Source organism: Fictibacillus phosphorivorans (genome assembly GCF_001619875.1).
Lineage (GTDB): Bacteria > Bacillota > Bacilli > Bacillales > Fictibacillaceae > Fictibacillus > Fictibacillus phosphorivorans_B.
Map to the genome: position 1 here is coordinate 1 of NZ_LRFC01000038.1, position 57,671 is coordinate 57,671.

The 57,671-nt window shown below is 39.4% G+C and carries 50 protein-coding genes and 4 tRNA genes (1 of these 54 running past the window's edge); 40 read left to right on the forward strand and 14 right to left on the reverse strand.

What is annotated here, in order from left to right; genetic code table 11:
* Positions 1 to 250: 250 nt before the first annotated feature.
* The 8 genes from AWM68_RS16130 to dnaA all read right to left on the reverse strand — a co-directional run bounded on the left by AWM68_RS16130 (position 251) and on the right by dnaA (position 10,746).
* Positions 251 to 1,345 (reverse strand): HD-GYP domain-containing protein, encoded by a 1,095-nt coding sequence (locus AWM68_RS16130; RefSeq protein WP_066244152.1) that lies wholly within the window; start codon positions 1,343 to 1,345, stop codon positions 251 to 253.
* 91 nt (positions 1,346 to 1,436) lie between these two features.
* Positions 1,437 to 3,995 carry a DNA gyrase subunit A gene (gene gyrA, locus AWM68_RS16135; protein WP_066244154.1) on the reverse strand — a complete coding sequence of 853 codons (2,559 nt, stop codon included), beginning with the start codon at positions 3,993 to 3,995 and terminating at the stop codon, positions 1,437 to 1,439.
* 146 nt (positions 3,996 to 4,141) lie between these two features.
* A complete protein-coding gene (gyrB, locus tag AWM68_RS16140; protein ID WP_066244158.1) occupies positions 4,142 to 6,088 on the reverse strand; it encodes a DNA topoisomerase (ATP-hydrolyzing) subunit B in 1,947 nt (648 codons plus the stop codon).
* Positions 6,089 to 6,120: 32 nt separating this feature from the next.
* Positions 6,121 to 6,390 (reverse strand): extracellular matrix regulator RemB, encoded by a 270-nt coding sequence (remB, locus tag AWM68_RS16145; RefSeq protein ID WP_066244161.1) that lies wholly within the window; start codon positions 6,388 to 6,390, stop codon positions 6,121 to 6,123.
* A 10-nt stretch (positions 6,391 to 6,400) separates the two neighbouring features.
* Entirely contained in the window at positions 6,401 to 7,522 is a 1,122-nt protein-coding gene (recF, locus tag AWM68_RS16150) for a DNA replication/repair protein RecF (protein ID WP_066244164.1), read from the reverse strand.
* Positions 7,523 to 7,533: 11 nt separating this feature from the next.
* Positions 7,534 to 7,749 (reverse strand): S4 domain-containing protein YaaA, encoded by a 216-nt coding sequence (gene yaaA / locus AWM68_RS16155; RefSeq protein WP_066244167.1) that lies wholly within the window; start codon positions 7,747 to 7,749, stop codon positions 7,534 to 7,536.
* Between the two features lie 325 nt (positions 7,750 to 8,074).
* The gene (dnaN, locus tag AWM68_RS16160; protein ID WP_066244170.1) at positions 8,075 to 9,217 is read right to left on the reverse strand and encodes a DNA polymerase III subunit beta; all 1,143 of its coding nucleotides are present in this window, start codon (positions 9,215 to 9,217) and stop codon (positions 8,075 to 8,077) included.
* Positions 9,218 to 9,390: 173 nt separating this feature from the next.
* On the reverse strand, positions 9,391 to 10,746 hold the full coding sequence (gene dnaA, locus AWM68_RS16165; protein ID WP_066244175.1) for a chromosomal replication initiator protein DnaA: 1,356 nt from the start codon (positions 10,744 to 10,746) through the stop codon (positions 9,391 to 9,393).
* Between the two features lie 1,107 nt (positions 10,747 to 11,853).
* On the opposite strand from dnaA, the gene rpmH reads away from it, so the two are divergent.
* The 12 genes from rpmH (at position 11,854) to AWM68_RS16225 (ending at position 22,478) form a co-directional block, all read left to right on the forward strand.
* On the forward strand, positions 11,854 to 11,988 hold the full coding sequence (gene rpmH / locus AWM68_RS16170) for a 50S ribosomal protein L34 (protein ID WP_007201576.1): 135 nt from the start codon (positions 11,854 to 11,856) through the stop codon (positions 11,986 to 11,988).
* A 192-nt stretch (positions 11,989 to 12,180) separates the two neighbouring features.
* Complete coding sequence (gene rnpA / locus AWM68_RS16175; protein ID WP_066244177.1) at positions 12,181 to 12,528, forward strand: ribonuclease P protein component; 348 nt, start codon at positions 12,181 to 12,183, stop codon at positions 12,526 to 12,528.
* 4 nt (positions 12,529 to 12,532) lie between these two features.
* On the forward strand, positions 12,533 to 12,760 hold the full coding sequence (gene yidD / locus AWM68_RS21090; protein ID WP_082820744.1) for a membrane protein insertion efficiency factor YidD: 228 nt from the start codon (positions 12,533 to 12,535) through the stop codon (positions 12,758 to 12,760).
* Positions 12,761 to 12,797: 37 nt separating this feature from the next.
* Positions 12,798 to 13,568, forward strand: coding sequence for a YidC family membrane integrase SpoIIIJ (spoIIIJ, locus tag AWM68_RS16180; RefSeq protein ID WP_066244180.1), 771 nt, complete (start codon positions 12,798 to 12,800; stop codon positions 13,566 to 13,568).
* Complete coding sequence (gene jag, locus AWM68_RS16185) at positions 13,565 to 14,197, forward strand: RNA-binding cell elongation regulator Jag/EloR (RefSeq protein WP_066244183.1); 633 nt, start codon at positions 13,565 to 13,567, stop codon at positions 14,195 to 14,197. Before spoIIIJ ends, jag begins: the two co-directional genes overlap by 4 nt.
* A gap of 185 nt (positions 14,198 to 14,382) precedes the next feature.
* A complete protein-coding gene (gene mnmE / locus AWM68_RS16190; RefSeq protein ID WP_066244186.1) occupies positions 14,383 to 15,759 on the forward strand; it encodes a tRNA uridine-5-carboxymethylaminomethyl(34) synthesis GTPase MnmE in 1,377 nt (458 codons plus the stop codon).
* 21 nt (positions 15,760 to 15,780) lie between these two features.
* Positions 15,781 to 17,667 carry a tRNA uridine-5-carboxymethylaminomethyl(34) synthesis enzyme MnmG gene (mnmG, locus tag AWM68_RS16195; RefSeq protein WP_066244189.1) on the forward strand — a complete coding sequence of 629 codons (1,887 nt, stop codon included), beginning with the start codon at positions 15,781 to 15,783 and terminating at the stop codon, positions 17,665 to 17,667.
* Positions 17,668 to 17,684: 17 nt separating this feature from the next.
* Entirely contained in the window at positions 17,685 to 18,401 is a 717-nt protein-coding gene (rsmG, locus tag AWM68_RS16200; RefSeq protein WP_066244193.1) for a 16S rRNA (guanine(527)-N(7))-methyltransferase RsmG, read from the forward strand.
* A 126-nt stretch (positions 18,402 to 18,527) separates the two neighbouring features.
* Complete coding sequence (noc, locus tag AWM68_RS16205; RefSeq protein ID WP_066244195.1) at positions 18,528 to 19,391, forward strand: nucleoid occlusion protein; 864 nt, start codon at positions 18,528 to 18,530, stop codon at positions 19,389 to 19,391.
* A gap of 412 nt (positions 19,392 to 19,803) precedes the next feature.
* Positions 19,804 to 20,577 (forward strand): ParA family protein, encoded by a 774-nt coding sequence (locus AWM68_RS16210; RefSeq protein ID WP_066244197.1) that lies wholly within the window; start codon positions 19,804 to 19,806, stop codon positions 20,575 to 20,577.
* A complete protein-coding gene (locus tag AWM68_RS16215; protein ID WP_066244200.1) occupies positions 20,558 to 21,400 on the forward strand; it encodes a ParB/RepB/Spo0J family partition protein in 843 nt (280 codons plus the stop codon). The genes AWM68_RS16210 and AWM68_RS16215 overlap by 20 nt, the downstream gene beginning before the upstream one ends.
* A 343-nt stretch (positions 21,401 to 21,743) precedes the next feature.
* Entirely contained in the window at positions 21,744 to 22,478 is a 735-nt protein-coding gene (locus AWM68_RS16225) for a DUF554 domain-containing protein (RefSeq protein ID WP_066244204.1), read from the forward strand.
* A gap of 37 nt (positions 22,479 to 22,515) precedes the next feature.
* On the opposite strand, the gene yyaC is transcribed toward AWM68_RS16225, so the two are convergent.
* Positions 22,516 to 23,148 carry a spore protease YyaC gene (gene yyaC, locus AWM68_RS16230; RefSeq protein ID WP_082820745.1) on the reverse strand — a complete coding sequence of 211 codons (633 nt, stop codon included), beginning with the start codon at positions 23,146 to 23,148 and terminating at the stop codon, positions 22,516 to 22,518.
* Between the two features lie 213 nt (positions 23,149 to 23,361).
* Between yyaC and AWM68_RS16235 the strand changes: the two genes are divergently transcribed.
* The 10 genes from AWM68_RS16235 to dnaB all read left to right on the forward strand — a co-directional run bounded on the left by AWM68_RS16235 (position 23,362) and on the right by dnaB (position 32,841).
* Positions 23,362 to 24,246 (forward strand): mechanosensitive ion channel family protein, encoded by an 885-nt coding sequence (locus AWM68_RS16235; protein WP_066244207.1) that lies wholly within the window; start codon positions 23,362 to 23,364, stop codon positions 24,244 to 24,246.
* Positions 24,247 to 24,259: 13 nt separating this feature from the next.
* Entirely contained in the window at positions 24,260 to 24,457 is a 198-nt protein-coding gene (locus AWM68_RS16240; RefSeq protein WP_066244210.1) for a DUF951 domain-containing protein, read from the forward strand.
* A gap of 223 nt (positions 24,458 to 24,680) precedes the next feature.
* The gene (gene ychF / locus AWM68_RS16245; RefSeq protein WP_066244213.1) at positions 24,681 to 25,778 is read left to right on the forward strand and encodes a redox-regulated ATPase YchF; all 1,098 of its coding nucleotides are present in this window, start codon (positions 24,681 to 24,683) and stop codon (positions 25,776 to 25,778) included.
* A 405-nt stretch (positions 25,779 to 26,183) separates the two neighbouring features.
* Positions 26,184 to 26,474, forward strand: coding sequence for a 30S ribosomal protein S6 (gene rpsF, locus AWM68_RS16250; protein ID WP_066244217.1), 291 nt, complete (start codon positions 26,184 to 26,186; stop codon positions 26,472 to 26,474).
* A 21-nt stretch (positions 26,475 to 26,495) separates the two neighbouring features.
* The gene (gene ssb, locus AWM68_RS16255) at positions 26,496 to 27,041 is read left to right on the forward strand and encodes a single-stranded DNA-binding protein (protein WP_066244221.1); all 546 of its coding nucleotides are present in this window, start codon (positions 26,496 to 26,498) and stop codon (positions 27,039 to 27,041) included.
* Between the two features lie 58 nt (positions 27,042 to 27,099).
* Positions 27,100 to 27,333, forward strand: coding sequence for a 30S ribosomal protein S18 (rpsR, locus tag AWM68_RS16260; protein ID WP_066244223.1), 234 nt, complete (start codon positions 27,100 to 27,102; stop codon positions 27,331 to 27,333).
* 514 nt (positions 27,334 to 27,847) lie between these two features.
* A complete protein-coding gene (locus AWM68_RS16265) occupies positions 27,848 to 28,792 on the forward strand; it encodes a YybS family protein (protein WP_066244226.1) in 945 nt (314 codons plus the stop codon).
* Between the two features lie 11 nt (positions 28,793 to 28,803).
* Positions 28,804 to 30,777 (forward strand): DHH family phosphoesterase, encoded by a 1,974-nt coding sequence (locus AWM68_RS16270; RefSeq protein WP_066244228.1) that lies wholly within the window; start codon positions 28,804 to 28,806, stop codon positions 30,775 to 30,777.
* Positions 30,774 to 31,217 carry a 50S ribosomal protein L9 gene (gene rplI, locus AWM68_RS16275; protein WP_066244231.1) on the forward strand — a complete coding sequence of 148 codons (444 nt, stop codon included), beginning with the start codon at positions 30,774 to 30,776 and terminating at the stop codon, positions 31,215 to 31,217. The genes AWM68_RS16270 and rplI overlap by 4 nt, the downstream gene beginning before the upstream one ends.
* Before the next feature lie 259 nt (positions 31,218 to 31,476).
* Positions 31,477 to 32,841: a replicative DNA helicase gene (gene dnaB / locus AWM68_RS16280; RefSeq protein ID WP_066244236.1), complete on the forward strand. Its 1,365-nt coding sequence runs from the start codon at positions 31,477 to 31,479 to the stop codon at positions 32,839 to 32,841.
* Between the two features lie 16 nt (positions 32,842 to 32,857).
* On the opposite strand, the gene AWM68_RS16285 is transcribed toward dnaB, so the two are convergent.
* A complete protein-coding gene (locus AWM68_RS16285; RefSeq protein WP_066244239.1) occupies positions 32,858 to 33,262 on the reverse strand; it encodes a UPF0158 family protein in 405 nt (134 codons plus the stop codon).
* Between the two features lie 219 nt (positions 33,263 to 33,481).
* Here AWM68_RS16285 and AWM68_RS16290 point away from each other — a divergent pair, with 219 nt between their 5' ends.
* The 17 genes from AWM68_RS16290 (at position 33,482) to AWM68_RS16370 (ending at position 50,346) form a co-directional block, all read left to right on the forward strand.
* Positions 33,482 to 34,768: an adenylosuccinate synthase gene (locus AWM68_RS16290; RefSeq protein WP_066244244.1), complete on the forward strand. Its 1,287-nt coding sequence runs from the start codon at positions 33,482 to 33,484 to the stop codon at positions 34,766 to 34,768.
* A 348-nt stretch (positions 34,769 to 35,116) separates the two neighbouring features.
* A tRNA-Lys gene (locus tag AWM68_RS16300) sits at positions 35,117 to 35,192 on the forward strand.
* A gap of 14 nt (positions 35,193 to 35,206) precedes the next feature.
* A tRNA-Glu gene (locus AWM68_RS16305) sits at positions 35,207 to 35,281 on the forward strand.
* A 33-nt stretch (positions 35,282 to 35,314) separates the two neighbouring features.
* Positions 35,315 to 35,390 (forward strand) — tRNA-Asp (locus AWM68_RS16310).
* A 132-nt stretch (positions 35,391 to 35,522) separates the two neighbouring features.
* Positions 35,523 to 35,598: transfer RNA gene (locus AWM68_RS16315), tRNA-Phe, on the forward strand.
* A gap of 428 nt (positions 35,599 to 36,026) precedes the next feature.
* Positions 36,027 to 36,614: a glycerol-3-phosphate acyltransferase gene (locus AWM68_RS16320; RefSeq protein WP_197468192.1), complete on the forward strand. Its 588-nt coding sequence runs from the start codon at positions 36,027 to 36,029 to the stop codon at positions 36,612 to 36,614.
* Positions 36,615 to 36,889: 275 nt separating this feature from the next.
* Positions 36,890 to 38,341 (forward strand): peptidoglycan DD-metalloendopeptidase family protein, encoded by a 1,452-nt coding sequence (locus AWM68_RS16325; RefSeq protein WP_066244252.1) that lies wholly within the window; start codon positions 36,890 to 36,892, stop codon positions 38,339 to 38,341.
* 549 nt (positions 38,342 to 38,890) lie between these two features.
* A complete protein-coding gene (gene yycF / locus AWM68_RS16330; protein WP_066244253.1) occupies positions 38,891 to 39,595 on the forward strand; it encodes a response regulator YycF in 705 nt (234 codons plus the stop codon).
* Positions 39,596 to 39,600: 5 nt separating this feature from the next.
* A complete protein-coding gene (gene walK, locus AWM68_RS16335; protein WP_066244256.1) occupies positions 39,601 to 41,430 on the forward strand; it encodes a cell wall metabolism sensor histidine kinase WalK in 1,830 nt (609 codons plus the stop codon).
* A complete protein-coding gene (locus tag AWM68_RS16340; RefSeq protein ID WP_066244260.1) occupies positions 41,427 to 42,836 on the forward strand; it encodes a YycH family regulatory protein in 1,410 nt (469 codons plus the stop codon). The genes walK and AWM68_RS16340 overlap by 4 nt, the downstream gene beginning before the upstream one ends.
* Positions 42,837 to 43,679, forward strand: a complete 843-nt coding sequence (locus AWM68_RS16345; RefSeq protein WP_066244263.1) for a two-component system regulatory protein YycI — start codon at positions 42,837 to 42,839, stop codon at positions 43,677 to 43,679. It begins immediately after the preceding gene.
* Between the two features lie 16 nt (positions 43,680 to 43,695).
* Positions 43,696 to 44,493 (forward strand): MBL fold metallo-hydrolase, encoded by a 798-nt coding sequence (locus AWM68_RS16350; protein ID WP_066244267.1) that lies wholly within the window; start codon positions 43,696 to 43,698, stop codon positions 44,491 to 44,493.
* A 156-nt stretch (positions 44,494 to 44,649) separates the two neighbouring features.
* Positions 44,650 to 45,858, forward strand: a complete 1,209-nt coding sequence (locus tag AWM68_RS16355) for a S1C family serine protease (RefSeq protein ID WP_066244269.1) — start codon at positions 44,650 to 44,652, stop codon at positions 45,856 to 45,858.
* A 508-nt stretch (positions 45,859 to 46,366) separates the two neighbouring features.
* Complete coding sequence (locus AWM68_RS21095) at positions 46,367 to 46,531, forward strand: CxxH/CxxC protein (RefSeq protein WP_331710053.1); 165 nt, start codon at positions 46,367 to 46,369, stop codon at positions 46,529 to 46,531.
* An 80-nt stretch (positions 46,532 to 46,611) separates the two neighbouring features.
* Positions 46,612 to 47,091, forward strand: a complete 480-nt coding sequence (gene rlmH / locus AWM68_RS16360; RefSeq protein WP_066245702.1) for a 23S rRNA (pseudouridine(1915)-N(3))-methyltransferase RlmH — start codon at positions 46,612 to 46,614, stop codon at positions 47,089 to 47,091.
* A gap of 123 nt (positions 47,092 to 47,214) precedes the next feature.
* Complete coding sequence (locus tag AWM68_RS16365) at positions 47,215 to 48,159, forward strand: HamA C-terminal domain-containing protein (protein WP_066244272.1); 945 nt, start codon at positions 47,215 to 47,217, stop codon at positions 48,157 to 48,159.
* A complete protein-coding gene (locus AWM68_RS16370; protein ID WP_066244275.1) occupies positions 48,160 to 50,346 on the forward strand; it encodes a DEAD/DEAH box helicase in 2,187 nt (728 codons plus the stop codon).
* Between the two features lie 73 nt (positions 50,347 to 50,419).
* Here AWM68_RS16370 and AWM68_RS16375 read toward each other — a convergent pair whose 3' ends face one another.
* From AWM68_RS16375 to AWM68_RS16390, 4 genes are all read right to left on the reverse strand, one after another.
* Entirely contained in the window at positions 50,420 to 51,619 is a 1,200-nt protein-coding gene (locus tag AWM68_RS16375; RefSeq protein WP_066244279.1) for a restriction endonuclease subunit S, read from the reverse strand.
* 3 nt (positions 51,620 to 51,622) lie between these two features.
* A complete protein-coding gene (locus AWM68_RS16380) occupies positions 51,623 to 53,176 on the reverse strand; it encodes a type I restriction-modification system subunit M (protein WP_066244281.1) in 1,554 nt (517 codons plus the stop codon).
* A 22-nt stretch (positions 53,177 to 53,198) separates the two neighbouring features.
* Positions 53,199 to 53,789 (reverse strand): restriction endonuclease subunit S, encoded by a 591-nt coding sequence (locus AWM68_RS16385; protein ID WP_066244284.1) that lies wholly within the window; start codon positions 53,787 to 53,789, stop codon positions 53,199 to 53,201.
* 143 nt (positions 53,790 to 53,932) lie between these two features.
* Positions 53,933 to 56,686 carry a type I restriction endonuclease subunit R gene (locus AWM68_RS16390; RefSeq protein ID WP_066244289.1) on the reverse strand — a complete coding sequence of 918 codons (2,754 nt, stop codon included), beginning with the start codon at positions 56,684 to 56,686 and terminating at the stop codon, positions 53,933 to 53,935.
* A gap of 268 nt (positions 56,687 to 56,954) precedes the next feature.
* Here AWM68_RS16390 and AWM68_RS16395 point away from each other — a divergent pair, with 268 nt between their 5' ends.
* Positions 56,955 to 57,671, forward strand: the 5' end (the start) of a protein-coding gene (locus AWM68_RS16395) for a hypothetical protein (protein ID WP_066244290.1). 1,524 nt of this gene lie beyond the right edge of the window; 717 of the gene's 2,241 nt are visible here — the first part of the coding sequence; it begins with the start codon at positions 56,955 to 56,957; the stop codon falls past the right edge of the window.

The window sequence follows — 57,671 nt, forward strand, 5'->3', positions numbered from 1 at the left end:
TATTTCTTTTGTTCAGTTTTCAAAGAACTTTTTGTTTCGTTCGCCGTTTTGTTTTGGCGACTTTAATAATATACCACGCTGAAGCACTAGAGTCAATAACTTTCTTTAACTTTTTTTAAAATATTTCATTGTGAAACATTTAAGCATGCTAGCGGTTGAGGTGCTGTTCTTAAGACAGCTTGATTAGTTTACCACGGTTGCCAACCCGTGGCAATACCCAAAATAAAAAGCTTCTATCCTAAGATAAAACCTAAGATAAAAGCTCTTCAATAAAGAGATCGTTTCTGTTTTTTAGTGCGATGATTTCACCGCTAGTGTCTAGTTTGATCATCGGTCTTGTCGGATGGCTTTCTTCTATAAATACAATTTCACCAATGTCATGGTTGGTTAGTTTGACACGACTGCCGACAGAGAAGGTGGACAGTCCCGATAACAATGCGGAAATGACTTGGTGATCAAACTTACCGAACTGATCTTTCATCATCATCTCAAGAACTTTAAATGCAGATTGTTTGCTGCGGTATGGCCGCTCAGCTGTCATTGCTACGTACACGTCTGCAACAGCAAGCACTTTACTGAAAGGATGAAGTTTATTTCCTTGCACTTTTAACGGATAGCCAGAACCGTCTGCTCTTTCGTGATGCTGCAGAACGCCAAGCAAAACACCTTCTTTAATTGAGGGGATCTTTTTAAGCATATTGTAACCATGAATGGTATGCTTCTTTACTTCATCGAACTCAATCGTTGTTAAAGATCCACTCTTTTTTAATAATGTCGGTTGAACTTTTGACATTCCACAATCTGAGAGCACGCCAGCTATGCCGATCTGAATGCAATCTCCGCTTGAGAAATTGAGCTTTTTTGCTAAGAAGGTGCTTAAAATACCGACTGAGACAGCATGGTGATAAATATAGTCGGAACTCGTAGCGTAATGATGCAGCAGCAAAATCTCACGAGGAACGTTCGATCCGGCTTCAAGAACAGGAAGAACACTTTGACGCACTTCGAGCATGTCGACTGGACTGCCGGATTGCCAATTTGTAATAAGCTGCTTATAACGCTTTACGGTTTGAAGGTACAAGCCTGCAAAGGATTCCTCTTTTTCTGGTTTTACGCTGAGTGCTTTTTCTTCCGATTTGGCTGTATCCTCTTTTCGGGATGTTTCTTTTTTTACATAGCCAGAATCATTTAATACATCAATCTCTTCAATTTGAAAACGAGTCAGCACGCGCAGATGCTCTGAATTCAAAATCGTATTTCTGTTCACGATAGGCTGATTAGTCATGGAGAATACATCCTGAACCACCATCTGACCGGTCTTTGCTTGACTCGTTTTAATCTTCATCCGTGTAAGGCTCCTTTTATTTGGAAATTCTTACTTTCATTTTACATATAAAAAAGAGGAAAATGTATACCCATTTTCCTCTTTTAAAAAATTACTCGTTATTCTCTTCGTTTTCTTCTGACTCTGCAGCAGGCGTTCCTTCTGTTTCTTCAGCTGCAGCTGGTGCTTCACCTTCAGTTACGATCGGTTCACCATTTTCATCTAAGATCTCATCTGTTTCTTCTTCACGTTCTACAACAGCTACGGTTGCTACGTGATTGGAATCGTTCATGGTCATCAGTCTAACTCCTTGCGTGTTACGTCCCATTTGAGAGATGCCTGAAATATTCATTCGAATAATGATCCCTTTAGCAGTAATAATCATGAGATCTTCTTCATCCGTTACAGTCTTTAATGTAACAACTGGACCATTCTTTTCAGTGATGTTAACGGTTTTGATTCCTTTACCACCACGTGATTGAAGTCGATATTCACTCATAGGTGTACGTTTTCCATAACCTCTATCCGTTACGATCAAGATGTCTTGTGTCTCATCCAAGACTTCCATCCCTACAACAGCATCGTCATCACCAAGGGTAATTGCTTTAACACCCGTTGCAGTTCTACCCATAGATCTAACATCTGTTTCTTGATAACGAATTGACATACCTTGCTTCGTACCTACGATGATATCCTTTGTTCCATCTGTTAAACGAACGCCCATCAGTTCGTCCTCTTCGCGAAGGTTAATCGCAAAAAGTCCGCCTTTACGGATGTTGCTGTACGCTGATAATGGAGAACGTTTCGTAATCCCTTGCTTCGTCATGAAGTTAAGGTAGACTTCATCACTTTCCATATCTTCAACCGGTATGACAGCAGAAATCGTCTCACCTTGTTCGATCTGCAGCAAGTTGATGATTGGAATTCCTTTTGCTGTTCTTCCGTATTCAGGAATTTCGTAGCCTTTAAGTCTATAGGCTTTTCCTTTATTCGTGAAGAATAGAATATAGTTATGCGTGTTTGTTGTAAACAACTGTTCTACAAAATCATCTTCACTCGTTCCCATACCTTGGATCCCTTTTCCGCCACGACGCTGTGAACGGTAAGTGGAGATAGGAAGACGCTTGATGTAGCCTTTGTTCGTTAATGTAATAACGATGTTTGAACGAGGGATCAGATCTTCGTCCTCGATACTATTAAATCCTACAGAAATAATCGTACGTCTTGGGTTATCGTACTTTTCTTTGATCTCAGTAAGCTCAGTACGAATGATCTCTAGAATTTTCTCTTCATCAGCTAAGATTGCTTTCAATTCTGTGATTAAAGCAACGAGATCATTGTATTCGTTCTCGATCTTGTCACGCTCTAATCCTGTTAAGCGCTGCAATCGCATATCCAAAATGGCTTGAGATTGCTCGTAGCTTAATTCAAACTTCTCCATCAATCCTTCACGAGCAATATCAGTCGTTCGTGAAGCACGAATCAGTGCGATTACTTCATCCAGATGATCAAGTGCGATACGCAGACCTTCTAAAATATGAGCTCTCGCCTCTGCTTTTTTAAGATCGAATTCCGTACGGCGTCGGATGATCACTTGCTGATGCTTCAGATAATGGTAAAGACATTCTTTTATGTTAAGAACTTTTGGCTGCCCATCAACAAGCGCAAGCATATTAATACCAAAGCTTGTCTGAAGAGCTGTTTGTTTATATAAATTATTTAAAATAACATTCGCATTCGCATCACGGCGTACTTCCATCACGATACGCATACCGTTTCGGTCAGACTCATCACGAAGGTCCGTAATCCCTTCAATCTTCTTATCACGAACAAGTTCAGCGATCTTTTCAATCAATCGTGCCTTGTTTACTTGATAAGGAAGTTCCGTTACGATAATGGCTTGTTTTCCGCTAGACATCTCTTCGATTTCAGCTTTAGCACGGATAATGATAGAACCTCTTCCGTTTTGGTAAGCCTTACGAATTCCTTCACGTCCCAAGATTTCACCGGCGGTCGGAAAGTCTGGACCTGGGATTATTTCCATCAGCTCAGGAATCGTGATATCCGGGTTTTCACTTACTGCTAAAATGCCATCGATTACTTCACCTAAGTGGTGTGGCGGAATATTTGTTGCCATACCAACTGCGATCCCAGCAGCACCATTTACGAGCAAGTTCGGAAAACGTGCAGGTAGTACAACAGGTTCTTGTTCAGATCCATCATAGTTATCTTTGTAGCCGATCGTGTCTTTGTTGATGTCACGAACCATTTCCATAGCGATCTTAGACATACGCGCCTCAGTATAACGCATTGCTGCCGCAGCGTCGCCGTCGACCGAACCGAAATTACCGTGGCCGTCGATCAGCATGTGACGGAAGTTGAAATCCTGTGCCATACGAACCATCGTATCGTATACAGCAGAGTCGCCGTGGGGATGGTACTTACCGATTACTTCACCTACGATACGAGCAGACTTTTTATATGCCTTATCAGCAGTCATGCCTAAATCGTTCATCGCATAAAGAATACGTCGGTGAACTGGCTTTAATCCGTCACGTACATCTGGCAATGCTCGGCTGACAATAACACTCATGGCATAATCCATGAATGATGCACGCATTTCCGTACTAATATTTATTTCTTTAATCCGGGAACGTTCCATTTCAGACATTCGTTTTACCTCCATAACCTCTTCAAAACAGGTTTTTAAAGCCCCCTAATTCGAGCTTAAACGAACCGAAACTGGACCTTGTCCAGCTTCGGCCATTTCTATATTTGAGTTTCAGCACAGAAAGGAAGTACTGAAACATTCTTAAATTAGATATCTAAATTCTTCACGTACTGTGCATTTTCTTGAATAAAATCACGGCGCGGTTCTACTTTGTCGCCCATTAAGATCTCGAACGTTTCATCAGCAGCCATCGCGTCCTTCATTTCCACTTGAAGCAATGTTCGCGTCTCAGGATCCATTGTCGTTTCCCACAGCTGGGAAGGATTCATCTCACCAAGACCCTTATAGCGCTGAAGCTGTGGCTTCGGAACCTGCGGAAGTTCAGCTAATAATTTTTCAAGCTCTTTATCATTGTAGGCATATTCGATGCGTTTACCTTGCTGCACTTTATAAAGAGGCGGCTGGGCAATATAGATATAACCATGTTCAATGATCGGACGCATGTACCGGTAGAAGAAAGTCAACAGCAGCGTACGGATATGCGCTCCATCGACATCGGCATCTGTCATGATGATGATCTTATGGTAACGCGCTTTTGTGATATCGAACTCTTCAGCAATTCCCGTACCTAATGCTGTAATGATGGCACGAACCTCATTGTTTGAGAGGATCTTGTCCAGTCTAGCTTTCTCAACGTTAATGATCTTACCGCGAAGAGGCAGGATGGCTTGGAAGTGACGGTCACGGCCCTGCTTTGCAGATCCGCCGGCAGAGTCACCCTCTACTACGTAGATCTCTGAAATACTTGCATCTTTTGAAGAACAGTCTGCAAGTTTACCAGGTAGAGATGATACTTCTAATGCACTCTTGCGGCGTGTGAGTTCACGTGCTTTTTTAGCAGCGACACGCGCACGGAGCGCCATCATTCCTTTTTCAACGATCGATTTTGCAACAACCGGATTCTCCAGCATGAACGATGAGAACGTCTCAGAAAAAATGGACTCTGTTATCTGTCTTGCTTCAGAGTTTCCAAGTTTCGTTTTCGTTTGCCCTTCGAACTGCGGATCTGGGTGTTTGATCGAGATGATCGCTGTCAAACCTTCACGCACGTCTTCACCCGTCAGGTTCGTATCGTTGTCTTTGAATAAGTTATTCTTACGGCCATAATCGTTGATCACACGTGTTAGGGCTGTTTTGAAACCGGACTCATGCGTTCCACCCTCATGTGTATTGATGTTATTCGCAAACGAATAGATGTTGCTTGCATAGCTGTCGTTATATTGGAAGGCAATCTCAACAGAGATGCCGTCCTTTTCGCCTTCAACGAAAATGGGTTCTTCATGCAGCACTTCACGTGTTCGGTTAATGTGCTCCACATAAGATTTAATTCCACCTTCATAGTGGTATTCCTTTGTAACCGGCTCTTCTCCGCGCTTGTCTTCAGCTATGATGCGAAGACCACGGTTTAAGTATGCCAATTCGCGAATACGGTTTGATAAAGTCGGGAAATCATATTCTAATGTTTCTGTAAAAATTTCAGGATCTGGTTTGAAGTGAGTGAGTGTACCTGTTTTGTCTGTATCACCAATGATTTTAAGGTCTGCAGTCGGCACGCCGCGTTCATAAGATTGGTAGTGCAGTTTACCGTCACGGGAAACCGTTACCTCAAGCATGGTAGACAACGCATTAACTACTGAGGCACCAACCCCATGCAGTCCGCCTGACACTTTGTATCCGCCTCCGCCAAACTTACCGCCGGCATGGAGAACCGTCATGATAACTTCTAGAGCTGGTCTTCCCATCTTTTCATGCATACCAACAGGGATACCACGTCCGTTATCTTCTACAGTGATGCTGTTATCTTCTTCGATCGTGATTCGAATCGTGTCGCAATAGCCTGCTAATGCTTCATCGATCGAGTTATCCACGATCTCCCAAACAAGATGGTGCAACCCGCGTACATTTGTAGCACCAATATACATACCAGGGCGTTTACGAACGGCTTCAAGTCCCTCGAGTACCTGGATATTACTTTCATCATAATTTTGCTGTTGTTCTAACTGTTGTTCAGTCGTCAATTCGTTCACCTTCATTCCGGTTTAAAAACGCTTTATTTATAAAACCTTTATTTTATATTCCAGCCATTTTCAAGTTCGAGGCGATCAGAGGCTCTCTTTTTTAACGTAGAGGCAGAAAGAGGAGATAAATAGATCGTTTTGTCTGTTATGACTACGGATTTTGCAGCATTTCCGCTAAGATCAGTTAATGACCGATTGCTTTCATGTTTTTTAAGGAACTCACTCGCTAACTCAGAAGCTTTTAAGGCATTGATATCCAAGATTGCAAGTACATCTTTCGAATGAATAACTTCTTCATCACCTAAATGCAAAAGCACTGTCCTCACCTCATTTTAAACGTTCTATAGAGCCTGAATGAACTTTATATGTTGCGGCCTTCTCCAGTGTTTCATGATGTATTCCTTCCACACTAGTTGTTGTAACAAAGGTTTGTACTTTCCCTTGAATCGTATTTAAAAGATGAGATTGCCTGAAATCATCAAGTTCAGATAACACATCGTCCAAGAGGAGGATCGGGTATTCTCCGACTTCTGAATGAATCAAATCAATTTCAGCGAGCTTCAAAGAGAGAGCTGTCGTACGCTGCTGCCCTTGAGATCCGAATGTCTGCACGTCTTTTCCGTTAACAGAAAAAAGTAAATCATCCCGATGAGGACCAAACAAGGAAGTTCCCCGATCAATCTCTTTTTCTTTTATTTTACCAAACTTCAGATGAAACGCTTCTATCATTTTCGACAAGTCGAGCTCATCACATACCTCTATCGTTGGTTTGTAATGAATTTTTAAAGTTTCTAAGCCTCTAGATATTCCATGATGAATCGGCTCTGCCCAACTTTGGAGCTTTTCCATATATTTCATGCGTTTCAGCGTCACTCTGGCCGCTTTATCTATGAGCTGTTCGGTCAAGATCTCAAGCATCGTCATATTTTCCGTACTTTTATTGCGATACATCTCTCGTAATAAAGAGTTTCGCTGAGATAAAATCTTTTGGTACACAGAAAGGTCATTTAAATAAACCGCGTTAACCTGGCCGATTTCCATGTCAATAAAACGACGACGCACCTGCGGACTGCCTTTTACAAGATTGAGATCCTCAGGTGCAAACATGACCACATTAAGGTGTCCGACGTAATCTGTTAATCGTCTCTGTTCAATGCGGCTGATTTTCGCTTTTTTTCCTTTTTGTGAGATGACGAGGCTTAAATCAAAAGAACTGTTCCTCTTTTTGATGCTACCCTCTATTTTAGCATATTCTTCGTCCCAAGTTATCAACTCTTTATCTTTTGACGTTCGGTACGATCTTGCCATGGCCAAAACGTAGATCGATTCCATGACATTTGTTTTCCCTTGGGCGTTCTCACCGAGAAAAACATTGACCTTATTCTCAAATTCAAGAGACTGCTCTTTATAGTTTCGGTAGTTCCTAAGCTGAAGCTTTTCAATATGCAAAGGGATTCCCCCTATTCCGTTGTTACCTTAAACTCTCCTACGTCCGGAATGGACACGACATCACCCGCATATAATTTTTTCCCTCGGCGTGTTTCATGCTCTCCGTTCACAAGAACTTCGTGTTCTGCTAAATACCATTTTACCATTCCTCCTGATTGGATGACATCGGTAGTTTTCAACAGCTGCTGAAGCGTGATAAATTCTGTGTTGATTTTTACGTTTTCCATTTTTTAAAAAACCTCCTGGCTTTTAAGTTTTTCTTCGGTGCTTTTGAAAGTGGTTGATTTCCGCTCCAGATGCTCGCTTTCCGCGGGGCAGGCGGTGAGCCACATTTGGACGTTTCACTCTTAAGTGTCTCACCTGCCGGCCTGTCCTAGCCGAGAGTCTCGCATCTTGCGCTCCAATCAACTTGTCGATGAAGAGTAAAAATAAATTCAACAACTTTTTAGAAAGAAGTATTTAGAAATAATCGTATCGTTCTTACTAGTCTCTCCAAAAAGAGAGGGACTTAGAAAGTAAAGAAAGCTACCGGTGATCCGGCAGCTTTATATTTTAGTAAGTGCGTACAGGTAAGATTAACTGGCGAATCGTATCTTCTGAAACAGGCTGTATGAGGAATGGTCTCATCGCCCCTGTGAATAAGATGCTGATTTCAGAGCAATCCATTACTTTAAGAGCTTCCATCACGTACTTTGCGTTAAATGAGATCTTTAGCTCTTCTCCCTCAATTTCTTCTGCGATCATGTGTTCAAAAACTTTTCCGATCTCAGGAGAGTTTGAAGAAAGTTCGATAGTTTGGTTATCGAGTGTCGCTAATTTTACTACATTGTTTCTTCCTTCTCTCGCCAAAAGGGAAGCACGGTCGATCGCTTGTAAAAACTCTTTTGTTTTTAGCACGAATGTTGTCTTGCTTTCTGAAGGAATTAATTTTGATGTATCAGGATAGTTGCCATCTAATAGTCTTGAGAACAACAAGATGTTCTTCGCCTTAAACAGAATCTGATTGTTTGTAACAACGATTTGTACTTTTTCTGCAGACTCATCAAGAATTTTAGAAAGTTCGTTTAAGCTCTTACCAGGGATAACTACATTCTGAAAAGATAGTTCTTCAGCTTGTGAATCGATCGGCATCTTTCGTTCTGCCAATCGGTGACTATCTGTTGCAATACAGTTCAGCACACCATCAGTTAACGTCCAATTCACACCTGTTAAGATAGGGCGTGTTTCTGAGGCGGACACTGCAAAGACAGTTTGGCGAATCATTGTTTTTAAAAGATCACTTTGAATTTCAAAGACTAAATTCTCTTCAATCTGCGGTAATCTAGGGTACTCTTCTGGGTCAAGACCTAACAGACTAAATTCAGAAGCACCAGAACGAAGCGTTGTTTCAAAACGTTCTCCAACTTCAATCTCAACAGAGTCATTCGGCAGTTTTTTAACGATCTCTGAAAAATAACGAGCTGGAAGAACGACACTTCCTTCTTGTTTTACTTCGATATGTACAAGATCGCCTTCTTCAACCGGTATCAGTCGCTCAATTGAAATATCAGAATCACTACCAGTCAGATGCACACCATCATATGTCACTTCCATTTTGATTCCCGTTAAGATTGGAATAGTGGTTCGGGATGATACAGCTTTCATGACATCTTGAACAGCCTCGATCAATTGGTTTAATTGAATCTTAACTTTCATTATTTTGCCCCCCTGATATTTATTAAAATCTTTTAAAAAAATAGTAGTAATAGTACTAGGCGCTGTGAATGTGTGGATAACTCAATAAAACAAAGATAGAACAGCCTATCCACATGTGGACAGACTGTGCATAAAGTAACTGTAGTTATTCACAGTATTCAGTGTTGTTCTATTTAATTTGATTTAAGCTGGTCATGGATTTCTTGCACTTTCTTTTGCAAAATATGATCAGTAATCAGCAGCGTTGATATCTTTTCATGAGCATGAAGAACTGTAGTATGGTCACGCCCTCCAAATTCCTCACCGATTTTAGGTAAAGAGTTATCTGTGAGCTCACGAGATAAATACATAGCGATCTGTCTTGGAAAAGCAACGGATTTTGTTCTCTTTTTTGCCGTGAAATCCTCTAACTTAACGTTATAATGCTTGCCAACCACTTCTTGAATATGGTGGATCGTAAGTGTTCTTGGCTTTGCAGAAGGAATAATATCACGAAGAGCTTCTGCTGCTAAATCAGCATTCATATCTTGATTAATTAAAGAAGAATAAGCTACTACACGAATAAGTGCACCTTCAAGTTCTCTAATGTTCGTATCAATCTGATTTGCGATATAAAGCATCACTTCATTTGGAATATCGAGACCTTCAGCTTTCGCCTTTTTTCGGAGAATGGCAATACGTGTCTCCAAGTCTGGCGGTGTAATATCTGTTATCAGTCCCCATTCGAAACGCGAACGAAGCCTGTCTTCAAGTGTCGGAATCTCTTTTGGCGGACGATCACTTGAGATGACGATCTGCTTACTTTCTTCATGAAGTGCATTGAATGTATGGAAAAATTCCTCTTGAGTCTGTTCTTTTCCCGCAAGGAATTGAATATCATCTATTAGAAGCACGTCCACACTGCGAAATTTGTTTCGGAATTCAACCGTTTTATTGTCACGAATCGAGTTAATGAATTCGTTCGTAAATTTTTCAGATGATAAATAAACGACCTTAGCCCCAGGATTATGTTCCAATACATAATGGCCGATCGCATGCATTAAGTGAGTTTTCCCAAGTCCGACGCCACCATAGATAAACAGCGGATTATAAGCTTTAGCAGGTGCTTCAGCAACAGCTAATGAAGCAGCATGGGCAAAACGGTTTCCAGACCCAATAACGAATCGGTCAAATGTATATTTTGGATTCAACATACTTTGAGAAACTTCTTCGTGAGGTTCATTTGCTGCTTTTGGGGCTTTTTTCATGGAAAGTTCCAGATCCAAGTCTACATCTGTCTGATTTTGTGGAATGATGAACTTCACGTCTAGCGCTGCACCTGTAACGTCAAGTAATGTTTCTGAAATGATGCCTGCATATCTGGATTCCAGCCAGTCTCGTGCAAACTCATTTGGCGCAGTAATAACAAGCGTATCATTCTGCAGTGCATGCGCTGTTGTTGATTTTAACCAAGTCTCAAAGCTAGGCTTACTGACTTTTGTTTCAATGGCAGCAAGTGCTTTGGACCATAGGTCATTGATGTTTTCCAACCAATTTCCCCCCCCTTATCTCTTTTGAATCATCCTATTTCAGCAGTCATTCTCCTAGGCGTACAAGGTTTGTACACCAAGTGAATACATATGAATAAAAATAAAAAGTCCACACCTTATGTGAATGATAATTAATATAGTAGATAATAGGATTATGAACAGTTAAATAGCATCTGTGGACAACCTTTCTAACACCCAGAAAAACCTGTCCACAAGTTTATCCACAGCATGTGAATAACTTATAATGCGAGTCATCTTGTTAACGAGTTAAAACACAACAAGCATATCAAAAATTATCAAGCTTGGCAACGGATTATTGTTACTTATCCACAACGCCCATACCTTGTGTAGAAAAGTTGTCCACAACACTAGATTTTGTGTAAAACGTGTCGATAATTGGTGTGGATAATGAAAAACGTGTCGAAAAAGATGTCCACAGGTAAAATGAAAAAGAATTTGGAGAAGGTTGTAGAATACCTAAAGTTACTTTTGAGGTTTTAGTTATAGGGTGGGTACTTGGATACTTTGTGTTAGTAATTGATGTCCGCTCCAGGATGCTCGCTTTCCACGGGGCGACCGGTGAGCCTCCTGCCGCTTTGCGCCATTAGGAGTCTCCACCTGACCGCTCGTTACGTAGGAGTCTCGCAACCTTACGCTCCAATCAAATTTCAGGAGATGAAAAAAATCAAATGCAACAATCTGTAACAAAAGAGCTTTTCTAAAGATTTTAGTTTTTGTTTTGTGTTTGCATTTATCGAAATATTGAATGGTTTGGTAGATCTGCTACTAGCTGAACCTCTCAAATATCATTTCTTCATTTGCGAGTTGATAGGAGTGGAAGGTGCGAGACTCCTGCGGGACAGGCTGGCGGGTGAGACACTTAGGAGTGAAACGTTAAGAATGTGGCTCACCGCCTGCCCCGCGGAAAGCGAAGCATCTGTAACGGAGATCAACCACTTTCAAATCTAAGATTAAATGCTTTCATAGACTACAAAGTATCGCAAAAAAGCTTTAAAAATAAATCCAGCTTGACAAAAGAAGGGGTCACTCATTATAATTTGTTAGACTGTCTTTTATAAAAGATATCCTCAGGGAGGTGTAATATACATGAAACCAACATTTCAACCGAACAACCGTAAGCGTAAGAAGGTACATGGTTTCCGTGCACGTATGGCTACTAAGAACGGTCGTAAAGTTCTAGCTCGCCGTCGTCAAAAGGGAAGAAAAGTGTTATCAGCATAGGCCACTGACATCAGTGGTCTTTTTTTACTTTTTATAGACATTTTCGCTCACTCCAAGTCCGTATTGAACGCGTTTTTGTCGATTTTTCGGAGTTAGAGGTTTTATAAGTACAAAATAGGCCGATACTGGGATAAGATTCGAGACAAAAAGACATGTGGAATGAGATTGGTTAATTGATGGAGTGTTAATTGAATGAAGAAGGAACAACGCATCAAAAAGAACGAGGAATTTCAAGAGGTCTTCAAAAAAGGAAAATCAACGGCTAATCGCCAATTTGTTATATACAGTTTAAAAAAAGAAGATCAGCCTGCTTTTCGAATCGGTCTTTCTGTGAGTAAAAAAGTAGGAAAAGCCGTTACAAGAAACAGAATCAAGCGATCTGTCAAAGAAATTTTCCATAAATACAGTGAACAGCTGCTTCCAGGCAGGGATTACGTGGTTATCGCGAGAATACCTACTGCTAACATGGACTTTCATGAAATGGAGAAAAGCTTGCTTCACGTATTGAACAGAGCAAACGTACTTAAAAAGAGGGTGTAAAAAAATGAGGTCCTTATTTATAGGGATTATTCGTTTTTACCAACTGTGGATCTCTCCGTTGACACCGCCTTCTTGCCGCTTTTATCCGACTTGTTCGCATTACGGGATTAAAGCTTTTAGGCGTCATGGCGTATTTAAAGGAATGTGGCTAACTTTTGTCAGAATTTCTAAGTGCCATCCTTTTCATCCAGGAGGCGTTGACCTCGTGCCAGAAAAAAGAGACAATAAATAATTGAAATGAGATTTATGATTTTAAGGAGGATAAGAGTGTGCGTAAGAAAATAGGTTTACTGATTGCCCTTTTCGCACTCATGGCTGTCCTATCTGGTTGTGGGACGATGGAGCCCATCACAGAAGACAGAACGGGAATTTGGGACACATATTTTGTATATCCGTTATCATGGTTGATCACATATTTTGCGAACTTAACTGGTGAAAACTATGGTTTAGCGATCATTATTGTTACATTGATTATTCGTACGGCGCTTCTTCCATTAATGATCAAGCAAACACGCAGTTCTAAAGCGATGCAGGAAATTCAGCCTGAAATTCAAAAGCTTCGTGAAAAGTACAAGTCAAAAGATGCAAACACACAGCAAAAATTGCAGCAAGAAACGATGGCGCTTTTCCAAAAGAACGGTGTTAATCCACTTGCTGGTTGTTTGCCTTTATTAATCCAGATGCCGATCCTTTTAGGTTTCTATCACGCGATCATGCGTACTGGAGAAATTGCGAACCACAATTTCCTTTGGTTTGATCTAGGAAATCCAGATCCATACTATATTTTACCGCTAGTTGCAGGTTTGACGACATTTTTACAGCAGAAAATCATGATGGGCGGAATGGATAACCCGAATCCGCAGATGAAGATGCTTCTATACATCATGCCTGTTATGATCGTTGTTTTTGCAATCAATTTCCCAGCTGCATTATCTTTATATTGGGTGATCGGTAACATATTCATGATTGGACAAACATATTTCATAACGACCCCAATGAAAAAGAAAGAAAACCAAGTTGACGGGGGAGCTAAAAAGTGAAAAAGGTACAGGTAACAGGGAAAACGGTTGAAGAAGCAGTAGCAGCAGCACTAGAACAACTTCAGACTTCAAAAGATCAAGTAGATATAGCCATTCTTGAAGATTCCAAAAAAGGTTTTTTTGGATTAGGCGGTAAGCCCGCAGTAGTTGAAGTAACAGTGAAAGCTGATCCTGTTAAAACCGCGATTGAATACCTTCAGGATGTAACATCCAAAATGGGGGTGCCCGTTACCATAGCACAGCGACAGGAAAATGATCATCTTGTGCTGGATTTATCCGGTGACAAAATTGCGATTTTAATTGGAAAACGCGGACAAACGCTAAATGCGCTTCAGCTTTTAACAAATATGGTTGCAAATTCAGATCCTGATACAAAGCATGTGAAAATTGTGCTTGATGCTGAAAACTATCGTACCCGAAGACAAGAATCACTTGAAAGATTAGCCGAACACTCTGCTCAAAAAGTATATTTCACAAAGAAAAGCTTTGCTTTAGAGCCGATGCCTGCCAATGAGCGCAAGGTGATTCATTTAGCACTAAAAGAAAACAGAGATGTTGAGACTACGTCTGAAGGGGTGGAGCCGTTCCGTAAAGTCGTGATCCGCCCGACGTCCTCAAGCAAAAGATAAAGAAGCTTCAGAGGTTATTCCTCTGGGGCTTTTTGTTTACTGCAAGCCTATAATGCGATACACTATTTTTTATTGTGGATATTTATGTCCTTTTTTACTAAACCATTATCACAGCAACTGATTAAGGCCATACTAAAGGTAATTTATATAGAGCGTAAAAAGAGGAAAGCCGAGGTGAAACAACAATGGAATTTGATACGATTACGGCCATCTCTACTCCGATGGGAGAAGGCGCAATCGCGATTGTAAGGTTAAGCGGACCTGACGCAGTAACGATTGCAGATAAAGTGTATAAAGGGTCAAAACGTCTTTCAGATGTAGAAACGCATACCATTCATTACGGAAAGCTGATTGATCCGAAGATTGATCAAGCGGTGGAGGAAGTGATGATCAGCGTTATGCGCGCACCCCGAACGTTCACGCGGGAAGACGTTGTTGAAATAAATTGTCACGGAGGATTAGTTTCTGTGAACCGTGTCCTTCAGTTGATTCTGCAGCAGGGAGCACGTTTAGCTGAACCAGGAGAATTTACGAAACGGGCATTCTTAAACGGACGGATTGATTTATCTCAAGCGGAAGCTGTCATGGATCTCATCCGTGCAAAGACGGATCGTGCCATGAATGTTGCACTTAACCAAATGGAAGGCCGCTTGTCTTCACTCATAACGCGTCTTCGCCAAACCTTATTAGAGACGATTGCTCACGTTGAAGTGAACATTGATTATCCTGAATACGATGCAGAAGAGATGACACATTCCTTATTAAACAGCAACCTATTAACTGTAAAAAAAGAAGTAGAATCTATTCTGCAAACGGCAAGCCAAGGGAAAATTCTTCGTGAAGGATTGTCGACTGCCATTATAGGAAGACCAAACGTAGGAAAATCTTCACTGATGAACGCACTAGTTCATGAAAACAAAGCAATCGTAACGGATATTGCCGGAACAACGAGGGACGTTATTGAAGAGTACGTTAACGTAAGAGGAGTTCCTTTAAGACTTGTCGATACAGCAGGGATTCGAGAAACAGAAGACATCGTAGAAAAGATCGGTGTGGAAAAATCTCGAAAAGTCCTGAAAGAAGCAGATCTGATCTTGTTAGTCATTAACGGAAACGAACCACTGTCACAAGAAGATGAGAACTTATTCCGTGCAGCTGCGGGACTTGATAAAATTGTTATTATTAATAAAACCGATCTTGAAATGAAGGCGGATTTGAACCGTATTAAGGAACTTGTAGAACATTCACCACTAATTTCAACATCTTTAGTAAAAGAAGAGGGAATAGATGAATTAGAGCAAGCGATCGCTAACCTGTTTTTTGCAGGTGGGATAGAAGCACAAGATTTAACTTACGTATCTAACTCACGGCATATTGCACTGCTGCAGCAGACCATACATCATATTGATGAAGCACTAGGTGGCATTGAAGCGGATCTGCCGATAGATATGGTACAGATCGATATAACAAGAGCGTGGGAGATACTTGGTGAAATAGTAGGTGACACGGTATCAGAGAGTCTGATCGACCAGTTGTTCTCTCAATTTTGTCTTGGAAAATAATTGTTAAGGAGGTAGTACACAATGGGATATAAAGCAGATACGTTCGACGTCATTGTTGTCGGAGCTGGACATGCTGGTGTTGAAGCTGCACTTGCTTCTGCACGTATGGGAGCTAAAACGTTATGTCTAACACTGAATCTAGACACTGTTGCCTACATGCCATGTAATCCGTCAGTCGGCGGACCCGCTAAAGGGATTGTCGTGCGTGAAGTAGATGCACTAGGCGGTGAAATGGCCCGCAACATCGACAAAACACATATCCAAATGCGTATGCTTAATACAGGTAAAGGCCCTGCGGTACGTGCGCTGCGCGCGCAAGCTGATAAGTATCTTTATCAGCATGAAATGAAAAAAACAATGGAAAACACCGAGAACCTTACATTGCGTCAAGGAATGGTAGAGCGTCTGATCATTGAGGACGGAGAATGTAAGGGTGTTATTACTAAAACAGGTGCTGAATACGCTGCGAACGCAGTAGTTCTGACGACTGGAACTTATTTAAGAGGGAAGATCATTATTGGTGAGCTTGCTTATGAAAGCGGCCCGAACAACATGGCTCCTTCTATCAATTTGTCCTATCACCTGCAAGAGCTTGGTTTTGATATGGTTCGATTTAAGACAGGAACACCACCGCGTGTGAACAGTAAAACGATCGATTATTCCAAAACGGAAATTCAGCCAGGTGATGATGTACCACGTGCATTTTCTTATGAAACAACCGAGTATATCACTGATCAGTTGCCTTGCTGGCTTACTTATACAGGAGACGCGACACATCAGCTGATCAACGGAAACCTGCATCGCTCACCGATGTACTCTGGAATGATCGAAGGAACAGGACCACGATATTGTCCATCTATTGAAGATAAGATTGTACGTTTTAACGATAAACCAAGACATCAGATCTTCTTAGAACCTGAAGGACGCAACACGGAAGAAGTGTACGTTCAAGGTCTTTCAACGAGCCTTCCTGAAGATGTTCAAAAGAAAATTTTAGCTACGATTCCTGGACTGGAAAAAGCTGAACTAATGCGTGCTGGTTATGCGATCGAATATGATGCGATCGTACCGACACAGCTATGGCCATCTTTAGAAACGAAGCGTGTGAACGGTCTCTTTACAGCAGGTCAGCTGAACGGCACGAGCGGTTATGAAGAAGCAGCGGGTCAAGGCCTTATGGCTGGAATAAATGCGGCATTAAAAGTACAGAAAAAAGAACCTTTAGTGCTCGATCGTTCGGAAGCTTACATCGGAGTCTTGATTGATGATCTGATTACCAAGGGTACAAACGAGCCTTATCGTCTGCTAACATCAAGAGCAGAGTACCGTTTGCTGTTAAGACACGATAACGCTGACCTTCGATTAACAAAAAAAGGTCACGAAATCGGACTGATAGCTGAGGATCGTTACGAACGCTTTGAAGAGAAGAAAGCTCTAATTGCGCAGGAAATAGAACGCTTAGAACATGTTTCCATTAAGCCGAGTGAAGATGTGCAGCAAATTCTTGCTGAAGCACAGTCTACACCGTTAAAAGAGCCAATGTCTGCAGCTAACTTACTTAAACGTCCTGAAATTACCTACCCGGTGATCCACAAGCTGGCACCTGCAGAGACTGCATTGCCTGAAACCGTAATGGAGCAAGTGGAGATTCAGGTGAAGTACGCAGGTTACATTGATAAGCAGCTTGCTCAAGTTGAGAAGATGCGCAAGATGGAAAATAAAAAACTGCCTGTTGATCTGGATTATATGGCGATTAATGGATTGGCAACAGAAGCAAAACAAAAGCTTCATGAAGTTCGTCCTCTTTCTGTCGGGCAGGCATCACGAGTATCAGGGGTAAACCCAGCAGACATTTCAATTCTGCTGATCTACCTTGAACAAGGCAAACTGGCGAAAATTGCCCGTTGAGGGGGAACGCGTAAACCATGAATGTTGAATTGTTTCAATCTTCCTTAAAAGAAAAGGGAGTACAGTTATCAGATAAACAGCTTTCACAATTCGAGAGGTATTATGAACTCCTCGTTGAGTGGAATGAAAAGATGAACCTAACCGCGATCACAGAAAAAGAAGAAGTATATCTTAAACATTTTTATGACTCTGTTACGGCTGGATTTTATTTTGATTTTAATCAAACGATTACAGTTTGTGACGTCGGAGCTGGTGCTGGGTTCCCAGCGATTCCACTCAAAATCGTATACCCGGATATCAAGCTGACGGTTGTTGATTCACTCAATAAACGCATTGGATTTTTGCAGCATGTTACAGATGAATTAGGCTTAGAAAATGTATCCTTACATCATGACCGCGCAGAAACCTTTGCACAACGTCCGGAATTTAGACAAAATTTCGACCTTGTGATGGCTAGGGCAGTTGCTAGGCTATCCGTTCTTTCTGAGCTTTGTTTACCTTTAGTGAAAATCGGAGGGCACTTTTTAGGAATGAAAGGTGCCAATCTTCCTGAAGAAGTAAAAGATGGCGAAAAAGCAGTTAAACTTTTAGGCGGTAAAATAAAAGATGTTCATTCTTTTCTTTTGCCGATCGAAGAAAGTGAAAGAAATATAGTAATCATTGAAAAAGTAAAAGATACGCCTAAAAAATTTCCGCGAAAACCTGGAACACCTAACAAATCACCGATACAATAAAATGAAGCTGTGTTTCACGTGAAACACAGCTGTTACATAAAAGAAAGAATTTTACAGACTTGCAGGATTATTGGACTAGTGAGAAGAATTAGTTAACAGGAACATTACAAAAGGTGGTGTATTCGCATGAAGCATCCTTTTTCACGTTTATTCGGCATCGGCGAAAAGAGCCAGCAAACCTTAGATCCAGAACCAGCTGAAAAAAACGACAACGAAGAAGTACTTCAAATTCCGGTTCAACAGATCATACCAAACCGGTTTCAGCCTCGTACGGTTTTTATAGATGAACGAATTGAAGAATTATCACAGACGATAGAAGCTCACGGGATCATTCAGCCTATCGTGGTTCGCGGCATTGGTGAGGATCAATTCGAATTGATCGCCGGAGAACGCAGGTGGCGAGCCGTTCAAAAACTTGGATGGGAAAAGATACCTGCCATCATTAAAGAGATGGACGATTCTCAAACCGCATCTGTAGCCCTTATTGAAAACCTTCAGCGAGAAGAACTTACGGCCATTGAGGAAGCGATGGCATATGCTAAACTACTCGAATTGCATGGCCTGACTCAAGAGGGACTTGCTCAAAAGCTTGGAAAAGGTCAATCCACGATTGCGAACAAGCTACGTTTGTTAAAGCTGCCGCAATCTATTCAAGATGCCCTTTTGCAGAAACAGATAACGGAGCGTCATGCTAGAGCATTGATAGTTCTAAAGTCTCCTGAAAAGATGGATGTAGTTCTGCAAGAAATCCTGGAGAAACAATTGAATGTGAAGCAGACAGAAGATCGTGTAAAGCGAATGATCGAAGCGGAGACAGCGGAAAAGAAACCTCAATCCAGACGCAAATCGTACAGCAAGGATATGCGCCTTGCTATTAATACGGTTAGGCAATCTGTTGACATGGTTGTGCAAAGCGGACTGTCCATCGACACAGAGGAAGAGGAGCATGAGGAGTTTTATCAGTTCACGATTCGTATTCCAAAAAAATAAAAGTGAAGACCATCAGTTAGAAGTTAAATTGATGGTTTTTTGTTTGGCAGTTTTCGCAAACGTTATTATTGGAAGTGGTTGATTTCCGTTCCAGCTGCTCGCTTTCCGCGGGGCAGGCGGTGAGCCACATTCGTAACGTTTCACTCTTAAGTGTCTCACCTGCCCGCCTGTCCTAGCCGAGAGTCTCGCATCTTGCACTCCAATCAACCTGCAATGGAGAAGTAACAAAAAACTTCTAGTAGAGACCCTTTCTAGGTATAAATTGCTGTCTTCATTAGAATCTCAACTAAAAAAAGAAGAAAAAATAATTCAGCCCAAAATACTTTTTTCTATAATTCCATACGTCATTTTATTTTCTTCGTGATAGAATAATAGATAATGAATGGTTTTATTAAGTGAGGTAGGTGACAACGTGGCCAAGATCATTGCAGTAGCCAACCAGAAAGGCGGAGTCGGGAAAACGACTACGTCCGTCAACCTTGGTGCATGCTTAGCGTATTTCGGTAAAAAAGTTTTGCTCGTAGACATAGATCCTCAAGGCAACGCTACAAGTGGCGTAGGTGTGGACAAAGGTGATATAGACCAATGTATCTATAATGTCCTAGTTGAGGACGTGGAAGTAAAAGATGTGATTGTTGAAACCATCTGTGAAGGTTTACATATCCTCCCATCGACGATACAACTCGCTGGAGCTGAGATTGAATTAGTTCCAACGATATCGCGTGAAGTCCGATTAAAGAGAGCGTTAGATCAGGTAAGCTCCCTTTATGATTACATTATTATTGACTGCCCTCCATCATTAGGACTTCTTACGATAAACTCTTTAACAGCATCTGACTCCGTTATCATTCCGGTTCAATGTGAATATTACGCTCTCGAAGGGTTAAGCCAGCTTTTAAATACGGTCCGGCTTGTGCAAAAGCACTTGAATACTGATCTGATGATTGATGGAGTCCTGCTCACAATGCTTGATGCACGTACGAACTTAGGCATTCAAGTCATTGAAGAAGTGAAGAAGTATTTTCAAGATAAAGTGTATGAAACGATCATACCAAGAAACGTTAGATTATCAGAAGCACCGAGTCATGGTAAACCGATCATCATTTATGATCCAAAGTCGCGAGGTGCAGATGTATATTTAGAATTTGCGAAGGAAGTGATTGGCATTGGTGAAAGGGTTAGGTAAAGGGCTGCACGCCTTCTTTCCTCCGACAGAAGCCGGGGAAGAAGAGCAGATTAAAGAGGTCGGCATATCAGAGCTTAGACCAAATCCGTATCAGCCTAGAAAAGTTTTTGACCAAAAAGCCATCGACGAGCTAAAAGAATCCATTTTAGAACATGGCATTCTTCAGCCGATTGTTGTTCGAAAAAGCATCAAAGGCTACGAGATTGTTCTTGGAGAAAGAAGGTTTAGGGCAGCATCTGAAGCAGGTATGAACACCATCCCCGTGATTGTAAAAGACTATACGGAACAAAAAATGATGGAAGTCGCCTTAATCGAAAACCTTCAGCGAGAAGATTTGAATCCTGTTGAAGAAGCACAGGCTTATCAAAAGCTGATGGAGCACCTTAAAATCACTCAAGAAGAATTAGCATCAAGAGTGGGAAAGAGCCGCCCGCATATTGCGAACCACATTCGGCTGCTTCAGCTTCCAAAACCCGTTTTAGAGCTTTTATCCAACGGTCTGTTATCGATGGGGCATGGACGAGCATTACTCGGACTTAAGAAAAAGGCAAAAATGCAGCTGATCGTTCAAAAGATTATGGATGAAAATTTGAATGTCAGACAGCTTGAGAAATTCATTTCTGACATCAACAAAAATGTTTCACGTGGAACAAAGAAAAACACAGCACAAACAAATGTATTCTTTAAAGAAAAAGAGACATCCTTGCGCGATCGATTTGGAACATCAGTGTCCATTAAAAAATCGAAGCGAAAAGGGAAGATAGAGATTGAATTCTTTTCTCAAGATGATTTAGAGCGCATCTTAGATCTGTTAGAAAAGTAGAAAGAAAACCATCGAAAAGGTGGTTTTCTTTTTTACCATTTTTTTAAAAGCTGTTTTGGTAATCTTTAATGCTCTGAGAAGTGGTTGATTTCCGTTCCAGGATGCTCGCTTTCCGCGGGGCGGGCGGTGCGCCACTTGGCGCTTTGCACCGAAAAGTGTCTCACCTGTCCCGCTCGTCCTAGCCGAGAGTCTCGCACCTTGCACTCCAATCAACAACAATGATGATAATGAACCAAAAACATCTTTAGAAAAGGATTTTATAAAATCAATAAAGAAAGTAAGCACCTTGATTCAATCGTTAAAGATAATCATCGAAGGCCTGCTTTAGATAGGAGAACGTAACATGTCACTGTTAGGAACAATTGTGAATGGTATTGCCATTGTTGCAGGAAGCTTTTTAGGTTTGTTTTGGACAAGAATCCCTGATCGATTTAAGGATACGATATTACAAGCGATGGCTTTGGCTGTCACGATCTTAGGTATTGGTATGGGACTTAAAAGTGAGCAATTTTTGATTGTTATCGCGAGCCTTGCTGTTGGAGGAGCTCTTGGTGAATGGTGGAATTTAGAAGAAAAGCTGAATGCGGTCGGCAAGTGGCTGGAAACGAAAGTAGGAAAGCAAGATAAAGGATCGGTTGCGACGGGTTTTGTTACGGCTACACTGGTTTTTGTGGTTGGAGCAATGTCCATTGTTGGAGCGCTGGACAGCGGGTTAAGACAACAGCATGATGTTCTCTATACGAAAGCATTGATCGATGGCTTTTGTGCCATCCTCTTTACCTCAACGCTTGGCATCGGAGTGATGTTTTCCGCGATACCGGTCGTCCTCTATCAAGGAGTGATCGTACTTTTGGCAACACAGATCGATCGATTCGTTCCACAAGAACTGATGGATGCCCTTATCGTAGAAATCACAGGAACAGGAGGCATCATGATCGTAGCGATTGGATTAAACTTGCTAGGTATCGCTAAAATCCGCGTAGCAAACCTTCTTCCGGGGTTACTGGTTGCTACATTGCTTGTATTCATCGTTGAAAAATGGGTAAACATTCTTTCCTTTTCACAAGGTCTGCTATAAAAAAAGCCGCTTCTATTTCGGTAGGAGCGGCTTTTTGTTATTGAATTTTATAAATATCCTGAGAACGGGTATCGGTTCCTGCAATCATGGTCTTCTGTTGGATTTTTTTACGTAAGCAAGCCATATGAAGGGAATCTGCAATTAAGTCAGCCATTTTCATGACGATACTCAGCCTCGTATTTTGAAGAACAAAGTATTCCATAAATCCGCTTACGTTTACGATACCTGTAATATGCATATCGCCAACAGGCGGCAGCTGCTTATTCACACCAGCACCTGGTTTGACAGGACCATCGTTAATAGAAATCATACCAACATGGTTTAACCGGCCTAAACAGGCATCAATTCCAACAACAAAAGCACCAGGATGTTCCACTTCAATCATTTTAAGCTTTTCTTCCAGGTTCACGGCATGTACAGGGTCATCAAGGGTGCCGTAAACAAAAAATGGAAATGTATCTTTGTTATGCAATCTTGTACCTACAAGAGGACCTAATGCATCACCTGTCGATCGATCGGTTCCTATACAAACTACGACGACTGGCTGATGGTTTGTTTCCGGAAGCATGGGTAAAATTTGTTCTGTAATTCGCAGCATGGCTTCCTTTTCTTCGTGGTGCAATTTATATTGAATGGGTTTTCCTAGTCCAAGCTTCCGTTTGAGGAACATGACATCCTCTCCTTTATAATGGTTCTACTAGTATACGGAAGAATTCCCTTTGTTATACATGGTAGAATAGAATAATCACAGACTTTTGTTTAAAGTCTATACCCGTTTCATGTGTACTCATAACTCGAGAAGTTTTTCTTAAGATTTACATTTGATATTCTCGGTAAAAGCTGATTAAATAATTTCATAATCAAAGAGAGGACGGGGACTGCTTTGGAAGGAACGGATTTACCTAAAACAGCAGAAGAGGCTGTAACCTTTTTTTCTGATAAAGAATGGTGGACAGGCGTCGCTACCACAGGAATAAAGATTGTAGGAATCATCTTGCTGGCCATTATATTCAGATATATTGTTAGGGCAGCGATCGCTAATATATTTAAAGTTAGGTTGAAAACTCCTTTACGTTTAAGCGAGAGACGAGAGAATACATTATTTAGACTTCTAAATAACGTGGCTTCTTATGTCATTTATTTTGTAGCGATTTTAACCATCTTAACCGAGTTTGGCGTAGACATAAAAGCCATACTTGCCGGGGCAGGTGTTGTTGGTTTAGCGATCGGCTTTGGTGCTCAAAGTCTTGTGAAGGATATCATCACTGGATTTTTTATCATATTTGAAAACCAGTTCTCTGTAGGTGACACGGTACGAATTGCAAGTTTTGAAGGTACGGTAGAAGAGATCGGATTAAGAACAACAAAAATAAAAAGCTGGACAGGAGAATTGCATATCCTGCCGAATTCGTCTATCACGGAAGTTACAAATTTTTCCGTTCATAACAGCATTGCTGTTGTTGATTTGAGCATTGCGTATGAAGAGGATATTGATAAGGCGCAAAACATTATTCAAGAAGTTGTTAAAAAGGCAAAACCAAACTATCCTGAAATGGTAAAAGAACCAGAAGTACTAGGTGTTCAAATGTTGGGCGCTTCTGAAGTTGTGATTCGTGTTACCGCAGAGGTACTTCCGATGACACACTTTAAAATTGCCCGAGAACTTCGCAAAACTTTAAAACATGAACTTGAAAAAGCAGGGATCGAAATCCCTTATCCCAAAATGGTTACGTATCACAAAGAAAATATGCCAAAAGAACAAAAATAAAGGAGAGCTGATGATGCAGCAAAAAGAATTCCAGCTTCATGATGAAGTGGAAATGAAAAAGCAGCACCCATGTGGAACGAATCGCTGGAAAGTCATTCGTATGGGAGCAGATATTCGAATTAAATGTATGGGTTGCCAGCATAGTGTGATGCTTCCTAGAGCTGAATTTGCAAAAAAAATTAAGAAAGTCTTGTCATCACCAGGGGAGTGAATGAAGGCTGTATGAAATAAATAAGGCAACTGCTGTTTCACGTGGAACAATGATTGCTTTAGAATGGACAACGTAAATAGATAGCCAAGAATGAGAGCAAAGAAGCATCACCCGGTTCTTCTTGTCTTTTAAGGTGATAAAACCTATAATTGGGAAGGATATTTTTTTAACTCAGAAGTCTCGGGATTCCGAGCTTTATATAAAACAGAGGAGTGAATGAACAGTGGCTCTTACAACTGGAATCGTAGGTTTGCCGAACGTTGGTAAATCCACATTATTTAACGCTATTACACAAGCAGGTGCAGAATCTGCTAACTATCCGTTCTGTACAATCGACCCAAACGTTGGAATCGTAGAAGTACCTGATCACCGTCTTCAAAAGTTAACAGACTTGGTACAGCCGAAAAAAGTAGTACCTACAACTTTTGAATTTACGGATATTGCCGGAATCGTAAAAGGTGCAAGCAAAGGGGAAGGGCTAGGAAACAAGTTTCTATCACACATTCGTCAAACAGATGCGATCCTACAAGTTGTACGTTGTTTTGATGACGAAAACATCACGCACGTTCATGGAAAAGTAAATCCGATCGATGATATTGAAGTAATCAACCTTGAGCTTATCTTTGCTGATCTAGAGTCAATCGACAAGCGTATCGCGCGTGTTGAGAAGTTGGCAAAATCTAAAGACAAAGAAGCAGTTGCTGAGTTTGCAGTACTTTCTAAAATCAAGGAAGCTCTTATGCAAGAACTTCCTGCCCGAAGTGTTGATTTAACACCTGAAGAGAACAAGATCGTTCATGCGATGCATTTACTGACAATGAAGCCGATTCTATATGTTGCAAACGTGAGCGAAGATGAGCTCTTAGAAGGAACAAATGAGCACGTTGAAGCGGTTAAAGAATATGCAGCACGTGAAAATGCAGAAGTAATCGTAATCTGTGCAAAAGTGGAAGAAGAGATCGCAGAACTTGATGGCGATGAAAAGATGGCTTTCTTAGGAGAATTAGGAATCGAGGAAGCAGGTCTTGATAAGCTGATTCGTGCATCATATTCACTTTTAGGATTAGCTACTTACTTTACAGCTGGTGTTCAAGAAGTACGTGCTTGGACGTTCCGAAGAGGAATGAAGGCTCCTGCGTGTGCCGGGATCATCCATACGGACTTTGAAAGAGGGTTTATCCGTGCAGAAGTCGTTGCTTATGATGACTTGATGGCTGCAGGCAACATGGCAGCTGCTAAAGAAAAAGGGAAAGTTCGTCTTGAAGGTAAAGAATACGAAATGAAAGATGGAGATGTCGTTCATTTCCGTTTTAACGTTTAATAAAAAATGACTGAGAGAGATTGGTCTCCGCTCCAGGATGCTCGCTTTCCGCGGGGTGTGCGGTGAGCCTCCTAGCGCTTTGCGCTGTTAGGAGTCTCACCTGTCCCACTGATCCCGCAGGAGTCTCGCACCTTACGCTCCTACCAACTTGTCAACGAAGTTTCTTTAAAAAACAATTCAGAAGCAATTAATCTTTTAGAGTAAAAACAAAATAGAGAAAAACGGAGGAAAAGCAATCGCTTTTTCTCTTTTTTATGCTTAATTTCAAAGTAAGCTTGTTTTATTCAGCATGTTTTGATATAATTCTTTATTGTGAGTTAATTGTCAACAAATACTGTTATGATGATTTTCTCCTTGCCCGGAATAAATGTTTTGGGCCGCTTAGACCAAAAGGAGGTGAACGGAATGAAAAAGTACGAAATCATGTACATCGTCCGTCCGAATATCGAAGAGGAAGCTCTAAAAGCAACGAAAGAACGCGCTAAAAGCATCCTAACTGACAACGGTGCGGAAATCGCGAACGAAAAGGAAATGGGTAAAAAGCGTTTAGCTTATGAAATCAATGACTTCCGCGATGGATATTACACGCTATTGGAAGTTAACGCTCCAAACGAAGCGATTAATGAGTTCGACCGTCTTATGAAGATCAACGAAGATGTTCTTCGTTTCATGACAATCGTAGACGTAAGAAATTAATCCTTTAAGGAGTGGTTCTGAATGCTAAATCGAGTAGTACTGGTGGGACGTTTAACAAAAGACCCAGAATTAAAGTACACTCCAAATGGTGTGGCTGTTGCTAATTTCACACTTGCTGTCAATCGACCTTTTTCGAATCAGCAAGGCGAACGCGAAGCAGATTTTATTAACTGTGTCGTATGGCGCAAGCCCGCTGAAAATGTGGCGAACTTTTTGAAAAAAGGATCGCTTGCAGGAGTGGATGGACGTTTGCAAACTCGTTCTTACGAGAATCAGCAGGGTCAAAGAGTGTATGTTACTGAAGTAATGGCAGAAAGTGTTCAATTCCTTGAACCTAAAAACGCTAATGCTGGTGGCCAGCAATATCAAGGCAGCGGCAACAACTTTGGTGGACCATCAAATGACCGCGGATTTGGGCAGCAAAATCAGAACCGCAGCTATGGAAGTGACAACGGCTTTGGAGGACAGCAACAACAGCAGAATCCAAAACGAAATAACTTCAACGATGACCCGTTTGCAAATGATGGCACGCCGATCGACATCTCTGATGACGATTTGCCATTTTAAACTAACGTAAACTATGAATCGGAATATATAAAAATAAAACTAAAGGAGGGGACCATCAATGGCTGGACGTCGTGGTGGACGCCAAAAGCGTCGTAAGGTTTGTTTTTTCACTGTAAACAAGATCACTTACATCGACTACAAGGACACTGATCTTTTAAAGCGTTTCGTTTCTGAACGTGGTAAGATTCTTCCTCGTCGTGTAACTGGTACATCTGCTAAATATCAACGTCAATTGACGGTTGCAATTAAACGTGCTCGTCACATGGCATTGTTACCATATGTATCTGAATAAGATCGGTTAAAGAGCGCAGCTAGGGTTTCCTGGCTGCGTTTTTTTATTGTGCACCACTATTCAAGTGGCATTGTATGGTGGTAAGGAGCAATATAAGGCTGTAGAAATATGACGAGGATTGTAGACTCGTGGATAAACAGCTAAAACTCGTGGATTCAGCCACAAAACTTTTGGATTGAACCACGAAACTTTTGGATTCAGCTCTAAAACTTTTGGATTTATTGCTCTTTTCCTTAGTACAGCGCTCAAAAAATCCTAAATCACCTCTGATCTAAGGCTTGTAAATGATTCATAATAGCTTGGCATTGGCCAACGCTTCCACTATCTGCACTATTTCTTCATAAATTAGTCAAAAACAGCTCGTTTCCTGCCATTCTCACCTTAAAACAATCTAACTTTCCATTATTTGTTTACATCCCTTCAAGTACGTCTATTCTAGAATTATCGTTTAAGTTGAATATTAGCGGCTATGTCACTACAATTAGAACATATGAAAAATTATATGAGGTGAATCATGCGCAATACTAAAGTATTGGTGGAAGGTGCCGTGGTTTCGGGCATTTATACGCTTCTTTTTTTAATCAGTATGTACATACCGTTTTTCAGTCTTTTTTCGTTATTTATTTTACCGCTACCGTTTATCATCTATCTATACAGACACAACCTTAAAGCGGGATTGCTTCTTTGGGCAGTCACTTTTGGTGTGTCCTTGGCATTTGCGGGGCTTAACGGTATTATCGTAACCCTTTTCTCTGGTTTGACCGGAATTGTGATGGGGGAACTTTATAGAAGAAAAAAATCTGCTTTCGCGGTTCTGCTTGGTGCTAGTCTTTCGAACATACTAAATATGTTGGCTACGCTTGTTATTGCTCAAGTGGTCATGGGAATCAACTTTGTAAAAGAGTTAGAGACACAGTTTCAAAGTGCGATTGGTACGGCAGAAGAGTTTTACAAATCAAGCGGTCAGGATCCTTCTCAGATCGAAAGGTTTAAAGAACAAGCAGAACTTATTCCAATGATGCTTCCCACATATATTATTGGGGGAGCCGTTATTCTAGCTTTCTTAACACATATCGCAGCTAGAATGCTCATGATAAGAATGCGGTATGATGTTCCTTCCTTTCCGCACTTTCGGGATTGGAACCTGCCAAAATCATTTTTGTGGTATTATATTATAGCGATTGTTTTAACATTTAGCACGCCTGAAAAAGGCACTGCTTTATATATTGTAACGATAAATTTGTATATGATATTATCGTTTGTACTTATTATTCAAGGTTTCACAGTGATCTTTTATTATGCCTGGATAAAGAATTGGAAGAGAAAAAGAATCATATTGTTGATTATACTCTTGTTTTTGCTTAATTCTTTCCTGCCGATTCCTCTGGAAGTCGTTAAATTCTTAGGTATAATTGATTTAGGTTTTATGATTAAAAAACGGTTGAAACCAAAACAGTAGGAGCTGAAAGTATGCCAAAGTTTTTGCTAAAACGGTGGCATGGTTATCCCGTCATCGCCTTATTTGTTACTTCTGTTGTGCTGGTAAGCATCATCACGTATTTTCACTGGATGATCGGAATGGCAGGTTTTGTGCTTTTAGGCGGCTTATTTTATTATGCCATGAAAGCCGAAGCGAGTTTTCAGGAGGAACTGGGTGATTATATTTCTACGCTTTCTCATCGCCTGAAGAAGGTGGGAGAAGAAGCGCTTATGGAAATGCCGATCGGGATTATTTTGTATGATGAGGATTTTAAGATCGAATGGGCAAACCCATATATGGGATCCCTTATAGAAGAAGAATCCTTTATCGGGCACTCTTTAAACCATGTTTCAGAAGAACTGATTCCTTATATTAAAAGTGATGCTAAGGAAGAAGTTATTAAGATCAATACACATAGATTTCAAGTAAACTTTAAAAAAGAAGACAGGTTGCTTTACTTTTTTGATGTAACCGAGCAGTTGGATCTTGAACGGCTCTATGATGAAGAACAGACTGTTATGGCGATCATCTATCTCGATAACTATGATGAAGTGACCCAAGGATTAGATGATCAATTTCGCTCAACGATCAATTCAAAAGTAACATCAGTCCTAAATGGCTGGGCGAATGAGCATGGAATCTTCTTAAAACGAACTTCTTCAGAGCGTTTTTTAGCTGTATTTAACCAGCGTATCTTATATGAGCTAGAAAAAAATAAATTCAGTGTGTTAGATGAAGTAAGAGAATCGACTGCTAAACAGAACGTTTCTCTAACATTAAGTATCGGTGTAGCTGCAGGAACTTCTTCGCTTCCTGAGCTTGGCCAGCTCTCCCAATCAAGTCTCGATTTAGCTCTTGGACGTGGTGGCGACCAAGTAGCGATCAAGCAGACAAACGGGAAGGTCCGTTTTTATGGAGGCAAAACGAATCCAGTTGAAAAGCGCACACGCGTACGTGCACGTGTCATTTCTCACGCATTGAGTGAATTAGTGGCAGACAGCGATAAAGTCATCATCATGGGGCACAAGAACCCTGATATGGACTCGATCGGATCTGCTATCGGAATATTGAAAGTCGCTCAAGTTAACGGAAAAGACGGTTATATCGTCCTCGACCAATCTGATATCGATATTGGTGTTCAGCGCTTAATGGATGAACTGAAAGAGACAGAATCCATCTGGAAGTATTTCATCTCACCTGAAGATGCATTGGAGATCGCTTCAAGAAACACCTTGTTAGTGGTCGTTGATACACATAAACCTTCTATGGTCATTGAAGAAAGACTTTTAACAAAGCTCGACCATGTTGTCGTTATCGATCATCACCGTCGCGGAGAAGATTTTATTAAAGACCCTGTTCTTGTCTATATGGAGCCATATGCTTCTTCAACGGCAGAACTCGTAACCGAACTGTTAGAATACCAGCCGAAGCGACTAAAGATGCGTATGCTTGAAGCTACAGCACTTCTAGCAGGGATTATCGTAGATACAAAAAGCTTTACCCTCAGAACGGGTTCTCGTACATTTGATGCTGCCTCCTATTTAAGAGCTCACGGAGCGGATACGATTCTTGTTCAAAAGTTTTTAAAAGAAGACTTAAATACGTATACAAGGCGTTCTAAGCTGATTGAGAACGCTGAGATCTATAAAAAAGGCATCGTTATTGCCAAGAGTTCTCCTGAGGATGCCTACAATCAAGTAGTGATCGCTCAGGCTGCAGATATTTTATTAACAATGAACGGCATTCAAGCTTCCTTTGTTATCTCAAATCGAATCGATGGCAAAGTCAGTATCAGTGCGCGTTCACTTGGGGACATCAACGTGCAAATGATCATGGAAGGACTTGAAGGTGGAGGACATCTTACAAACGCTGCCTGCCAGATCGAGAACAGTACGATTGATGAAGCAGAGAAACACTTAAAGAGAATAATAGATGAGTATATTGAAGGGGGAGAAGAGGAATGAAAGTAATTTTTCTTCAAGATGTGAAAGGTAAGGGCAAAAAAGGGGAAGTCAAGAACGTTTCTGAAGGTTATGCGCGCAATTTCTTATTTCCTAAAAATTTAGCTTCAGAGGCTACTTCAGGGGCAATGGCTGCACTTCAGGGCCAACAGAAGAGCGAAGAGAAAAAACAACAAGCGCAACTAGAAGAAGCTGAAGCATTAAAAGCTAAACTTGCGGCGATGACAATCACGATCAAAACCAAAACTGGCGAGGGCGGCAGAGTATTTGGTTCTGTAACGAGTAAACAGATCGCTGACGGCCTGAAAGAGCAAGGGATCAAGATCGATAAGCGTAAAATTGAGCTTGCTGATCCGATTAAGGCACTTGGTTACACAAATGTGCCGATAAAGATTCATTCACAAGTAACGGCTACAGTAAAAGTACACGTAACAGAAGAATAAAAAGCCGGGAATTCCCCGGTTTTTTATATGAGTATTTGGATGTAATTGATTTCCGCTCCAGATGCTCGCTTTCCACGGGGCGTTCGGTGAGCCTCCTGCCGCTTTGCGCCATTAGGAGTCTCCACCTAACCGCTCGTCCCGTAGGAGTCTCGCATCTTCCGCTCCAATCAACGTTTCAAAGAAGATATAAGAAAAACAAATACTTTATTTTAGAAGAAACTTTAGTATAGAGAAAAAAGTAAAGAAAGGAGGAAAAAACATGAGTGATTTATTTGCTGACCGCATACCACCGCAAAATATTGAAGCTGAGCAGGCTGTTCTGGGTGCTATCTTTTTAGAGCCCGAAGCTCTTATAACTGCCTCAGAAATCCTGCTCCCTGAAGATTTTTACCGGGCGACTCACCAACGAATCTATCGTGTGATGCTCGATCTTAACGCGAAAGGCGAGCCCGTCGATCTGATTACGGTTACTTCAGAGCTGCAGGATAAGAACCAGCTCGATGAAGTGGGAGGATTATCTTTTTTAACAGAGCTTGCTGATAGTTCACCGACAGCTGCGAATATTGAGTATTACAGCAAGATTGTTGAGGAAAAGTCACTTCTGCGCCGTTTGATTCGTACTGCGACTGATATTACAGCGAACAGCTATGCTCGTGAAGAAGAAGTAGAAGCGATTCTGAACGAAGCGGAGAAATCGATTTTAGAAGTAGCGAACCGTAAAAACACGAGTGCGTTTACGGCTATTAAAGATGTATTGGTACACGCCTATGACAACATTGAAGCCCTTCATAACCGTAAAGGTGATATTACGGGGATTCCGACCGGATTTAACGATCTGGACCGTATGACTGCAGGATTTCAGCGGAATGACTTGATCATCGTTGCAGCCCGGCCGTCTGTAGGTAAAACAGCATTTGCTCTGAACATTGCTCAAAACGTCGCAACGAAGACAGACGAGAATGTAGCCATATTCAGTCTTGAGATGGGTGCTGAACAGCTCGTTATGCGTATGCTCTGTGCGGAGGGGAACTTGGATGCACAGCGTCTGCGTACCGGATCTTTGCTTCCTGAAGACTGGCAGAAGCTTACGATGGCGATGGGAAGTCTGTCTGCCGCTGGAATTTATATAGACGATACACCAGGTATCCGTATTAATGATATCCGTGCGAAATGCCGTCGTCTAAAGCAGGAAAAGGGACTAGGTATGATCTTGATCGATTATTTGCAGCTTATTATGGGGAGCGGGAAATCTGGCGAGAATCGTCAGCAGGAAGTTTCTGAGATCTCCCGTTCATTAAAAGCTCTTGCCCGTGAGCTGGAAGTGCCGGTAATCGCCCTATCGCAGTTATCTCGTGGTGTTGAATCCCGTCAGGATAAGCGTCCGATGATGTCTGATATCCGTGAATCAGGTTCCATCGAGCAGGATGCCGATATCGTAGCTTTTCTTTACCGTGATGATTATTACGATAAAGAGACAGAAGCGAAGAATATTATTGAAATTATTATCGCTAAACAGCGTAACGGTCCAACAGGAACGGTTGAGCTTGCTTTCGTAAAAGAATACAACAAATTTGTTAACCTGGACAGGCGGCATGATGAAAGTGCCATACCACCAGGCGCATAAAAAAAGCAGCTGGAGTTTAATCCGGCTGCTTTTGCATTTCAAGGAGTTCTTTTTCCGCCAACCAATGTTCGATCCTGGTTTTGACTTTATCTTTTTGAAAGGTCTGCCATTTTTCAAGTAAGTCCAGCTTTATTACTTTTTCGGTAAAACGTTCAAAAGGCTCATCTTCATTCAGGGCATGCAACAGCTCACTGTTTTGATGATGACTTTCAAATTCAACCATCCAGCTGAATGATTCTACATTCATTACTTTTGGAATCTCAATGAATCGTTCTGGTTCATCCGCGTCTAAAAACTCAAGATTTGGGCGACCATCTGGTTCGATCGCATCTAGCAAAATAACTTGTTCCGTTCTGTCTAAATAATAGATGTGGTTTGCTTTATGATCCATATAAGCAACCATTAATTTTTCGATAAACAAAGGAATCAATCCTCCTAAACAAGGTGAATACTACAGGATACGATAGAGTTTTTGATCTTTTGACTATGGAATTGTAAATATATTACGAACGAAAGTGAACTTATGTGATTTAATGTTCGTGTTTTTGATTGACTTTCCTTAAATATATTGCTAAACTAAGCATGGTTTTTAAGATTAGACGATAAATTCGTCAATCGTTAATTTCATGGAGGTGCAACCATGTCATCAGTAGTAGTAGTTGGAACACAATGGGGAGATGAAGGAAAAGGTAAGATTACCGATTATCTCTCAGAAAAAGCAGAAGTAGTAGCTAGATACCAAGGCGGAAACAACGCTGGGCATACAATTGTTTTTGAAGGGAAAAAGTATAAGCTTCACCTTATTCCATCTGGAATCTTTTATAAAGATAAAATCTGTGTGATCGGTAATGGAATGGTTGTCGATCCGAAAGCTGTTCTTGAAGAGCTTGCTTATCTTCACAGCCACGGAGTTAGTACGGACAATCTTCGTATCTCTAACCGAGCGCATGTGATCCTTCCTTATCATCTTCGTCAAGATATCTTGGAAGAAGAAAGCAAGGGAGCTAATAAGATCGGTACGACGAAAAAAGGTATTGGTCCAGCTTACATGGATAAAGCTGCACGTATCGGTATTCGTATCGCAGACCTTTTAGATCGTGAAGTGTTTGAAGAGAAGTTAGAGCGCAACTTAGCTGAAAAGAACCGCTTATTTGAGCGTATTTATGAATCAGAAGGCTTTACAAAAGAAGAAATCTTAGACGAGTACTTTGAATACGGTCAGCAGATCGAAAAGTATGTAGTCGATACATCTGTTGTTCTTAATGATGCATTGGACGATGGCCGCCGCGTTCTTTTCGAAGGTGCACAAGGTGTAATGCTTGATATCGACCAAGGAACATATCCTTTCGTAACTTCATCTAACCCGATCGCAGGGGGAGTAACGATTGGTTCTGGTGTTGGTCCATCTAAGATCAACCATGTTGTTGGTGTTTCAAAAGCATACACAACACGTGTTGGTGATGGTCCATTCCCAACTGAACTACATGACGAAATCGGCAATCAAATTCGTGAAGTTGGCCGTGAGTACGGAACAACGACTGGGCGTCCGCGCCGTGTCGGCTGGTTTGACGCTGTAGTCGTTCGCCATGCTCGCCGCGTTTCGGGTATCACTGATCTTTCATTAAACTCAATCGATGTATTAACAGGCATCGAAACATTGAAAATCTGTGTTGCTTACAAATACAAAGGTGAACTAACTTATGAATTCCCAGCTAGCCTTAAAGTGCTTGCTGAATGTGAGCCAGTATTTGAAGAAATGCCGGGCTGGACTGAAGACATCACAGGCGTTAAAGATCTAGGAGAGCTTCCGGAAAATGCTCGTCACTACGTTGAGCGAATCTCACAAGTAACAGGCATTCCGCTTTCGATCTTCTCTGTAGGACCAGACCGTGCACAAACAAATATGGTAAGAGGCGTATTTGCTTAAATTTTTTGGGCCCCTTGGAAACAAGGGGCTTTATTTTTTTCGTTTTGTGTGAAAATGCGTTATTTTTAAGTGAAATACAAGGCATTATTGAGCATTTTAGAGCAAATATAAGTTTTTTTGAAAAATATCTAGAAAACATATTGCCAAAGCTTTTATTACGTGATAAAGTAACACTTGTCGTGAAAAAACGACAAACGTTATAAACAAGCTTGAGTTGTTACAAAAGCAAGAGCCATTAGCTCAGTCACGAGCAATACAACGTGATTGATCTACGAGTTGTCTCGACGGATACACTTACGTCCTTGGCTAGTAGAGGAAGAGACAGGGTACCACGGACAAATAAAGCACGAGCCATTAGCTCAGTCGGTAGAGCATCTGACTTTTAATCAGAGGGTCGAAGGTTCGAGTCCTTCATGGCTCACCACTTTTTTAAAAAGTGGCCCGTTGGTCAAGCGGTTAAGACACCGCCCTTTCACGGCGGTAACACGGGTTCGAATCCCGTACGGGTCACCATTTTTTTTTAACTTGAATAAAAGCTTTTAAAGTGGACTCGTGGTGTAGTGGTTAACATGCCTGCCTGTCACGCAGGAGATCGCCGGTTCGACCCCGGTCGGGTCCGCCACTTTTTTCTTGGCTCGAAGCTACGAGTGTTACAGCAAGAATTAGCTGCGAGTTGTCTCGACGGATACACTTCTTGGGAAAACGTGTAGAGGAAGAGACACAAGTTAAATAAAAATCAAATTGTTTTAAATTTGGCTCGATAGCTCAGTCGGTAGAGCAGAGGACTGAAAATCCTCGTGTCGGCGGTTCGATTCCGTCTCGAGCCACCATTTTACTTTTAATCCTAAATCGTGCTGCATGTTCCTTGAAAAAGGAACATGCTTTTTTTATTTTCGGTATTGGAAATAGACTTGGTGCAGGGGTATAACTATAGGTCGACTATGTCGAAAATTAGCGAATCGCCTATATTTACTCACGAATGACTTAATTGATCTCGAATTTGACTTAATTTTTCTCATAAAGACTTAATTACATAAAGTTTAGACTTAATTATCATCACAAGTACCCCGCTAGGTATACGAGCTGACACCTATCCGACATCGAAACTGCCCCCAATCTGACAATAAAAAGGCCAGAACTATAAAATAGGCGGCATCAGTTGCATCACCATACTCACTTTTAGCACATTTCATGCTGATTAAGAGGGATAAGTCCTCACTATTTAGAATATAGTGTATCAATTGGGATGAGGAAGGTTGTGATCATACAGATGGAATTCGAATGGGGGCTGTATTTGATCGCGAGTTACCTTGTAGGGGGCATCATGACAGGGTTTCTTGTAGCAAAGCTTTTAAAAGGCGTTGACTTACGGTTATTAGGCAGCGGTAATATAGGTGCCCGGAATGCAGGCCGGGTACTAGGACCATCGGGCTTTGTTCTAACCTTAGCTGGAGATATTTTAAAAGCGGCAGCAGTTGTATGGGCAGCCATTCAATTTGGATATCCTCCTCATATTCAGCTGCTTGGATTTTTAGCGGTGATTCTCGGGCACCTTTATCCAGTTTTCCTAAAGTTTCATGGTGGAAAAGGAGTCGCTTCTTTTATTGGAGGACTTGTTGTTTTTCATCTGCCATCAGCCATACTCGTTGGAGCGGCATTTTTATTGTTTTATGCGATAAAAAGAAGTTTAACAGTAGCGGGGCTATTTGCCTTCTCACTCGCACCCTTTTTCTACTGGCTCATTGAACGACAATGGAAAGAAACGCTTATACTTCTGCCGATCAGCTTGCTTGTGGTTTATGTACAAAAAGAAGATATTATAGAACGAATTAAGCTGCCAGAATAGAACATTTTTAAATACTAACCTAAAGCCATCTAAGTCCAAAAGGACTTAGATGGCTTTTTTTTACCTAATATGATTCGTTTTAGAATAAGCTTTTTCTTTTGGTTCAGTATGTCTGAACGAATGTTCGTTTTTTTACATTTGCATTACAAAATACGTGAAATTCTGACAAATTGAAATTCCTTATGATAGGATACTAGAGGTGCTTCAGGGAATTTTTTCATAGGACAATAGACACAGATGAGATAGAGAAGAGAATCTTTAGGGGGAAAAAGAAGGTGCAAAATTGGAAAACCACTGAAGTTTATATAAAGAAAATCATACCGCTGTTCATCGCGGTTATACTAATACTCGCAACCATTACGTTGAATCCATCCACTACAGAGGCACATCATGATGATAACCAGTTGATCAAAACGGTTTTTAACGTTTATGTGGATGGAGAGAAGATCGGTACCGTTCGAGAAGAGAGTGTTGCCGAAAATACGGTAGAAGAATTATTGCGGCAAGCAAAAGGCAAAAACAATGATTTTGCTTTTACGATAAACGAATCGATTGAGCTAAAGCCTGAAAAAATGTTCAGACCTGAGTTTGATAATGAAGCGGCGAGAGAAGCATTAAAAGACCGCTTAACCGTTTCGGTAGAAGCTTATCGACTGGTAGTTGGCGCCCAAACAGTAGCTTACGTTTCAAGTGAAAAAGAAGCAGAAGATACGCTGTTAAAGCTGCAGCTTGAACATGTTTCAAAAGCAGAGCTTGATGAGATCAACAAAAGGAAAGCCGAAAATAAAGAGCTTGAAGTTCCAGAATTAAATCCTGGAGAAAGTAAGGTTGTCGATATTGACTTCTCGACACCTGTTTTCATTCAAAAAGCTCAGACCTCAATCAAGGACCTCGTATCTGTTGACGGTGCGATCTCCCTTTTAAAAGAGGGGACAATTAAGAGAAAAGAACACATTGTTCAAAAAGGTGAAACGGTAAAGTCGATTACCGAAAAGTATCACTTAACGATGGAGCAATTCTACACGTTAAATACAGAATTGCTGCTCGTTCCTGTGATTCGTCCAGGGCAAGCAGTGACTGTAACAGAAAAGAAGCCTTACACCGAAGTAATGGTATATGAAGCAACTCGTGTACAGAACGAGATTCCTTTTGGAGTTGAAAAACAAGATGACAGCACACTAGAAAAGGGACAGGTAAAAACGGTTCAAAAAGGTCAAAAAGGGTTAGAAGACGTGACCTTTACTGTTAGAAAAGCAGACGATAAAGTTCTAAAAAAAGAAATCGTAAACCAAGAGCAAGTGAAAGCACCTGTTACCGAGATTCAAAAGATCGGTACGAAAGTGATACCGTCTAAAGGGACAGGCACTCTTTCATGGCCGGCAGTTGGGGGATACATCTCGAGCCATAAAGGATCTAGATGGGGAAGACAGCATAAAGGAATGGACATTGCACGTCCTTCAGAACGTTCCATCTTGGCAGCAGACAACGGTACAGTTGCATTTGCTGGCTGGGATGGCGATTATGGCAACAAGATCATCATCAATCATAACAACGGTATGAAAACCATCTATGCTCATTTGAATTCCATATCTGTTTCAACAGGAGATGTGGTACAAAAGGGATCAAAGATAGGAGTTATGGGATCAACAGGCCAATCAACAGGCGTTCATTTGCATTTTGAAGTATACAAGAACGGTGTTCTAAAAAATCCTGCTGATTATCTATAAAGGCACAATCTTTGCTGCTCTTGAAAGTAGTTGATTTCCGTTTCAGGTGCTCGCATTCCGCGGGGCAGGTGGTGAGCCACATTCTTAACGTTCCACTCCTAAGTGTCTCACCTGTCCAGTTGCAGTGGCTAGCCCCTCGAGGTCAAAAGCTAAATGGCTCAGAAGGCAAAGTGCACCTTCCAATCCATTCATCTTTTGCTTGTCGGGGCAAAACGAGCCACTTCCACTTTTCGGACTGCCCGCCTGTCCTAGCCGAGAGTCTCGCACCTTGCACTACAATCAACTTGCCGATGAAGATAGTTACAAAATGAACTGCTGGACCTCTTAGGAATATATCTTCCTGGGAGGTCTTTTTATACCTTCAAAAGTTACAACTTGTTTGCCCGATGATTTTCGAGATGGCAACAAGTTTTCTTGTCTAAAATTAGAAGGTTTTACTAGTAGTATGGAGAAAGTTTCAACTGTGATAAAATAGTAGAGATACCTTAAAATGATACTACAAACAATCTGCTATATATTAAATAGAGTTTCCGAAGAAGGAGCGTTCCCATGGATAAGAAAATTCTCGTTGTGGATGATGAAAAACCAATTGCAGATATTCTGCAATTTAATCTCGAAAAAGAGGGATTTACAGTAAGCTGCGCTTACGACGGTATTAATGCCCTTGAGAAAGTAGAAAAAGAGAAGCCAGATATGATCCTGCTTGATATCATGCTTCCTTTAAAAGATGGCATGGAAGTATGCCGTGAGATCCGCAAAAAGTATGATATGCCGATCATTATGCTGACTGCAAAAGATTCAGAAATCGATAAAGTGCTAGGGTTAGAGTTAGGTGCGGATGACTATGTAACAAAGCCGTTCAGCACGCGCGAACTGATTGCTCGCGTAAAAGCCAACCTTCGCCGTCACCAGCAGGAATCAGAACGTGAAGTAGATGAGAACAATGAGATTACAATCGGTTCTTTAACGATTCACCCTGATGCTTATATTGTGACAAAGCGCGGTGAAACGATAGAGTTAACACATCGAGAATTCGAACTGCTGCATTACTTAGCGAAACATATCGGACAAGTGATGACGCGTGAGCACTTGCTTCAAACTGTGTGGGGATATGACTACTTTGGTGACGTTAGAACGGTTGATGTTACGGTTCGACGTCTGCGTGAGAAAGTAGAAGATAACCCGAGCCACCCATTATGGATCATTACAAGACGCGGAGTGGGGTATTACCTAAGAAATCCTGACCAGGAGTAATCATCATGGATAAAGTCAATTTTTTTAAATCAATACACGTTAAGTTTGTATTGATTTATGTTTTGCTCATCTTAATCGCCATGCAAGTGATCAGTGTCTATTTTATTAATAATTTAGAAACGGACCTGCGGCAAAACTTCTCAAAATCACTCTATGATCGGGTAAATTTGCTAGAGTTTAATATTGAGCAGAAGATGAAGGATAAAGATAGATATAAGGTCAAAAAAGCTGAAGATGGTGAAGAAGCTGTAACGCTTGAAGATGACATTCAAGCGTTAATTGACGAGGAGTTTGAAGAGAAAGAAATCCAAGTGTTAAATAAAGAAGGTATGGTTCTAGCGAGCAATAAGCAAAAACTAGTTGGACAGATCAGTTTTAACCCTAAAATTAAATTGGCCTTAGAAGGTACGGTTGATGATGAAGTCATGCTTCATGAAGGTGAGCGGGTGATGGTGCTCGCTAAGCCTATTAAGAATGACAGTACGAGCGAAACGATGGGAGCCATCTATCTAGTAGCTTCCATTGAAGGCATCTTCAAGCAAATACAGCGCATCAACAATATTTTAGTAACCGGGACGGTAATCGCACTAATTATTACTGGACTTCTCGGTATCTTTTTGGCGCGTACGATCACAAGGCCGATGGCAGATATGAGAAAACAGGCTCTTGTTATGGCACGAGGAGATTTCTCGCGAAAAGTTCAGCTGTATGGTGATGATGAGATCGGGCAGCTCGCCATGACATTTAACAACCTTACAACCAAGCTGCAAGAAGCTACAGCTATTACGGAAAGTGAACGAAGAAAACTGCGTTCTGTTCTAACGTACATGACTGATGGTGTGATTGCGACTGACCGGGACGGGGCGATTATTCTGATGAACGACCGTGCGGAAGAGATGCTGAACATCTCGAGACAAAACGCGCTCGGTACTTCACTCATGGAATTACTGCGATTAAATACGGAATATACGTGGGAAGAACTATATAACGAATATGAATCCATGTTGCTGGATTTTAGTACAGATGACCTTCATTATGTCGTACGTGCTAACTTTTCTACGATTCAAAAAGATGATGGGCCAATTAATGGTCTTATTTGTGTTCTTCATGACGTAACAGAACAAGAACAGATCGATAACGAACGCAGAGAGTTTGTATTTAACGTGTCACATGAGCTAAGAACACCGCTTACAACGATGAGAAGCTACCTTGAGGCACTTGCAGATGGAGCATGGCAGGACGATAACATTGCACCTCGTTTTTTAGAAGTTACGCAAAACGAAACAGAGCGGATGATCAGGCTTGTTACAGACTTGCTTCAGCTTTCTAAAATGGACAGCAAAGACTACAGATTTAGTTTCCATGAAATTGACTTGGTGCACTTCTTAAACGGTATCATTGATCGTTTTGAGATGCTGGAGAAGGAAAACATCGAATTATCTCGCTCATTGCCAAGTGATAAGATTCTCGTTCAGATGGATACAGATAAGATGACACAAGTGCTCGATAACATTATCTCTAATGCGATGAAATACTCTCCTGAGGGAGGCACGATTACATTTACCGCTGCCGTTATTGGGCGTAAAGTAAAAGTCAGCATAGCTGATCAGGGAGTTGGGATTCCGAAGAACAACGTTTCTAAGATCTTTGATCGATTCTTCAGGGTGGACCGTGCTCGTTCGAGAGATATTGGAGGAACGGGTCTTGGCCTTGCGATCGCTAAAGAGATCGTGCTTGCTCATGGCGGAGATATTTGGGCAGAAAGTGAATGGGGACAAGGAACGACGATCCACTTTACTCTTCCTTTAAGAAAAGCTAGGGAGGGGCTTAAATGAACTGGTTAAAATGGATTACTCATGCACGGAAACTGATTACGTTTTTCCGTAAGAACTATGAACATATTAAATCGATTGCATTAACGCTCTTGATCGTACTCAGTCTTGTCCTAACGTGGAGCTTATGGACATTTAAGCCAAGCTATCCTTCATTAGAAGGAGCACGTATTGTAAAAAAACAAGAAGTGGATGTTGAGGCAGAACTAAAAGAAATCGTTTATCCAACACAGCTTATTTACCACAAAGGTGACAACTTGTACGGGGTAGAGGCAAACGATTTAATCAATGAATTTAATATGCGTTTAAACGAAACCAAGTTCACGTTTGATACAGGCACTAAAAGCGCTAGAGCATTCGATCCTAATGAACCGTTTCTAAAAGATAACAAATACATTGAAGTGGTCTTCCCAGTAGGCATGACTCAAGATATTTACAAAGAAATTTTTTCATTTGAGTCTGAAATAACAGGTAATAAGCCCAAAAATGTAGACCGAATATTTTTGTATCAAAATAAGTCAACAGATAGTGTAGAAGGTTATTTGGTTTCTTATCAGGAAAAAAAGATGCAAAGAATTAGAGCCTCTAACAATCAGCTTAATCCGATCATGAAAGATATGGATAAGTGGATTGATAATGGCAGCTTCGTTCCATATCGTAACTTTGATATTGAAGATAAAGGAAACGAAGGACAGATTGAGGTTAAAAGAAGATTTTATTTTCCCGATGTTCCTCTTGATCTAACTCGTTATACTTATATATCACGAGCAACAAGTGAAGATACGTATGAGATGTATAAAAAGGCTCTTTTTAAAGATCCATTGGCTGTAAAGAGTGCGTCTGCTCCCAATCAAATCACCTATGCGGATGGAACAGCGGCGATGGTTATAAATGAATTGCAAAATCGCTTCACTTATACAAACTTTGCAGGGTTCGGTAATCGAAATACACCATCAAGTATCTCACCGCTCCTTCAATCGATTGATTATATCAACACTCACGCTGGATGGGGAAATCCTTATATCGTATCCAACTTAACAAATTATTCGGCTAACTTTTGGCTTTTTGTAGAGAATCTACCCGTATTGAGCCAAGAAATGCAGATGAGTCTGATATGGTATGAAAATGAGCTACAGGAATATCAGCGGTCACTGATACAGTTAGATTTAAGTGCTGCTTCCTATCCAGATCTATTAACAGAAAAGGTTACAATTCAGTCAGGCAAAGAGGTTACAAGAGAACTAGATAAAGAATTTAATTTAAATTACGTACAAGATGTTCGTATTGGATTTTCGCTGAGAAAACAAAATGAACCACATGTTTATAAGCTAGAACCACAATGGTTTGTTAATTATAATACTAGAGGATGGCAGCCTTTATTTAAAGAAGACAGAGAGGAAGGATTCTAATTGAATTGGCAGAGAACAAAAAGCATTTTTATCCTTACCTTTCTTGTCTTAAATTTATTTTTGGGCTATCAGCTGTACCAAAAGAACGATATTAATAACATTTCAAACCTTACAGAACAGCCTTTAGAAGAAAGACTCGCGATTAATAAAATTAATTATCTGGACAAGCTGCCAAAGTACAAAGAGGATCAAACCTCAATAAGTGCTCAGCGGTATAAGTTTACAGATGAAGAAAAGAAAGTAGAGTCTAAGAATATTTCCCTTAATAAAGAGAAGAGCACAGAAATTACGCTTCAATATAAATTAGATAAACCTATGGATCTGCCAAAAAAAGATTCAAAAGACCTTATTGCGGAGCTTAGTAAATTTCTTGAAGAAAACGTTACTCGAGGCAAGGAATACTCCTTTTATCATTGGGACAAAGAAACAAATATCGTTTGGTTTAATCAAGTTTATTTAGAAAAGCCCATCTTTTACAATCCTGAAAAATTTGAAAGTCGTGCTGATGCAGAAGATTTTGATGCACCAAACGGGATGATCAAATTTAAGCTTGATGACAAAGGCAACTTAACAGAATTCACGCAAACGTATCTACTGATTATGAGGCAAGGAGCTTTTCAGGAGATCATTTCGCCAAAAAAAGCGTTAGGAAAACTTTTAGATACAGCTCACCTGACTAAAGGTGATAAGATACAAGATATTGAGCTTGGATACTACAGTCTTGTTGGTGTAGGAGAACTTCAAGTGTATGCTCCTACGTGGTTGATTAAGACAGAAAAGGGTCAATACCTCGTAAATGCAACTGACAGTTCCGTTCAGGTTTTATCGGGAGAAGAAGAGTAGAAAGGAACATGCGGTTATGAGTTTAAAATTTAGCGTACTCGCTAGCGGCAGTTCGGGGAATGCCATTTACGTTGAAACCGAACAAACACGCCTGCTTGTTGATGCAGGTTTGAGTGCCAAACAGATTCAGATTCTTTTTGAAAAAGCAGCTTGTGGTGAAGTTGGCGATATTGATGGCATTCTCGTCACTCATGAACATAGCGATCATATAAAAGGACTCGGCGTGCTTGCTCGCAAATTTAAACTTCCAATCTACGCGAATAAAAACACGTGGAATGCGATGAACGGCTTAATCGGTGAAGTGGCAACAGACCAAAAATTTGAGTTTGAGATGGAAAGTGTTAAAACCTTCAACGACCTTGAAGTAGAGTCGTTTGGGGTGTCCCACGATGCAGCTGAGCCGATGTTCTATGTGTTTCATCACAACGGCAGAAAGCTTGCCCTCATGACAGATACAGGCTATGTGAGCGACCGGATGAAAGGGATTATCCGTGACAGCCACTCTCTTGTTATTGAATCGAATCACGATATCAACATGCTCATGATGGGAAGATATCCTTGGAATATTAAAAGACGTATTCTAGGGGATCATGGGCACATTTCAAACGAGGATTGCGGACATGCTCTTGCAGACGTTATTGGGGATGGCACGAAGCATATCTATCTCGCTCATCTTAGTAGAGATAACAACATGAAGGATATTGCGCGCTTAGCGGTTGAACAGACGTTAAAAACGTATGACATCACGGCTGGTGAACAAATCATTCTGCACGATACAGACGCAAGTCAGCCAACAAAGCTCGCCTTGGTATAAATACTTACTTGTTTAAAGTAAACCGTTTCCGGAAATAACAATAAGTGTGGGAAATTATGAAAAATAACCCAAAATGTCCATAATTTCAGGACTAATTGCTTATACTAGGTTATGAATTCGTACACTTCATTGTTGAAAGGAACGGTGATGAGCAAAATGGGATATTATGATGACGATTATGAATCCTCATCTCGACAAAAAGGAAACCGCGGAGGAAAGTTTCTACCAGCTTTGCTAGGAGCGATCCTAGGTGGTTTGCTTGTCTTATTTACAGTACCTGCACTTGGAGGAGCTGGTCTTTTGCCAGATAATCTGTATCCTCCGAACGAAGAACAAAACGGTCTAGGTACTGATGAAAATGCAGTAGAGAAAAACGTGGATGTGAACGTTACGACAAATGTAACGGATGCCGTAGACAAAGCCTCTGATGCAGTGGTCGAGGTCGTAAACATTCAACGGACTGACTTCTGGAGCCAGCAGCCAGCGGGGACCGGATCAGGTGTTATTTATAAAAAAGAAGGTAACAAGGCGTATGTCGTAACAAACCATCATGTTGTGGAAGATGCGAACCAGATTGAAATCACACTAAGCAACGGCTCCAAGTTAAAGGGGACTCTTCGCGGTACAGATCCTTTAATGGATTTGGCTGTTGTTGAGATCGATAGCAGCAAAGTGGACAGTGTCGCCGAATTTGGTGTATCTGGTGATTTGAAGCGAGGAGAACCTGCAATTGCCATCGGGAACCCGTTAGGAAACTTCCCTGGGTCTGTTACACAAGGTGTCGTTTCAAGTGCTGACCGTTCGATTCCAGTGGATCTTGACCAAGATGGAAACCCTGATTGGCAAGCTGAAGTTATTCAGACGGATGCAGCCATCAATCCAGGAAACAGCGGTGGGGCCTTAATTAATATTGCCGGGCAAGTTATTGGCATTAACTCTTCTAAAATTGCTCAAAATGAAGTAGAAGGAATCGGGTTCGCTATTCCTTCAGATGTTGCAAAACCGATTATCGAGGATCTCGAGAAATATGGTGAGACGAGAAGACCGTTCTTAGGCGTTAATATCATTCCTCTTTCTCAAGTAAACACGTATCAGCGTGAACAAACGCTCAAGATTCCAAACAGCGTTCAAGATGGTGTTGTTGTTATGGAAATCACGCCAGCTTCTCCAGCAGCTCGTGCAGGCATGAAGGAGATGGATGTGATTACGGAGATGGGCGGAGAGAAGATTAAGGATCCGGTCGCGCTGCGTAAGTTCCTTTACACGAAAGCAAAGATCGGTGATGAGATTGATATTACGTTCTATCGTGATGGTAAGAAGCAGACTGTGAAAGTAGAGTTAAGCGGTGGAAGACAAACGCAATAGATGATGTAAAACAGGGGGGCTTTGAGTCTCCTTGTTTTTTTGTTGATTGATCTTCGGTGCTCTTGAAAGTGTTGATTTCCGTTTCAGGTGCTCGCTTTCCGCGGGGCAGGCGGTGAGCCACATTTGGACGTTTCACTTTTAAGTGTCTCACCTGCCCGCCTGTCCCGCAGGAGTCTCGCACCTTGCACTTCAATCAACTTGTCAGAGAAGAGAATGAATAAAAAGATCTTAGAGAACAATCTGTTCAGAAGAGCTTTTAGACCGATCAATTTGTTGCAAGTACTGATTTTAGTTTCACGGTTTATCCTTCAGGTAGATAGGTACTTGCAGGTACAGGGATTTTTACGTCTGTATGTTCATTAGCAGGAAACTAAAATCTACAATTTGTAGAATCCGTCTTTAATGGTCTCAACATGTGGACAACTTTATTTTGAGAAGATTGTTTACACACAGACGTATATTCGATAGTGTTAAAAGAAGCATTGTGGATAAGTTAGGAGTGAAGATTTTGATAATTATTTGCTGTAAAGAGCATGCAGAGCTTGCGATTGACATCATTGTGGATGAATTTGAAACACCACCAGTTGTAGAGTTACTAACAGAAAATAGTGAGTTATCAACAGCATGTGAATACTGCAGCAACGACGGTGTATATAAAGTATCGAACATATGAACGCCTACAATATATGGCCTTAAATGTGCATATGTGGATAAGTTCTGGGGATAACTTATTTGAAAGGAAGTTTTCAACACGTGAATATCTCAATCATATCGGTAGGAAAGTTAAAAGAAAAATACCTAAAGTTAGGGATCGATGAATACTTAAAAAGACTAGGGCCTTATGCCAAAGTTGAAATCATAGAGGTTCCAGATGAAAAAGCGCCTGAAACTTTAAGTGATCAAGAGATGATTATGGTCAAAAACGCTGAAGGTGAAAGAATTTTAGCAAAGATCGGGCAAGATGTGCATGTGATTGCGATGGCGATCGAAGGTAAGTCCGTTTCATCAGAAGAATTGGCTAAGAATCTGGATCACCTTGCAACTTATGGGAAAAGCAAAGTGGCATTTGTCATTGGGGGATCGTTAGGTCTAAGTGACGCTGTCATGAAGCGGGCTAATGAGAAGATATCTTTTGGGAAGATTACTTATCCGCATCAGTTAATGAAGCTTGTCCTTGTTGAGCAGATTTATCGGGCTTTTCGGATTAATAAGGGAGAACCGTACCATAAGTAAATGATGTTTTTTGTCAACAGTACTAGTAGCGGTAGCCTAACTTATTCAGTTAGGCTTTTTCTATGGTATAATTTATATAAAATTACCAATTCCTAACATGGGTTTTTAATGGTTGGAGGTTATATGAATACTGTTGCTAGAGCTTCAAAAATACTAAATACAAGAATAATGGAAAATGACTTAGTTACATATTATATAGGCTATGACCTGAACGATGATGGAGAGATGGTGTATCGACTAAATGAATTTGTTAGTTATCTAATAAACATCATTCCAGAGTTTGCTTTTGGGTTTCATCAAGGAACCAAAACTTCTAATGATGAAATTGTTAATAAAATATATCAAGCAGCGAAGTCAATATATAAGATTAAAGAGTTTAGAGAAGTTTCAGACTTGTATTTAACAGGCCAAGAACTTGAAGATGATATAGAAATTGATAAAAAGTATTTGAAGAGAGGAGAATTTGGAGAAATAATATTACACTTTATTTTAAAAAACTTCCATGGAACAGTTCCATTAATATCAAAGGTTTATTTTAAAGACTCGTATGGACATGCAGTTCATGGTTTCGATTCTGTACATATCAACGAAATAGATAGGACTTTGTGGTTGGGAGAATCCAAACTTTATACAGATGGTAAAAAAGGGCTGTTAGCTTTAATTGAAGATCTTAAAGAACATTTTAAAAGGGACTATTTAAATGACGAATTTACAATTATATCTAACAGGCTTAAAGACACAGAAACTAATGAAAAAGTGGATTATTGGTTAAGTTTATTAGACACTACAACAAAATTAGCTGACCAATTAAATCAAATTGTAATACCGTTAATTTGTACTTATTCATGTGATTTGTTTAATCAACATTCAGATGAAAGCAATGACAATTTTATTCAAGCTTATGAGAATGAGATAAAGAAATTAAAGAAATATTTTGATGATAATTATGACCATCCTCTAAAAAGTCATCTAAATATAATAGTAATATTATTTCCTGTGAAATCTAAAGTTGATTTAGTCAAAGGATTACATAAAAAACTTGTTATTATGCAGAATTTAGGTGAATAAATGAATGTAGAAGATATTTATAATAAGGAATTTATTGATTTTGAGTATAGTTTTGCTTTAACGAGTATTTGTTCGAGGTACCTGAGAAGTATGGATGAACAAATGGGAAGAGATATATTATTGGCGATAATTGATAATTGGGAAAAAGTTGAACAAGGAACGAAAAAGATTTGGATAGACTTATTAGACTCAGCAGGTTTCTATCCGTATTTAAAAGTTTATGACAGCAATGACATTAAAGATTTAGGTCAAGAAATTAGGACATATTATCACGAATCGAGTAATATTGGTAACATTACTTTACATAGAGAGCAAAAAATACTATTAGATTATTTAGAAAATAATAAAAATCTGGTTGTAAGTGCTCCAACAAGCTTTGGGAAAAGTCTTTTAATAGAGGAGGTAGTAGCAAGTAGCAAGTATAAAAATATTGTAATTATACAACCTACTCTTGCACTTATACATGAAACATTCAAAAAATTAGTTAAATATAATAATACCTATAATATTGTAGTAACTACAAGTCAAGAAGCTGAGAATAATGAAAATAATATTTTTATATTAACTGCAGAAAGAGTAATAGAGTTTAATAATCTTCCTAAAATTGATTTTGTAATTATAGATGAGTTTTATAAGTTAAGTTCCAAGAGAGATGATGAACGGTCAGATATATTAAATATGGCAGCTAATTTACTAATAAATAAACATAGAGCTCAATTTTATTTACTAGGACCCAACATAACCAATATCTCACCAGGTTTCGCAGAGAAATATAATGCAATTTTCTACAAAACCAATTATTCCTTAGTAAATAACGACATTATTGATTTATATACAAAATATAAAAAAGAACTTAATTCTCCCGGGAAAATAAAGTTTAAAGAAAATCTTTTATTTGAGTTATTATTTAACTTAAAAGAAGAACAGACTATTATATATTGCTCTTCACCAAATAGGGTAATGAGCTTATCTATAAAGTTCTTGGATTACCTTATGCAAAAAGGAAAAGTCGAAAATGAAGAAGATCTCGAATTAATTGAATGGATAAATGAAAATTTAACTCCACAATGGACCTATAATAAACTTTTAAAATATAAAATTGGAGTTCATAATGGAGCAATAATTAAGCATCTCAATGAAAGTGTTGTCGATTATTTTAATAATCAAGAATTAAACTATTTATTTTGTACTTCTACTCTTATCGAGGGAGTGAATACTACTGCAAAAAATGTAGTAATATTCGATAACATTAAGGGTGGAAAAGAAATTGACTATTTCGATTTTAGTAATATTAAAGGTAGATCAGGAAGATTTATGAAACATATATTAGGGAAGGTATATTTATTTAATGAAATTCCTAGTAATAATGATGTAATAATAGATATTCCTTTTTTTGATCAGGTTGAAGCTTCAGATGAAGTTATTATTAGCCTGGAAAAAGATAGTATAAAAAAAGAACAAACCGAACGTTATAACAACTTAGTTGAGACTTTAGGCGATTATTTTGAAGTTGTTAAAAATAATAATATATCCGTTAATGGGCAATTAAAAATTATAAAAGAAATAGAGGGAAATCTCGCTGACCATCAAACTTTGATTTGTTGGGAGGGTATTCCCACATATAAACAGTTATCATATATATTAGAGTTAGGTTGGGATAATCTTTTAAAACCTGGTGAGACTACCTTACCAATGACAAAAGGAAAATTAGTTTTTATGACTAATAATTTTGGAGTGAAAGATGGTTTTATAGACTCTATACGGTCTGAATACATATATCAATCTAAGCAAACAGCTAATAAGAATAAAAATAAGGAGCAAATTTTAGATTTAGCAATTCTAAATACAATGCAGGTTTATAGACATTGGTTAAAGTATAAGGTACCTAAATGGTTAAATGTAATTGATAAGCTTCAAAGGGAAGTTTGTCATAAAAATGGATTAAAGCCTGGCAATTATAAAATATTTGCTAGCTTATTAGAAAATGAAAACGTCTCTGGTAATTTAGCACATCTAATAGATTTAGGTGTTCCTTCTTCAGCGATTAAAAAAATTGAAAGATTTATTCCTAAGGATTTACCTATAAATCATGTTCTAAAATTTATTAGGGATGAGAAAGTTTTGAATGAGAGTAGTCTCTTAAATTATGAGAAGAAAAAAATTCAAAATTTAATAAGTTTCACATAGATTATCATGTAGAACCGAACCATAAATAAAGTAAAGGCACCATTCCAAATTAAATGGACTGGTGCTGTTCCCATTAGATAAACATTTGTTGTATCAATGCACGTTTCTGCTGCTTGTAGCTATTTAAAATTTGTTCTTGCAAAAAAATTTTTTTATCTAAGAGTGATAAAAACTTAGAAATTTTTTCCTGTTCTTCTTTACAAGGTACTAATACTTTTAAATTTCTAATATCATTTAAACCTATAAATTTTTGTGTACCACCAGCCAATAGAAGATTAAACTGTTTTTCGATATGAGAGCTATTTAAGAAGTGAATTAAAAAATTATTAAAGTTATCGGAATTATCCTTTATTAAAGCAACATTTTTTATAGCAAAATTAGGATGAGTAACCTTAACAGGGTTTCCGATTGTACCAATCATGCCGAATAAAATATCATTATCTTCAACCAGTGACCGTTTATTGACCTTTTCAAAATCTTCTTTACTAATATAATTTAGATTATTATTATTCAAAGTGCCATTTGAATTTAAGTTTTTAGAAGTAATTAAGGGATACCCTGATGGATAGTATTTTGGAGAATCATGCGTACCATCCCTAACATCGCTAACTTCATTTAAGTATCTTTCTTCCCAATTAGGAAAAAAGCTTCCGAGATCATTTTTTTTAAATCGTAACTCCAGGCTAAAAATTTTCTGTATAAACCCTTTTTTCTGTTCCTTTAGCCAGTAGATCTTTTCTTGCTGGAGTTTGATCTTCTTGTTGAGTTGAATAAAGTAACTAGCAACTTTCTTCTGTACATCAAGCGATGGTAAAAAAATTGGGAAATTTGCTAAGTTGCTTTTAGATAAGCCTAAAACAGATACACCTGTCCCCATCCTCCATACAAATTTTCTATAACGATTTGTTTGGAAAACATTTATTAGGTACTCTGGAACAACCTTATCCTTCTTAAATTTTATTCTAATTGTATGCAGACCTGAAATTACGCTAGTATCAGTCTCATCTAAATAACATACAGCTTTACCTAAGTCTTTATAGTCCTCTGATGCATCAGCAACTAAAATATCCCCATAACCTACAGTTACAAAAACACCTTCTTCTGTAATAGGTGGAAGTATGTTGGAGTTATTAATGACAGCAGGAAGGTTAGTGTGAATGTCACCGTAATGAATGTGTTTAAAGTTACCATTACCTTCCGAAGCTCGAGAAAAGCTATAGCTTTTCTCAAAAACACCAATTTGTTTAATAGTATATTCTGTATAACCGTGCATTTACTAAACCCCTAACTCATTAAAGTACTTCTCTAATTCACAATCAATTTCCACTATTTCCTCATCAATTTTTTTCAGACGTTGTGCAACTGCTTGTAAATCAATTGGATCTTCTTCTTCAAATGTATCTACGTAGCGAGGGATGTTTAAGTTATAATCATTCTCTTTAATTTCCTCTAATGTTGCTGCATATGAATACTTATCGTTCGTTTCACGACTTAAATAAGTCCTAATTACTTTTTCAACGTGTTCGTCTGATAAGATGTTTTGATTTTTACCTTTTTCAAAATCATTCGAAGCATCGATGAAAAGAATATTGTCATCATGTTCACGGCATTTTTTGAATACTAAAATGCAAGTAGGGATACTGGTCCCGAAAAAAATATTAGCAGGTAAACCAATAACACCATCTAAGTAATTTTTTTCTTCTATTAGATATTTACGTATCGCTTCTTCTGCTGCTCCCCGGAATAGTACACCATGTGGTAAAACAACTGCCATTGTACCATTATCATCTAATTGATGGACAAAGTGTTGAATGAATGCAAAGTCTGCTTTTGATTTTGGTGCTAGTTTTGCATAGGCGCTAAAGCGTTCATCTTCTTTGAACTTATCATCTGCGCTCCATTTTGCTGAGTATGGAGGATTGGCAACGATTGCTTCAAAGCGTTGATCGATATGTTGTGGCTCTTCTAATGTATCCGCATTTTGAATATCAAAACGTTGGTAAGGGACATCATGTAGCAACATATTCATACGAGCTAAGTTGTATGTCATTGATACTTTTTCTTGTCCGTAATATTTGTGTACTTTCGCTTCTTTACCTACACGAAGTAGCAAAGATCCTGAACCACAAGCTCCGTCATATACATCACGTATTTCTGATTTTCCCGCAGTTACAATCTTCGCTAAGATTTTAGATACTTGTTGTGGCGTATAGAACTCCCCAGCTTTTTTTCCTGCGTTTGCTGCGAATTGAGAAATCATGTATTCGTATGCATCACCTAATACATCAATTTCTACATCATCTTGTAAAAATGGAATATCTGCGATGTTGACAATTACTTTACTGATTAAATTTGTACGATCCTTCACTGTACGCCCTAAGCGGGATGAAGTTAAATCCATATCGTCGAATAGATTTTGGAAATCGTCTTGGCTTTCAGTGCCTAAAGTAGAGGATTCAATTGCTTTTACACCGTTTTGTAGCATCTCTACATCGAAGTTACCATTTGCTCCTTTTTCAATTTCCTCAAGGAAACGTGAGAATAGGAATTGGGGCTCTACTACATAACCTAACTCTTCGATAAGATATTCTGCTAAGTCCTCACGATACTCTTCATGTCCCCATGCCTCTGTAAAAGAAATGTTATCGTCTTTTAGTAATTTTTTTGCACGTGCTTCTACTTTTTCAGATAAGTAACGATAAAAAATTAACCCTAAAATATAATCCTTGAATTCATTGGCATCCATCTGACCTCTTAAATCATTTGCCATCGCCCATAATTTTTTATGTAATTCAGCTTGTTGTTGACGTTGTTTTCCACTTGTAGTCATCGTTATTTCCTCCTAATGTAGATTAGCTTTTTGTAATACTTTGGATTAGTTTTCGCTGAATATATAGTTGCTGTAATTCACTTTTTTCAGCTATTAATGATTTTTTTCTTTTTTTAAGCTGAGCGATTTTTCCGATAGTAATTTGTTGTTGGATAGGTGGTAAGTCAATTTCTAAATCTTTTAAGTGAGATAGTTTTAATAATGAAATTACTGTCCCTTCACTTAATACCCTCAACTGTTTTTGAATAGAAGGATGTTCATTAAAATACCATTCAAAAAAGGCTTGATCTACATCACTCGTTAACTGAATTTTAATAAAGTTATTGGTTAAAAGCAGTCCACTATATTTTTCAGGTAACAAAGCAATCTTTTGTGTATGCGTATGTAGAATAAGACTTTTGGAATCAGTTAAAAGTTGTGTTGTTAATTTTTCTTTAGGTACAGAAATTTCAGCATTTTTTTCATTTGAAATACGATAAGTTAGGCCGAGTGTTTCGTTAAATTCTTTTAATGAGAGTTGTTTAACTTTGGATGTTACAACTTCAGAAGATAATGTTTCTAAACGATTTGTAAAAGCACCTTGTGTGAACACAGCAATTCGCTGAAGTTTCATCGTACACCCCCTTGATATTTTTAAATATATCAAATAAAAAATCCATTGTAAATGATATATTTAAAAATATCATTATTCATTAGATTTTTTGGCTAACAAAAAAGAGCGCTAGATTAGCGCTCTTTAATCAAATCAAATATCTTTTATGCCCCATACTTTTCAGAAAAGTCACGAATAAATGAGGTAATGGCTTTAATTGCTTTGTTCTTTTTTAAGAATGATCCTGGTAAAGAATCCATTATCACATTTTTATCAATTAAACTAGAGTACTCATATGTTGATACTTGTTCACGTAATACACGATCTTCAATATTTACTTCTTTCGCAAATGTCGATAGTTCTTGCTCACTCATTTCTTCTTCGTACCGATTGTATGCGTCTATTACAGAAACTTCAGGGGTTAACGTTGGTGCAACCTTATCTAAGAAGCCTTTAATCAAGTCTATTTTAAGACGTAACTTCGGATCAGATGCATGGTCTAATTCTTGTTTAATGAAACGAATTTCTTTGTCACGTTCTTTTTGATTTTTGGTATTAATATTCGCAATGAGATTTAATATATAGCTGACATTAATCTTGTCTGTATGCATAAGCTCTAACTCAAAGTCGATGTCATGTAATATTGATTCTTTTGGTACTTCGCTACGTTTAAAGTTTTCATATACTTTGAAGTATTTACTTTTGTAATCTTCATATGATTGCTGAGAAATAGTTAATTCTTTTTCATCAAATTCAAAATCAGAAAATGACTGTAAACGTTGAAGAAATTTCGTTACATTTTTGAATGCTACGATGAATTGGCGTTTCTCTTCTTCTCTCTCCAGCTCGTCTACTTCTTCTGGAATGACAGCTATGTTTCTTAGATTTTTTACCGCATCTTTAAACGCTTTTAAGTATTCCGCGTAGCTGCCCATCAAAACGGTATCAACATTATCAGTTCTAGAGAATAATTTAATAGCATCATCTGTTTTTTCTTTTAAATTTCGATAGCAAACAATATTTCCGTATGGCTTTGTCGATTTTTCTACACGATTTGTACGGCTGTATGCTTGTAACAAATCGTGATATACCATGTTCTTATCTACATAGAGGGTATTGAGTGGCTTACTATCGAAGCCTGTTAGGAACATTTTTACTACAAGTAAAATATCAACTTGGGCATTTTTTACTTTTTTAGATACATCAGAAAAATAACGATCCCACGTTTCTGTCGAGAAGTCTGTATCGTACATTTTGTTATAATCTGCTATCATGCGGTCTAGTGCTTCGCGAGAATGTTCAACCGTTCCATCACTGTCCTCATTCTGTCCATATGAATATATACCAGCAATCTTTAGATCGTGATTTTTTGATTTTATAATATCGTAATACTTTATTAATGTAGGAATGGAATCTACTGCAAACATTGCACAATAACCTTTACTCTTCGAACGTCGTTGATGATTATCAATAATATGGTCAGATACGAGATTTAAACGTCGTTGATCATCCCATACCTCATCTGTATTAATTGCCTGCACTTTTGTATCATCATTTTCATCAATATTGGCATTGAAAGTACGAATATACTCAACAGAAAAACCAAGTACATTACCATCTCGGATAGCATCTTTAATGAGGTAATGATGCAGGCACTTCTCAAAAAGATCTGCAGTTGTACGTCCATCCTGGCTTTTGTTCTCGATAAAGCGTGGCGTTCCTGTAAAGCCGAAATACTGTGCATTCTGGAAGTGCCGATCAATTTCTTTTCTCATATCACCAAATTGGCTGCGATGACATTCATCAATGATGAACACAACACGCTCTTGTTTGTATGGCTCCATGATTTTTGTATATTTAGGATTTTTTACTGCATTATTCATTTTATCAATGGTAGTAACTATGAAACTTCGCATTGAATCTTGAATTTGGCTAATTAGTACATCAGTTTTTTCCGTCCGGTCAACTGAACCTTTTTGAAATTTATTAAATTCTTGTATGGTTTGGCTGTCTAAATCTCTTCGATCGACAAGGAAAAACACCTTCTTAATACTTTCCTCATCCGCTAAAATTTGTCCCGCTTTAAAAGAGGTTAAGGTTTTACCGGAACCAGTTGTATGCCAAATATAGCCGTTATTATTTGTCTCTGTTGCCCGTTGGACCAAAGCTTCTACTGCATACACTTGGTAAGGACGCATAACCATTAAGGCTTTATCTGTATCATTAATAACCATATAGCGACTAATCATTTTTGCTAAATGGCATGGCTTTAGAAATGCACTAGAAAAATCTTGCAAGTTCGTAATGAGTTCATTGTTTTCATCTGTCCAGAAGAACGTAAGACCAAATTGGATGTCATAGTCAGAGTTTGAGAAGTATTTTGTATCAACGCCATTACTTACAACAAACATTTGTAGGAAGTGATACAAACCTGGAAATGTATGACGACGATATCGCTGGATTTGATTAAACGCTTCTTTAAAGTCTAGTCCTCGTCTTTTTAGTTCAATTTGAACAAGTGGTAAACCGTTCATTAGGATTGTTACGTCATAACGGTTTGTATACTTACCAGTCACAGTTGTTTGCGTTGTGACTTGAAATAAATTTTTGCACCATTCTTTTGTATTAAGTAATTCTACATATAATTGACTTCCATCTTCTCGTTCAATTAAAAGTTTGTCCCTTAAGATTTTTGCCGAATCATAAATACTTTTGCCTTCAATTAAAGTAAGGATTCTCTTAAACTCTATATCTGTTATCGGCTGTCCGTTTAATTTATGTTCATTGAATATATTTAGTTGTTGCCTAAAATTAGCTAATAATGCATCGTAGTCAGCAATCTTAACAGCTTTATATCCTACATCTACTAGTTGTTTATGTAAATTTTTTTCTAACTCTGCTTCTGGTTGGTATGCCAAGCTTGAAACCTCCCTTAATACTCTTCTTTAATTATACTTGAAAATAAACAGGATGGTTTCGTTATTTAAAATAATTACCATTGATCTTCTATATGCAATTGCTTATATTCAATTACTGTTTTGAAATATGATTGATAGTCTTTATATCCAGCAATCCCGCTTTTTTAAAAAGGCAAAAACAAATATATTTACATTGTTCCTGATTGTTCCTATAATGGTAATAAATTACTTTAAGTGGAAATAACATAGAACTATGGGAGGGGATTAAATGGTAACTTATTCCGCACGACTAACAAAAAGTGGGGTCAATAGTTGGGCTGTAGAATTTAGGCATCCTGTATTAATGGATAGGGAAGGCAAACAAGGAAGAAAAATCAGAAGAGGTTTAGGTATTAATAAGGATGACGCACAGTTGATTGTAGATGATCTTAATGGACTCCTTGAAGATGAGACTTTATGGTCTTTAACGGAGCAAAAACATGCTTTATCTAGGTTCAATCCGAAGGTTGTAGATATTTTTTATAGTCAAATGGAAGAGGATGTTATCTCGGACCCCTGGGAAATTAGGAATTCTAAGATTAAAATCCCAAAAAATACAGAAGGCTATGCTCGAGTCATGTACCTTGGTACAACAGGTGCAGGTAAGACAACAGTAATTAGACAGATGATTGGAACAGAACCCGATGAAATAAGCTTTCCTGCCATTTCAGCCAGTCGAACAACTACTTGTAACACTGAGTATATTTTTAAAGAAGGTAACTGGAGCGGAATCGTAACATTTATATCACAAGCCCAAACTATAAAGCTCATTGAAGAATGTGTTTGGGAGGCTTTTAGAAGGGCAGCAATTGGTGAAGATACGAAGACAATCGCAAAAGCTTTTTTATCTCATCCAGAACAACGTTTCCGTTTAAGTTATTTTTTGGGGCAGTATCGATCATCTGAAAGGAAATTGACACCTTCAAAAGGGGTTCAAGAAGATGTT

What these genes read in the sequence shown, in the direction of transcription:
- rnpA (WP_066244177.1), top strand. Translation starts at nt 12,181, where the DNA reads ATGAAGAAGGAACAACGCATCAAAAAGAACGAGGAATTTCAAGAGGTC.
- rpsF (WP_066244217.1), top strand. Translation starts at nt 26,184, where the DNA reads ATGAAAAAGTACGAAATCATGTACATCGTCCGTCCGAATATCGAAGAG.
- rsmG (WP_066244193.1), top strand. Translation starts at nt 17,685, where the DNA reads ATGAATGTTGAATTGTTTCAATCTTCCTTAAAAGAAAAGGGAGTACAG.
- mnmG (WP_066244189.1), top strand. Translation starts at nt 15,781, where the DNA reads ATGGGATATAAAGCAGATACGTTCGACGTCATTGTTGTCGGAGCTGGA.
- gyrA (WP_066244154.1), bottom strand. Translation starts at nt 3,995, where the DNA reads ATGTCTGAAATGGAACGTTCCCGGATTAAAGAAATAAATATTAGTACG.
- rplI (WP_066244231.1), top strand. Translation starts at nt 30,774, where the DNA reads ATGAAAGTAATTTTTCTTCAAGATGTGAAAGGTAAGGGCAAAAAAGGG.
- AWM68_RS16240 (WP_066244210.1), top strand. Translation starts at nt 24,260, where the DNA reads ATGCAGCAAAAAGAATTCCAGCTTCATGATGAAGTGGAAATGAAAAAG.
- mnmE (WP_066244186.1), top strand. Translation starts at nt 14,383, where the DNA reads ATGGAATTTGATACGATTACGGCCATCTCTACTCCGATGGGAGAAGGC.
- rpmH (WP_007201576.1), top strand. Translation starts at nt 11,854, where the DNA reads ATGAAACCAACATTTCAACCGAACAACCGTAAGCGTAAGAAGGTACAT.
- AWM68_RS16340 (WP_066244260.1), top strand. Translation starts at nt 41,427, where the DNA reads ATGAACTGGTTAAAATGGATTACTCATGCACGGAAACTGATTACGTTT.
- AWM68_RS16225 (WP_066244204.1), top strand. Translation starts at nt 21,744, where the DNA reads ATGTCACTGTTAGGAACAATTGTGAATGGTATTGCCATTGTTGCAGGA.
- AWM68_RS16380 (WP_066244281.1), bottom strand. Translation starts at nt 53,176, where the DNA reads ATGACTACAAGTGGAAAACAACGTCAACAACAAGCTGAATTACATAAA.
- AWM68_RS16375 (WP_066244279.1), bottom strand. Translation starts at nt 51,619, where the DNA reads ATGCACGGTTATACAGAATATACTATTAAACAAATTGGTGTTTTTGAG.
- AWM68_RS16350 (WP_066244267.1), top strand. Translation starts at nt 43,696, where the DNA reads ATGAGTTTAAAATTTAGCGTACTCGCTAGCGGCAGTTCGGGGAATGCC.
- yidD (WP_082820744.1), top strand. Translation starts at nt 12,533, where the DNA reads ATGAGGTCCTTATTTATAGGGATTATTCGTTTTTACCAACTGTGGATC.
- AWM68_RS16290 (WP_066244244.1), top strand. Translation starts at nt 33,482, where the DNA reads ATGTCATCAGTAGTAGTAGTTGGAACACAATGGGGAGATGAAGGAAAA.
- walK (WP_066244256.1), top strand. Translation starts at nt 39,601, where the DNA reads ATGGATAAAGTCAATTTTTTTAAATCAATACACGTTAAGTTTGTATTG.
- AWM68_RS16265 (WP_066244226.1), top strand. Translation starts at nt 27,848, where the DNA reads ATGCGCAATACTAAAGTATTGGTGGAAGGTGCCGTGGTTTCGGGCATT.
- yycF (WP_066244253.1), top strand. Translation starts at nt 38,891, where the DNA reads ATGGATAAGAAAATTCTCGTTGTGGATGATGAAAAACCAATTGCAGAT.
- yyaC (WP_082820745.1), bottom strand. Translation starts at nt 23,148, where the DNA reads ATGTTCCTCAAACGGAAGCTTGGACTAGGAAAACCCATTCAATATAAA.
- AWM68_RS16370 (WP_066244275.1), top strand. Translation starts at nt 48,160, where the DNA reads ATGAATGTAGAAGATATTTATAATAAGGAATTTATTGATTTTGAGTAT.
- AWM68_RS16385 (WP_066244284.1), bottom strand. Translation starts at nt 53,789, where the DNA reads ATGAAACTTCAGCGAATTGCTGTGTTCACACAAGGTGCTTTTACAAAT.
- rpsR (WP_066244223.1), top strand. Translation starts at nt 27,100, where the DNA reads ATGGCTGGACGTCGTGGTGGACGCCAAAAGCGTCGTAAGGTTTGTTTT.
- AWM68_RS16365 (WP_066244272.1), top strand. Translation starts at nt 47,215, where the DNA reads ATGAATACTGTTGCTAGAGCTTCAAAAATACTAAATACAAGAATAATG.
- AWM68_RS16270 (WP_066244228.1), top strand. Translation starts at nt 28,804, where the DNA reads ATGCCAAAGTTTTTGCTAAAACGGTGGCATGGTTATCCCGTCATCGCC.
- yaaA (WP_066244167.1), bottom strand. Translation starts at nt 7,749, where the DNA reads ATGGAAAACGTAAAAATCAACACAGAATTTATCACGCTTCAGCAGCTG.
- noc (WP_066244195.1), top strand. Translation starts at nt 18,528, where the DNA reads ATGAAGCATCCTTTTTCACGTTTATTCGGCATCGGCGAAAAGAGCCAG.
- gyrB (WP_066244158.1), bottom strand. Translation starts at nt 6,088, where the DNA reads ATGAAGGTGAACGAATTGACGACTGAACAACAGTTAGAACAACAGCAA.
- AWM68_RS16130 (WP_066244152.1), bottom strand. Translation starts at nt 1,345, where the DNA reads ATGAAGATTAAAACGAGTCAAGCAAAGACCGGTCAGATGGTGGTTCAG.
- dnaN (WP_066244170.1), bottom strand. Translation starts at nt 9,217, where the DNA reads ATGAAAGTTAAGATTCAATTAAACCAATTGATCGAGGCTGTTCAAGAT.
- dnaB (WP_066244236.1), top strand. Translation starts at nt 31,477, where the DNA reads ATGAGTGATTTATTTGCTGACCGCATACCACCGCAAAATATTGAAGCT.
- ssb (WP_066244221.1), top strand. Translation starts at nt 26,496, where the DNA reads ATGCTAAATCGAGTAGTACTGGTGGGACGTTTAACAAAAGACCCAGAA.
- AWM68_RS16355 (WP_066244269.1), top strand. Translation starts at nt 44,650, where the DNA reads ATGGGATATTATGATGACGATTATGAATCCTCATCTCGACAAAAAGGA.